The sequence below is a fragment of the Photobacterium lipolyticum genome (genome assembly GCF_003026475.1).
Lineage (GTDB): Bacteria > Pseudomonadota > Gammaproteobacteria > Enterobacterales > Vibrionaceae > Photobacterium > Photobacterium lipolyticum.
Genome location: NZ_PYMC01000005.1, coordinates 115,344 through 173,014, shown reverse-complemented (window position 1 = coordinate 173,014; position 57,671 = coordinate 115,344). Strand labels below are relative to the sequence as shown.

The window sequence follows — 57,671 nt, the reverse complement described above, 5'->3', positions numbered from 1 at the left end:
ATATCGCCTTCTGGTCGCGGATAGAAATAAACTCTACCACAATCATCAAAGTGAGCTTGGCTTGTTACCTTTGCTAAACGGCACTGAAAAGCAGTTAAAAACACTTCGTAAACGCCGGGATGCGATCTACCAAAACAGCACAACACCGGCAGAAAAAGATTTACGACTTAAGAGTGTGGAACGACAAATAAAGAAAGTGATCGATATGTTTAACCAGCGCTACGAGCAACAGGTAAATTAAATTGTACTGACTCACATTCGACCTGACGTTCGAGATACTAGATTCAACTTCATGTGACACACCTACGCTCTGAGACTCCTAATCGCGAGCGCAATCGTCAGTTTCTAGCAACATATCAACTCTGGATAGCAATGGGAATGTCGCTCACCATACAAACTGGCTTTTGCCCCAATGCTATTTAGAGCATTTGTTCATTCGTATTCTGTTAATAATGGTTTGCCATAGATTTATTCATGCTTATTTTATGAACAAATCTCACGATGTCGTTATCGGATGGGTAACGAGGATGTTGCTCACTTCCTCCCAATAGCAAGCGTGGCGCAATTTCTGATGTGATTTTTAAAGTTGACCTTTGACGCTTGTTTTCAGAAAAAACGCGCATACATGTCAGTTCGAAAGTACCCAAAGATTGTTAGGGCTGTCGCTCTACTTATCCAATACACACGAAACACGAAGTGTCAATTTTTATTACGCAATCGTCCCCAATATTTAGTAACCAATTTTACTGAATAATAGTATCTTGGCTTTTAACATGCATTTTCTCATACCAGAGTTTGGTATCTGTGAGCGGTATTTTGAAAAGTAGAGGGCTATTCTCACAACTCAGAGAAGAAAAGTATGATCAAATACTCCAATCTGTTCACCCACCTCTAAAGGCACAGTGATCTGTGTCAAACTCGCATCACATAATGTATGACTTTAATGGCATGTGCAGCTAGAATTCCATACAAAACACCATCTGAGGCTGGAAGATGCATTTTTATTTTTAATTCAGCCTCTTAACCTCGCAACCCTGATGCAAGTTTCAATTGGCAGCCTGAAGAAGAGGTTTATCCATAAAGGTGCATGATAGTAATTTTCATTTAGTCAATTTCTACGACATAGATCTGGACAACATCAACATGCAGATTTTTGGTTTGATATTTATGATCGGACAGCCGTTTATTAACGATTGTCTAATAAAGAAAGAAGTTGTTCTAAAAATATAAAAAAGGATATAACTAACAATGAAAAAGGTTGGCATTATTGCAGCTTCGGTTGCGCTCATTCTGGCAGGATGTAATGGTGATTCAAACTTAAATAAAACCTCACCTCTACCCTCATCTAAGTCAAATAATATTATCATTACAGCCATGGATGGTTATTTCAAAAATGCTGTCATTTTTAATGACAAAAACAATGATGGAAAGTGGCAATCCTCAGAGTTTCTTGGTCTTACTGATGAGTTTGGTAAAGTTGAAATTTCATCAGATTTTTCTGGCGTACTTGGGGTTCAAACTCTTACCCCAGATGGAGCAGCCTCCATACAGCTTGCTAAACTAGATCCGACAAAATATGCGGGTGTATACACTATTGATATGGATCGACCTTCTCAACCTGTAGCCCATGAAGTCATATTTTTCGCTCCTGCAAAATCCACAGTCATTTCACCCATCACTGATTTGATCATTATTAATGTTACTGATGTGAATGATGACGAAATGCTGCTTCTTGCAGAAAAAACGGTTAAAACTCAACTTGGCTTAACTTCTAAAGAGATGCTTTATAAAGACTTTGTTTCGGGTGGTGATGCCAATATAGAACTCCACAAGATCGCTCAAATTCTAGCTGAAACGAAAGTAGCAACACCAACATATAAAGATGATATTACAGAGATCATTGCTGAAGCGGTGAAGGTAGTTAAAAGTATTGCTGGTACAGACAAACTCACTGATCCAGATTACAGACCAGTGGTAGATGGCAATACCGACACGATACCAAAAGAAAACGTCCTAATAAAAGTAAATGAAGATGCGTATAGATTTCTACAAGATCAACTTGATAATGCCGGTCTAACAACAGATTCAACTGATATTAGCTTGACATATTCACTACAAAACATAGAGGTACGTGGTAAAGACGGTCAGGATATGTTTGTACCTCTGTTCCATGATGGCGACAGAACTGATCAATCTAGTGTCAAGCTATCCATTGTTGAAGGCAATCATGATGGCGACAATAAATCTCCACAAGTTCACCAGCTAGAAAATGGGTTACTTCTTAAATTGTATCCTGACACGAATACACTCTCGCTCACGGGTGATGTTATTAATAAACTTGGAGGAGAAGAATTTAAGATCTATGCAGAAGATGTTAGTTCTACAGGCGATAAAATGGGGCAGGCTATCGCATCATTCGAGCTGAAAGTAGCACGTAGTTCGGATGATATAGACAATAAACCACCAGTAGTTTCAGATACTGTAAGTAGAGCTTTGCAGGCAACAGTCGAGGCTCAGTGGCAGCTTGTAAAAGGTACTCATTTCGAACAGACTTTACCTCTTGACGGTCTATTTTCTGACCCTGAAAACGATACGCTTATACTTCGTGCTGATACTAGCATGAGCATTGATAATGGGATGACAGCTGAAATTGTTGATGATTATGTTGTAGTCAAAGGAACTCCGCTAAAAGCAGCCTCGGAAGATAGTATCACCAATAAACTATACCTTTTTGCTAAAGATATTGTAGGTCAAGAGCTTTTTGTGATAATCGATCTACCTGATGTACAAGAACCTCAAGGCGATACCCTTATTCCAACTGTAAGTATTTCCAGCACCAGTACATCTTTTGCCGCTTTAAAAAGTGATGGTTCTGTAGTTACTTGGGGTAGCTCCAACTATGGCGGTGACAGCTCATCCGTCCAAAATGAACTTGTGGACATAATAAAAATTCATAGTTCGCGTGAAGCATTTGCAGCTCTGAAGGAAGATGGCACTGTCATTACTTGGGGTAGCTCCATCTATGGCGGTGACAGCTCATCCGTCCAAAATGAACTTGTGGATGTAAAAGAAATCTATAGTTCAGAAAAGGCCTTTGCGGCGTTAAAATCTAATGGCTCAGTCATTACTTGGGGGGACTCTTCAAATGGAGGAGATAGCTCATCAGTAGAAAGTGAGCTTGCTGATGTCAAAAGTATCTTCAGTAATAATGCGGCCTTTGCAGCTCTGAGGGCTAATGGAACTGTCGTTACTTGGGGCTGGGAGTTCGGTGGTGGTGATAGCTCATCTGCAAAAGATGAACTGGTGAATGTAAAAAGAATAACTGGTTCAAATGAAGCTTTTGCTGCCTTGAAGAATGATGGCACAGTTGTTACGTGGGGATACCCGCTTTCTGGTAGTAATAGCTCATCGGTAAAGAATGAACTTATTGATGTGAGGGAAGTTTTTAGCACAGAAACTACTTTTGCCGCTTTGAGAAATGATGGTACCGTCGTAACTTGGGGAAATGGAGCCGGGGCTGATAGCTCATCCGTGAAAAGTTACTTGATTACTGTAAAAGACATCACTAGTAATTGGGCGGCTTATGCGGCTTTGAAGAACGATGGAACTGTCGTTACTTGGGGACAGGAAGATTTTGGTGGTGTTACTACACTCATTCAAGATGATCTCACTGACATAAAAGAAATATTTAGTACATCGGCTGCTTTCGCTGCCTTAAAAAACGATGGGACAGTCGTTAGCTGGGGTCATAACGGATATGGAGGTGACAGCTCACTTGTTCAGAGTGAGCTTGTTAATGTTAAAAAGATCGTTAGTAATGTGGGTTCTTTTGCAGCTTTAAAGACCGATGGGACAGTTGTTTCTTGGGGGAGTGATGGTGATGCCAAGTACGTGCAGGACAATCTAACTAATGTCAAAGAAATCTTTTGTACAGACAAGGCTTTTGCTGCACTTAAGAATGATGGTTCAGTTATTACTTGGGGTTGGCGTTACGATGGTGGTGACAGCTCATCCGTAGAGGATGAACTGAGACACTAAGAAAATAGTCGTAACCGTTATTGGTTGACACTTAGGGGCAAAAGTGTCTGGATAAAAGCCTCGTTCTAGTGCCAAATTAAGAGTTAGAACGAGTACCTATACCTAATGTCAACCTTGTGACTAATGCCGCTCGCACTAAAGCGAGCGGCTTTCTTTTGGTTTTGTTGAAAAATGAATTTTAGATTAGCTTATTTCAGTAAACAGTTGGCTATTTCACGTTACTCATCCCTCTAATGAGAACCTTGTCATATTTCTGCTTATCGGAAAGCTTCGAATTAAAGCAAAAGATCTAACTCGCTGTGTGCCCATTCTCATTTAGATCTTAAACTCATTCACAGGCTGTTAATGTTGGTTTGCTATACATTTCTAATCTCTTTTTCTGATCGTGATACAGCACAAGGTCTATCAGTGGCAAACATTTATTCATTTGCCAGCGCAAGTTTAAAATGTCACATAACTCCCCAGAATAGAAATGTCACTTGTCCCCTCAAAATGCGGTAGTCATTATGCCTGTCACGTTAAATCGGTACAGAACTAGCGTGATAGTGTAACGGTCAAAGCTCTGTCTCAGAAAAAATTTTCTGTGAATTCTGAGTCAACACGCTTTTGCCGGAAACTCAGGTCAAATCGTACCACACAAAAAAAGCGCCATGATCACGCCCCTCTGATGAAGTTCACTGTTCGTTGTTATTACGAACAACATGACTGAGAGCCTACAGATTCACAGGCTGAATCGTTTATATTCTACCCCCCCCACACTCGTGATAAACTTATTGCATACCAACAAGTTAACGAAAAAATTTAAGGATATGGATATGTCTAAAATCAAACTCATTCTGGCGATTGTCGGTGCGCTGTCCCTTACAGGTTGTGCGGCACCAAAAGGCACACCAATCCCTGAAAAACTCACTTCACAAAACAAATCCGCAGAGGACGTCATTTTGCTAGACAAGAGCAAGGCGATGAACCTGCTGTATCTCGCGACGAGGATCGAGCCAAAACGTGCGGATAATCTTGATCGACTATCTTTGCAATATGATGAAAACCTTGCAGCTAGTCAAAATACAGTTGTTGCTGGTAATGCGCTGCTAGGCTTGATGCAAGGCGGGTTGCTTAATGGCTTTCTAAATGGTTTTGCTATAGCCCCAGACAATAAATTAAGCATCTCAAATCGACAGGTGAATACTTTTCGTATTATTCCGCTAATGCCTGATGAATCAATTTCGCAAGCGGTAGATGCAACGAATGAAAAAATGACAAAAGCTATAAAAGCATCGATGACGAAATTGGGCATGAATCCAGTCTCATTTGAGGGGCCAGTTGATTACTTCCTATTTGGTTCTCCACAGGATAAATTAATCCATATTTACCGTACGGATACCCCTGAATGTAAAAGCCTTGCTGAAAAGCAGCCAACTCCAACTTCATTCCACGGTAAACCTAACTGTATCATTAGCAATTTAGGCAATTTTTCTTCTTATATTGAAGGTGAGTTGGATTTGTTGGGTATCCCAAAAGCCAAGGGGTATTTAGTTTGGAACTCGTCGCATTCATATAGTGAAGACAACTGGAGAACCAATGTTTTCAAAAACATGCAGTTAGACAATGCCTACCTCTATATGCCTTCCGTATTTTGGTCTAAAAACAAGAGCATATGGCTTGAGAACGAAGCGTTGTTTAAAAGTGCTATGGAAAACGGCGATATCACCATAAAGCCGTACTTATTAAAGCTTGACGGCTCTGACGAAAAGCTTTTATTTGGACAGTCGCAGACTCAATAAGTAAATCAAATTCGGATTTACAGAAGGGCTATGACCAAAAACTGGTCATAGCCCTTCTGTTTAAGCTTTCCGTCAAAAGCGTTCATCGTTCATGAGACCATTTGACTTACCAGAAAAGTCCCTACACGCTAGCTTCTTCCCGGAAGCGAGCATCTTAACGTGTATCAAACAGCCAGTGGTACAGGCAGAAATTTCGTGGTTTGAGATACTTTTCCTTATCCGAGACGTTCAAGTTAGATCATAAACTCTAACTAACTTATGTCCAAAACTGAGATAAACCCACAAAGAAAACGAATGGTGATAGTATATTAACTATCATCATTTTTGCATTTGTAGATGGTTAACTTGAGCGTAGTGGCTCTCGAAAATTCCCGTTAGCGAGCGTCTTTGTGCGTATCACACAGTCAGTTGCAAGTGGGGGTATTGAGCGATTAAGTGAATTAAAGACAACGGTAGAAGGGTAGTGAAGAGAATGAATTGAGTGATGATAATGCCTCCTTTAACGGGGGCAATATGGGGGCAATAGTGAGAGTGTCAAGGAGTGAATATCAATAACTTACGGGAAACTCACTTTTGTTAAGTGCATGATATTTAGTGGTTTTTCTTTGTTGGTATATTCCCTACGCCAGTGTTAACTGGATCAGGTTCAACGGGTCCCACCGAAGTGGTCTCAGCCTTATGGCCCCCCGACTAACTACTTGTTTAATAAACGTTCTAAATTACATTCAAAAGTAAGATATAAAACGTTTAGGCATATATCCTAACACCTCCGTTGACAATTATTTACCTCATGCCCACTCCTCAAATGGGCGGGAATAAATTCATATTATGTCTTCGTTGAGCTTCCTGTAATTACTGCTGCAGCAAGTGGGGCGGCGACGATTGTGGTTGCGATACCAGCCAGCAACAATGCTGCGACTAGCAACGCTGTAGCGCCCATATCATCTTGATTTTCCATAGGATCTTCCTCGCAGTTAATTGTCATGAAAAATACCAGCACTGAGACTGAAACCGCCAACACCAAGGACATATCCAAAGTCATACCAACCGCCATTGTTATAAATGGCATAGATGGCGATATCGTCACAAAACAGGGATCCAAGCCACGCGAAGATGATGATCAGCCCGTGCCATAAGCCGTAGAAAAAGCCAACGGGTTCCACTGACTCGGCTTGGCTGAAACTGATTGAATCAGCACATCCAACTAGCATCAGAGTAAATAACACAACTAGGAATAACTTCTTCATGCGCAGATTATTTCCTTTTTATACAGTGATTGGGAGATCACTGTATTTCTTATAAGAATAGCAGCGTGAAGCGCATAGTTGGGTAACCTCAAGATCCTTAAGTCAAGGCGCAGCGCAGGCTATGTCGTCAGCAATGATGAATTCCCGGTCTGTATAGGAAAGATATTTGATGCAATTAGTTGATAAAATTCGCAATTATTTATGCTAGTGGGTCTCAGTGATATTTTTTTCTGGCGAATTACGTCTCTTGTTTGAGCATGCCTGCAATGGTTATATCAGGAGCAATACGAATTTGTTCATTCATGAGGATCGAAAACCATACAAGCTGCTGAATTTGGCTACACTTTGAACATACTTGTCATAACAGTCAGCCACAGCTGTAAGGATACGTGCTATGCAGGTCGATTCTGAAAGTCCGCTAGGTCGAGAGCCGGAGCAAACAGCGCAATCAGTACTGAATGTCATTAAAGATTTAGTTAACGAACTGCGGCAAGGGCAGGAACTTTCTGAGCCGATTCAGCTCGATTGTGATTTTGATCGTGATCTGGGGTTTGACAGCCTTGCACGTGCCGAGTTGATCCAACGTATCGAGCTGCAGTTTAAGGTCAACCTGCCAGATGAAACGCTGGCCGTGATAGAAACACCACGGGATTTATTGCGGGAATTGCTGCAAGCTGAAAGTCAGGACACCGCTTTAGTCTCCGAACAAATAATTCGTCAGATTAAGCTTGGGGCCGTTGATTCTGCGCCTGAACAAATGGAAACACTCCAACAAGTTCTTGACTGGCATGTGAAGGCGCATCCGGACCGTCCGCATCTTTATGTTTATCAGAATGCCGATCAGCTCACCGAAATCAGTTATCGGGCATTGCGGGATGAAGCACTGCGGATTGCATCCGGGCTGGTGAAACTCGATGTTGAACCGGGTCAGTGTGTTGCCATTATGCTGCCAACCAGCAATGACTATTTTTACAGTTTCTTCGGGGGACTATTTGCCAGAGCCATTCCGGTTCCTATCTACCCCCCGGCACGGCCTTCACAGATTGAAGATCACTTAATGCGCCATGCCCGTATTCTGCAAAATTCTCAGGTGCGTATCTTGATCACTGTCCCGGAAGCCAAGCCGCTTTCGCAATTGCTCCGGCTACAGGTACCATCTATTCAAGCCGTGGTCACGGTTGACGAGTTAAGGCAACGGCCAGGACCGCTCTCGACGGGGGAGGCTCAGAGCACGGATATCGCTTTTTTACAGTATACTTCGGGCAGTACCGGAAACCCCAAAGGCGTAGCTCTGACGCATGCCAACCTGCTTGCTAATGTCCGGGCTATGGGCAAAGTGGTGCAGGCTGATTCGAGCGATGTTTTCGTCAGTTGGCTACCGGTATACCACGATATGGGGTTGATCGGTACCTGGTTCGGCAGCCTTTATCATGCCATGCCCTTGGTGATCATGTCGCCCTTGCTGTTTTTGTCAAAACCTCAGCGCTGGCTGTGGGCGATACATCACCATCGCGGCACCTTGTCACCGGCCCCCAATTTTGCCTATGAGTTATGCATCAACAAAATCAACGATGACGAGCTTGAGGGGTTAGATCTCAGCAGCTGGCGCTTGTCATGGAATGGCGCCGAACCAGTCAGTCCCAGTACGATACGTCGTTTTACTGAGCGATTTGAAAAGTATGGCTTTCGCCCTGAAACCATGTCACCGGTTTATGGATTGGCAGAATGCTCGGTTGGTTTGACTTTCCCGACTAGCGTGCGTCTTCCCCTGATTGATCGTATCAGACGTGAACCAATGGAGCGTTTTGGCCGGGCGATACCGGCAGCAGCCGATGAGGCTAATGTTATACAGGTCGTGGGCTTAGGTCAGCCGCTGCCGGGACACCAGATCCGTATTGTTGACGAATTTGGCCGAGAGCTACCGGAGCGGGAAGAAGGAGATCTGGAGTTTAAAGGGCCTTCTGCTACCCAGGGGTATTATCGGGATCCGGCGAAGACGCAACAGTTGTTTCATGGTGAATGGTTGGATACCGGTGACCGCGCCTACCTGGTCGGTGGCGAGCTGTTTATCACCGGACGGAGCAAAGATATTATTATCCGTGCGGGTCGAAACATTTATCCCCATGAGCTGGAAGAAGCCGTTTGTAATATTCCCGGGATCCGAAAAGGCTGCGTCGCGGTATTTGCCAGTCATGATAGTCTGTCTGGTACTGAACGGTTGATTGTATTGGCAGAAACACATGAAACCGACAAAGCGCAGCAGCAGCGGCTTCAGCAGGAAGTAAAAGATCTTTCTCTGGATCTGCTGGGCAGTCCTCCAGATGAAGTGGTGATCGCACCACCTCATACCGTCCCTAAAACATCCAGCGGGAAAATTCGCCGCGCAGCATGTAAAGATCTCTATGAGCAAGACAAACTGGATGTCCGCCAACGTACCGTATGGTGGCAGACGATCCGTTTGATTATGGCAGGAGTAACGCCCCAGCTGAGGCGTTATTGGCGAATAGTTTCAGATTTTAGCTATGCAGCTTACATGTGGCTGGTCATGGCCGTCCTTGCGCCATCTGTCTGGTGCCTCGTTGCGGCGGTCCCAAATAAACGCTGGTGCTGGTCGGTTACCCGACTTGGCGTTCGTTTACTGATTTGGTTTACGGGAACGAGGGTAACATTTAAGGGACAGGAAAACCTGCCGGCCGATACCAGCCCCTGCATCTTAGTTGCAAATCATTCCAGCTACCTTGATGGAATGATAATGGCGCTGGTAGCCCCGGCTAAATGTAGTTTTGTCGCCAAGGCTGAACTATTGAAAAATCCTTTCGCCCGTATTTTCCTGACCAGGCTGGATACCGAATTTGTAGAACGCTTTGACATGCAAAAAGGTGTGACCGATGCCCGGCGGATATCTTCCAATGCCAGGAATTGCCGGTCGCTGTTCTTTTTTCCCGAAGGAACTTTATACCGAATGCCCGGCCTGCACGAGTTTCATCTGGGGGCGTTTATTGCGGCGGTAGATGGTGGTCTGCCTGTCGTGCCAATCACCCTTTGTGGTACACGTTCAAAATTACGTGGTAAGTCTCTGTTTCCCAGACGGGGAGATATCAGCGTGACGATTGGAAAACCACTGACACCGCAAGGAACCGACTGGAATGCTGCCCTCGCTCTGAGGGATCAGGCCAGAGAGGAAATTCTGTGCCATTGTGGTGAACCTGATCTGGCACATTCAACAAAGTAAGAGCAATCACAGGTGGTCAGGTAGCTAACACTATGAGTTATTGTGAGAGGGAGATCATCAATTTTCTGCCTTTCTAATTCATTTGCTCGGTACCTTTGTTTTGTACGTTTATATTCATATTTACCCCAAAAAACCACCTCATGATGCGAAATTCAGGGGGTCGTCTGGAAACTCAATTCAAATTAAATGTGGAGAAATAGCGCTCCCTTTCAAACACTTTAGTGGTTTGGAGCTATATTTTTCGAAGATGAGATGTGTGTCTAATATTTGACCAAAAAAAGATTTTCATGGTGATTATTCAGCCTGTGTCATTAAAAATGACCAGAGACACAAATATATGAAAATATTCATGTTCTTAATCTTTATATTGTCAGCGCTACACTGAGAAGGACGGCTCAATCTCGGTCAGTATGAGCAATAAGTTTTAACATATAGATATGAAACTGGCGGGCGGTGCTTAACCTTTAGGTCTTATCTTTATTTTTTTACCAGAGTTTGATGGATTCCGAATTTTTAAAGACGCCAACGGTGATCGCGAATCGTCAATATCGGCAAAAGGAGTTGTACATGTCTGTTTTTCGTCAATTGTCTGAAAAACTGAAAGCTAAGCCATATTTAATTGCTATAACACTGACACTGCTGATTTCAGTTTGGATGGTATCCGGACAATTATCTCAGAGCGAAGATGTTCATACTGCTACTAGCAAAGAGTTAAATGAGGTACTTCCTCGCGTAAGAACGAAAGAGGTTAAGGCAGAATTGGTTACCCGCAGCGTAACCCTCTACGGCCGAACTGAGCCCGATCGTAAAACCACGGTGGCGGCTGAAGTGCTCGGACAGATCATTGAGGTGTTGGCACCGCGTGGTAGTGTTGTAAAAAAAGGCGACTTGATCGCTCGTATTGATAAAAACGATCTTCCTCAGCAACTTGATTATGCTCAAGCCCGGCTCAAACAGAGAGAAATAGAATTTGATGGTGCCAAAAAATTGAGCGCTAAGGGATTTCAAGGTAAAGCCCGGTTGGCAGAGACTGAAGCATCACTAACACAAGCGCGTGCCGATTTAGCTAAACTTAAACTCATGCTATATAAAACAGAGATTCGAGCACCGCAATCGGGAATACTCAACGAACGCTATATCGAAGAAGGTGATTTTGTTTCTGTAGGAACCGTGATTGCCCAAATTGCTGATATCGATCCTTTGATCGTACGGGCCGATGTTACCGAAAAAGATATCTACGCCATCAAGTTGGGTCAAAAGGCCGTAGTTCGCCTGCTGAACGGCCAGCAGGTTGAGGGCGAACTGCGCTATATCTCACGGGTCTCAAATGTAGAAACCAATACCTTCAAAATTGAAGTCAGCATTCCAAACCCAGATTTTGAACTCTGGGCAGGCGTCAGTGCCGAACTCAGTTTGCCATTAGAAAAAACTCGAGCTATTAAGGTTTCTCCCTCATTAATGGCATTGGATGAGGCTGGCAATATTGGTATTAAAACGGTGGAAAATGGCGTGGTCAGTTTTCACCCGGTTGACTTAGTGAAAACTGAGAAAGACGGGGCCTGGTTAGGTGGTTTTGATGAGAGCGTTGAGGTCATTATTCTCGGGCAAGGTTTTGTAAAGGCAGGCGATCATGTCGAAACCACTAAGGTGGAGAATTAAATCATGCTAAGTGCCATTGACGCCGCCCTAAGTCGGGGCCGTACGATTGTTGTATTATTGCTGCTTTTGCTAACTGCTGGTGCGGTTAGTTATAACGTGATCCCGAAAGAATCTGATCCCGATATCCCGATACCTTACGTGTATGTTTCTATCGAACATAGTGGTATTTCGCCTGAAGATGCGGAGAGGATGCTGCTGCGTCCTATGGAGCAAGAGCTGCAGGGGCTGGAGGGGCTAAAAGAGATGAAGGGCTCGGCCGTCGAGGGCCACGCGTCAGTTTTTCTAGAATTTCAGCTGGATATAGACCAGAAACAAGCATTAACCGATGTTCGTGAAAAGGTTGAATTAGCTAAGAGTCAGCTTCCAGATGGTACCGACGATCCCACAGTTCATGAGATAACCATGGCTGGCTGGGCGCCGGTCGTGACGGTGGTGTTGTCTGGATCTGCGCCTGAGCGGGCGCTGATCATGTTGGCTCGCGATTTACAAGATAAGCTGGAAACCTTAAAAGAGGTGCTGGAAGTTGAGATTGGCGGAGACCGCGATGAAATGGTAGAGATCTTGGTCGATCCCCTTTTGATGCAAAGCTACAGCCTCGATCAGGAACATATCTACAACTTATTGTCACGCAACAACCGCTTGGTTGCCGCCGGAACCATGGATAATGGTCGAGGACGTTTTCCAATCAAGGTGCCTTCTGTTTTCGAAAATATTGCCGATGTACTTTCACTGCCGATTAAGGTCGATGATGACCGAGTGATAACTTTTGGCGATATCGCTCAGATACGCCGTGTATTTACTGATCCCAATTCGTTTGCTCGGTTAAACGGTAATCCGGCTATCACCTTAGAGGTAAAAAAGCGTGCGGGACAAAATGCGATTGAAACGGTGAACAAAGTGCGCGAAATCGTCACGAAAGAGTCTGAACTTTGGCCTGAAAACGTGCAGGTGGACTTCACAGGAGATACTTCGGAATATGTTAAAGATATGCTGGCTGATCTACAGAACAATGTGGCTTCGGCGGTATTGCTGGTGGTGATCGTGATCATTGCTATTCTGGGGGTGCGCAGTGCAGCTTTGGTGGGTATTTCAATACCTGGCTCTTTTTTAACCGGTATTCTGGTGTTGTCAGCCTTTGGAATGACCATGAATATGATCGTGCTGTTTGGATTGATCATGGCCGTCGGTATGCTAGTTGATGGTGCTATTGTTGTGACTGAATTTGCCGATCGAGAGATGAGCGAGGGAATACACAGAAAAGTGGCTTATAAAAACGCCGCCAACCGCATGGCATGGCCTATCATGGCATCCACGGCAACCACATTAGCAGCGTTTGCTCCTTTGTTATTCTGGCCCGGTTTGATGGGCGAGTTTATGAAGTATTTACCGCTTACCCTAATCTTTACCCTCAGCGCCTCTTTGATCATGGCCTTGATTTTCGTTCCCACACTCGGCACGCTTTTTGGCAAGCCAAGATTGATTTCATCAGCCGGGAAGGCTCAGTTAATCGAGGCAGATCAAGGAGATATGGCAAAGCTAAAGGGGTTTACTGGCTTTTATGTGAGAACCCTTGAAGTGGCAGTGTACAGGCCTTGGCTGAGCCTGAGCGCAGCTTTGCTGTTTTCCGTCGTCGTCTTTATGGCTTATGGCATGTTTGGTAAAGGGGTAGAGTTTTTTCCGGAGACAGATACTGGTGCTTTCAATATAACGGTGAGATCGCAGGGTGATCTCTCTATTTTCGAAAAAGATGCCGTGATGAAGGAGGTCGAGAGCCAGTTGTTGGATATGGAAGAGATAGAAACCCTATACGGCAAGACCGGGGGGGAGGATGAAGTTGGTTATATCCGAGGTAATCTGACAGACTGGCAAGAGCGGCGCAATATCGACGAAATCACTGCGGAAGTGTTTGAGCGAACTGAGCATTTGGCCGGTATCGAGCTTGAGGTTCGTAAAGATGATAATGGCCCACCATCGGGAAAAGCGCTGCAGCTGGAGATCAGCTCACGCTTTCCAGAACTATTACAACCGACGTTGGAGAAGGTGAGAGCTGAACTAGAGCAGAACTCAGCCTTTACCAATATAACGGATAATGGAGATAAACCGGGTATTGAGTGGCAGATCAAGGTCGATAGGGAAAAAGCCGCGCGTTTTGGTGCCGATGCTACGCTGGTGGGGGCCAATGTACAGTTTGTGACCACTGGGTTAAGAATAGGCAGTTATCGTCCCGATGATATCGATGATGAGATTGATATTAAGGTTCGTTTTCCTGAGGAATACCGTCATGTAGATAGCTTGCATCAGCTTAGATTGAAAACGTCGACGGGGCAGGTACCTATCAGCAATTTTACCGAACTTAAGGCGGCTAACAAGCAGGGCGTTATCAATAAGGTGGATGGCCGACAAGTAATCACTTTAGAAGCGGATTTGATACCCGGTTATAATCTGAATGAGGTGTTGCCCGATCTGATGGCCAAAATGCCGACATTAGGACTAGATCTCAGGGTCAATTTGAAACTGAGAGGCGAAAACGAAGATCAAAAAGAATCTGAGGAATTCTTGATCAAGGCTTTTGCGGTGGCACTGGCTGTAATGGCACTGATTTTGATCACCCAGTTCAATTCATTTTATCAGGCATTCTTGATCCTCAGTGCGGTGATCTTTTCAACCGTCGGGGTTTTCCTGGGTTTACTGCTTACCCAACAAGCCTTTGGTGTCGTTATGGGGGGCCTGGGAGTAATATCTTTGGCTGGTATTGTGGTCAATAATAATATCGTTCTTATTGATACCTTTAATGTACTGTGCAAGGAAGGGGTTACGCCGATGGAAGCGATCCTAAGAACGGGAGCACAGCGCCTACGTCCGGTACTCATGACGACGGTGACTACGATTTTAGGTTTGATGCCGATGGTACTGGAGATGAACCTCGATCTCTTTAATCGAAATATCGAATTCGGTGCCCCCATCTCTAAATTCTGGGTTCAGTTGGCGTCGGCCGTGGCAGGGGGGCTCGCATTTGCAACGTTACTCACGCTGATCCTTACCCCCTGTATGTTAGCCCTGCGGATAAACCGTAAGGACAGGGAGTTTCAATCATCGATTGAACTCATTCCCGAGTCAAAGGATCCCAGGTTGAATAAGGTCAGCAACGGTTAACGAGCAATACATAATTGAAATACTAACGTCATGAAGATTAGGTTTTAAATGATTCACTGTCTTATACAGCGTTAGTTTTATTCCAAAGATGGCACTATTTGTTGATAGTGCCATCTTGTTTTAATTCACGAATTATCAAAAAGCATAATAACCAACTGAAATTAAAAGAATAAAAATGGTAATTATTTTTACAGCATAACCTGCTTATTTATGACTATTATTTAATATGCTGGTCGTTTGATTCTTATCATATAAACATCGACTTAGCGTACAGGTTACGGTGGCCCGGTCATAATGATAGAGCTTGTTCATTCGTTTTAATGTGTGATGCTAGTTGGAGATAACTTATGAAATACAAAATTGTCTGCGATAAACATGAGTTTGAATTTGAAAATAAAATAAACCTTCTTCTTGGGCAAGGGTGGAAACTCTATGGTGAAATTGTAGTTAGCCTGGTTGGTTCACCTGATAAATTAACCTGCTGGTATACCCAGTCGATGGTTAAAGATGATTAAAGCATGTGTCAGCAATTCCTGTAATGATACGGTTTTGCTGGCCATCATATTGAGATATTTCCAATGTCTGTCTATACCCTGATTTTGGAGTATGATGCTGCGACGTATATGTCACAAGTGGAAGCGAGTGACGAAAAGGCGGCCTTGATAGGATGGGCTGAAGAGTTAGATGTTTGTACTATGGACGGTTTTCCCTTAGATGGAGCCGATCAACTGTTAAAAAACCTGGAAGCTCAAGCACTGTCACCGGTAGCTAAGCTGGTAAATGTGTGGAATTTACCCTTTGTAGTAGGGCATGATCTTGCAATTTTGCATCTGATTAAAACTGAATTGCAGATCAATGGTTGAATGATAAATGAAGGTTTTTACTGATTAATAGCCACAAGGCTAGGTGTTGTTTAAAGTAGGGAAGTTGAAGAGGAGGGCAGTCCCCCCTCTTGCTTGGTCGGTGAATTAACGGATAGGCGGAGCGTACTGAATTCCGCCATCTTGCCATAGCGCATTTACTCCGCGTTTCATTTCAAATGGGGAGTTTGTTCCGACAGTACGCTCGAAACTCTCACTGTAGTTACCTACCTGTTTGATAATACGGTAACCCCAGTCGTCACTTAATCCCAATCCTTTGCCTTTCGGCCCGTCTAAACCAATGAGGTGACGAATATTCGGATCATTAGAGTTTTTCATATCATCAACACTGATTGATGATACACCTAGCTCTTCCGCCGCCAGCATGGTATAGAGCGTCCATCTGACAATGTTGAACCACTGATCATCGCCTTGGCGGACGACAGGGCCTAACGGCTCTTTAGAGATAATTTCAGGTAAGACAACGGCACCGGAAGGATCTTGCAAGCTCTGGCGAAACACATAGAGGGCTGACTGATCGGTTGTCAGCACATCACAACGGCCTGCATCGAAGCCTTCAATGGCTTGAGCCTCCGTATCATAGATGACTGGTGTATATTTCATTTCACGAAAACGGAAATAATCGGCGAGGTTAAGTTCTGTCGTGGTACCTGATTGGACGCAAATTGTTGCGCTATCAAGCTCTGTCGCACTGTATACACCCAGGTTTTTTTTAATCATGAAACCCTGGCCATCGTAGTAATTCACACCAGTAAAACGGACTCCTAAAGCGGTATCGCGATGCATTGTCCAAGTGGTATTACGAGCTAACACGTCAACTTCTCCTAATTGAAGAGCAGTAAAGCGTTCTTCTGTTGTTAGCGGGATATACTTTACTTTTGTTTTATCACCAATGGTTGCAGCTGCAACCGCCTGACAAAACTCTACATCCAATCCTTCCCATTCGCCTTTTGCGTTCGGGTTAGAGAATCCCGGTAGCCCATTGCTGACCCCGCATTGAACGTAGCCTAGTTTTTGGACTTTTTCTAACGTTTTTGGGTCATTAGTACCGGCATTTGTATCCGCCAGTTGCTTTTCGAGGCTGGCAATTTTGTCTTGTAATGGTTTGATCGTATCTGGATTAGAAGTCGTTGCAGCGGGCAGTTTTGATTCCTTCATTTGCAGTTCAAGCGTTTGGATTTTTGCTTCGAGTGATTTGATTAGTTCTTTGTCCTGAACGTTGCTCTTATCACAGCCGGAGAGAATTAATGCTAGGGTCGAAATTACGAAAGAAAATTTTATCGTTTGCTTCATCGTTATGTCCTGCCATTTTTATATGAATAAGAGATACCAAAATTATTTGATTTCTTATGAAGAGCATCGATGTAATAAATATATTATCCGTATCAACATTCATTATAGGAACAGATTGCAATTCTTCTAGTAATCGATGAGTAAGGGAACAATAGTCTGGAAAATGACTTTAATAGAACCAATCACTTAGAATCAAATACACAGAAGGCCGGTAAAAATTAAGAGCAATAAACCGGAATTTTAGATTTTCAACTAAAAGGTTATATAAAACAATAGATTATGGTGTTAAGGTGCAATGATTCCCGCTATTGAATTAACCATATATACCCAAGTTAACGCAGGATGCTCGTTTCAATGATAATTTTCAGGTGCTGATTTGCAGATATAGCGCTCTACATCAAAAATCAGCAACGCAACATTAGTTCCAGGAAAACTCGCCCTTCCGGAGTGATCCCGCCAGCCCACTTTTGTGTCAAATGCACTCGAAAGGATAAGTCATACCTCCGCACATTTTTCTTGAACGGACTGGCATTACTCTGAACTCTGCATCCAGAGGTAACCTGGGTATAGGTGTAATTTCTTAGCGGCGGAAACAAACCCAACCATTTCTTGCCAAGTCTAATGGGCGTGCTAGTTTTAATAGTAATAGTTTATCAACGACATGCCGGAGAAAAACAACATGAGTGAAACCAAACAGGCATTATGGGAGCTAGAATACAGACTTGAACATCATCCCGACATTTTTATGAAAATTAACTATGCTCAGTTAATTGAGCTAAGTAAGAAAATAAAGCTAGGCGCTAGCAAAAAAGAAGACGATTCTGATCTTACTCCATCTGACATAAAAACAACTCTCGATGCATTTAAAGGATGCCTAGAGTTGGCTGTCATTGTAAAGGAGTCAGAAATTGCCACAATTCTACTTGAGCAATCAAAAAATATTACGAAAGTTCTCGAAGGTTACTCCATTCCGGAAATTGATGCGCAAATTCTTACAAAAGATGAGATCAAAGAGCTTGTAGAATTTGCGGAATCAACAGATTTGATGGAAATGCTACTAGATATTAATAAAGATAGTCTTAATGAGAAGAAGTTAGAATCATATTTAAAAATTAGTATCGATGAACCGGGTACAACTCCGGATGAAAATAAGCTGACTCCTGACGAACGCAACCGGAGACAGACGGTACTTACAATAATGAATAAAGCTATATCAGGTGGCCTGCTGAGCTGTGGAAATATTGGCTTGGGGGCACTTTCTGGTATTCTTTCAACCATACCAACGCTAACAAATCCAACTTTCCCACTGATTCCAGGCTTAATCACTTCGACCTATACCGGTATAAATGGAATACTGTCAGCCCTTAAAGACCTGAATAATTTGCCATAAGAGAGAAAATCTCTCAACATCATGGTAGCGATAAAAAAGAGCACGTTCATCGTGCTCTTTAAAGGCCGTCCATACTCAGTAAATAAATTAATCTCGCCAGCCAGAACTCTGCATCTTGAGGTAACTAAGGTATATTTATCGATGGTTAATTCGATTTAGGCGTGATATTCGGATTCTCTTCCTGATTCAGAATACAGAACTTGTTGTCTTTAAGTGCGAATTCAAGAGCGGTTAGGGATGGGATGTCCATTTTTACCCAAGTAAAACTACTTCCAAAATCTATTATGGAATGAGCATCAGAACCACGAACTACCGCGATGTGAGAAGCCGCTTTTTTCAGTTCAGGATGGACGGTATCGAGATGAGTAGTATTAAGGAACTGCGCAGCATCAATTAGATTGAGTGATTTCTGTATATCTGGGTTAACGTTTCGAACATTTTCTAGCAGACCTTTTGATCCGTCGATATGAGCTGGGATTGCAAGTCCACCTGCCTGTTTGACTTTTGCGATAACGGTTTCAATTGACTCGGTAGTCGTTGTTCCCTCGGGATCGCCAAAATCATCGGAAATGCCGCACGCGCCAAGCAGGACTGTGATGTGATTAGAAGCTACGCTTGGATCAAAAAGTGCCAGTAAGTGGATACGACTGGCTCCGGTTGATACAGTGATTTCACATCCTGGAAAAATATGTAGCGGACGGTACCATTGTTCTGACTTATCCAGGTTGATATATGTATCTTTCAGTTTGTTAATCCAACAGCCTGAGTTGTGGTCAGTGACGGCCACACAGTCTATTTCGGCTTGCATTACAGCTTTTAGCCACTCCACTGCATTAGGAATTTCTTGATCACGGTAATCAATAGAGGCTGGGGTATGAGTATGGAAATCAAATTTGTACCACTGCTTTCCAATAGCCGATTGAGGCATTAATGCCATTCCTTATTAAGACCACCAAAATTGGCTGACTAATTTTAAAAGTATATTGGTATTCTTTTTATGATCGTTATCGCATATTCCCATTTAGTAGGAGTATATTTTGGCTCTGAGCACCGCAATGCCGATTAGATGTTATGGAACTTGAATTTTCAGTAAACCATTGTGAAATTCAGCTTGAATATTATTTTGCTTGGAATCCTCTCCCACATAAAAACTGCGCAGAAATTTACAGGTATGGCGCTCCTGACGAATTATTTTACCGCCTTTTTCCTTTTATTTTATGATGGTATGCATATTGTCGCCTCAGGAATAAAGTGCTGAGGCGATAAGCCGTCTATTCGGGAAGGTTTGATTTCAGAACCCTAAAAACGTTGCCACCCAACACTTTACTGACGTCCTCGCGTGATAGCCCTTGAGCAAGTAGCGCCTCGGTAAGCATGGGGACGCCGGTTGTATCAAATGGCGTTGTGACATTACCATCAAAATCGGAACCAAGCCCCACGTGATCAATCCCTGCTACCTTGATGGTATAGAAGATTGCCTTAACAACCCCTTTTACGCTGGGATCACAAACCGCGCTTTTCCAGTAACCTATACCAATAACGTCAGCGTTCTTGGCAACGGCACCAATTTGCTCATCGGTGAGATTACGGTTTCCCGGACAGGTACCCTGCACACCCCCGTGGGATACAACAATCGGCTTTGTTGCCAGTTCGAGTGTTTCTCTGAATGCGGCGGGGGATGCATGAGCCAGATCTATGGTAATACCAAGAGACTCCATCTGTGGTATCAGAGCACGGCCCAATTCTGTCAGGCCTCCTTTGTTCACACCATGGGCTGAGCCGGCAATTTGGTTATCGAAAAAATGAGTTAACCCCATCATTCTGTATCCGGCTAGATAAAACTCTTTCAGGGCATCGCTGCCGCCCTGCAGTGCGTGCATACCTTCCAGTGAAAGCAGACCTTTTACACCATCCGCAGTCAGATCTTGTTGCTTCAGCACCAGAGTCAGTTCCGATTGTTTTGCCAGCGCTTCAAGTTCAGCTGCCTGGGCTAAAGCTCGCTGCTTCGGGCTAAACCAGGTAACCGGTGAACGCCATGAGCTGATAAACAGAAGTGGCAATGTATCCGACTCATTGTTGGTAGAGTTGTAATTGCGAACCTTGGGAACCTGAGTAACAACCCCAAACACCTGAAGATCTAAACCGCCCTCAATCAAGCGGGGTATATCAATATGGCCAAATCTGTTTCTTATCCTAATGTCTCTTCCCCAGAGAAGCGAGTCTGCATGCAAGTCGGCAACGAAAACTTGTTGATGAAAGTTCCGGATCTCAGCAGACACAGAATAGGGTTCGACGTTTAGCACTGCGTTGTTTTTGCTGTCTACATCCTTTAAAACGATAAAGCGAAGCACAAAGAGTGTAATCACAACAAGTGTTATAAGACTGAGGAAGCCAATACGCAATAGAAGGCGGTTCATATGTATGTACTCTCGCTATTCATTCACGGAGTGGAAGGTTGAGTAGGTTATGCGCCACAATGAGGTGTCAATGCTGACCTGACTTTACGCTATCCACTGTTTCAAAATATCTTTTAGTTAAACATATTGCTACCAGTCGCATATCATCAGATAATAAGACTATAGCTGTTGCTGACTTGTTATGTGGCAGTTTTGCTCGGTATTGGGAGTTTACTAGTGTAGGTTCGTCAAATTATGTTGAGCCTGAAAGACTGAACTGTCAGATCCAGTGTGAGTTAGTACACATCACTGTGTGAGCACCAAGGAACTTTGTCGTACTTTATTTAACTACCAAGCGGAGTAAAAAAGTTGGGTTTTTCAGGAGGTTATGGTTAACAAAGTTCGCAGGCTGTTTGAAAACGACTAACCAGTTTAGTTTGCCTCAATCGGTTGGCTTTATAAAGCTGGAACTACCATACAGTCATAATTAAAAATACCGTTTTACGATATATTCAGCATATTCGCAAGTGAATCCCACGCAGCTAAAATTGAGTATCTCGCCAGCGTAGTATGTATGCTGTCTTCCTTGCATCTTATCGAGTTTGGCATAAAAACCGCCGTTCATCTCTTCTGATCCGACATGAGGAAAGTATTTCCAGTGAATGAATTGATGAACCGATTCAATCTTCCCTCCCATTTGCCGTACAAAATTTCTTAGATTATTTGTGACTTTTCTTTCGCTGAAGCTTTTATCTGTTAAAACATAAAAAGAATAGATCGGTTGTCCGACTTGTCGGTAATACCAGAACACGGGATGTCCCGCTCGCTCTTTAATAAAATTATCTGGTACGTAGCCGGTCGTTTCAACGAAATTTTTAACCGTACAAAGAATTGTTTGATAATCCAGATACATAATTTTTTTAAACAGCGCCTGCTCTTGATGACTCAAATTCATAAATAACGAAGTCTCGTCCAAAGGCGTCGTCACAATAAGCCTATCGAATTCTTCTGTCCCAGTCTCAGTGTCAATCGTTATGGTTTCTGTTCGGTTAATTCTAGTGATCACAGCCTTAAATCGAATATCATGCTCCCTCGCAACACGCGTCCACAGTCCCTGGATACCTTTAGGAAAGATATAAACTTGGTTTTTGAAGTAAGCAACAATAGTTTTCCAGTTGGCGTACTTCAAAACATAAGCCGTTGGCACATGATCAGAATAGCAATAGCCAAATCCTGTGAGAAATAAACTGAAGACATTGGCTAAATCGGTAATGTTATTTTTTTTGGCAAATTGACCAAATGGCAAGGTGACAGATGGGTCAAGATAGTGAAAGCCCGGTGATTCCAGCTCTTTGTATTTTTTGAGGATGCGCCTATAGCGGAAAACCAGCTGCCATAGAACTTTGAACTTTAGCACCAGTGGCTGTTTAGGGATTTGTATGCCATTTTTGTTAACGAAAATACTATGCCCAAAATCTGCCTGTTCTATTGGAACCTTATATTTTTTAGCCAACCGAAGAGGTACTGTATTATTTTTCGTCAAAATGCCCGCACCAAGTTCATAGGTTTTTGAGTCAATTTCGACACTCAGGCATTTTCCACCTGCATGATCAGTGCGTTCAAATATAGTTACGTGCTTATAGCCTTTTAGTTTCAGAGCTTCAGCGGCACTGAGCCCTGCTGCACCAGCGCCTAGAATGGCAATACGCTGATTTAGGTCTATTTTATTGTTTTGTTTACTGTCCATAGTAGATGCTTCTTTAAAATTGTCGACGCGCACAGCAGCCCTGCCATGGTGCCACCAGCGATACTCGCAGTCATGACATCTTGCCCAGAAAGAAATAGATTTGTTACCGGCGTATGAACGCGTAGAAATTTTTGCCGAAAGCGTTGGGGAGAATGTGCAATGCCATAAATCTCACCTTGTGCATGGAGGGAAAAATGACGAGTACTGAGTGGCGTAGATACTTCATAATAATCTATTTTCCCTTTCAGTTGCGGAGCAACACGATACAACTGCTCGAACATTTGCCGGGCTAATTCTTCTTTGAGCGCTTTATATTCTTCACCACGTTTCTGCCAATTTGTATTTTCCCACTTTTTAAACCAGTCATAGGGAACCAAAATCACAACTTCTGCGGTACTTCTGCCGGGATGTGTTTTTTCAGCTAAAGGGTCTTTTGCCCAAGGGAATGAGACAAAAGAAACCGGTATTGTGGAGTTAAAATCCTTGTACTCTGCTCGCCCTCTGTCATGATCATACTGCTGAGGAAAAATCCAGTAATTGCATTTTTGCAATTTTAGCTTTGTGGAAGACTCTTTAATGCCAACATATAGTCCGGCATGAGACGTTGCAGGTTCTAGCTCGCCAATTAGCTTATCTAGCTCATGGCGCTTACTCACTCCTTTTGCCAGTAAACGTGAATAGGTACTTACAATACCAGTGGCACTGACAATAGTCTTGGCGTAGAACGCTTCTCCATCTTTCATACTAACGCCAATGGCTCTATTGTTTTCAACTATAATTTCGCGCACTTCGGCCTGCGTTAAGGCCACACCTCCCGACTCTTCAATAATCGGAACGATACACTCGGCAAGTTTCGATGCCCCACCAACAGGATAAGCCGCCCCTTCCATATAGTGATTAACAAGCAGTGCATGCATGTAAAAACTACTCTTTGACGGTTCTAAACCGAAATCTCCATATCGAACAGTGAGAACGCCAATCAGTTTGGAATTGTCAGTAATCCCCCTTAATACTTCTAATGTGGTCTTGTCGGAGAATTTAAGTGTGCTGCGACGTAGGAAATTACCAAAGATGTTTGATAAAAATGGGGGCAAGATTTTTTCAATATAATAACCGCTACCAAGATTTTTGGTTTCATCGAGTAAAGAGAAGTATTTATCGATTGAGATCTTATCCTTTTCGTTTGGAAAATATTCCTTAAGCTTGGCCTTAAGATTTTCTCTTCCTCTTGGAAATTCGTATTCTTCGTTGCCAAAGACCGCTCTGTCATAAATGTCATCAAGGGGGGCCCATTTGAGTTTGTCTTTCGAAATATAGCGAAAGACCTTGTTTAAGACGGTTCCCTCAATGTGAACTTGACCTACGTAGTGCAAACCAACGTCCCATACATATCCAGTGCGCTCAAACGTATGAGTAAAGCCCCCGAGTACGTTATGTTGTTCAAGCAGAAGTACGCGTTTTCCGGCTTGAGCTAAAAAGGAGGCTGCACTCATGCCTCCGGTTCCTGAGCCAATGATAATGACATCAAAGGTCCGTGCGTCTCTTGTTTGAGCTGATTTAATGTAATACTTGTATGCTTTGCTAATCATATTGTGCACCTTCAGGTTAAGGCAGCATTACCATTAATGGTAAGTTATTATTTTTATTGTAAAAAACAACATCAATTAACTCTACTGGCTATTTTTTCAATCAATTGCCTAGCATCAAAGTAACAGAGAGTCAGCCAATTTCATCAATGTATATTAGTCATTAAACAACACTCCGCTTTAATATTAGCAGCTGAATTAGGACGTTAGCGCAAAAATTTGTGGGCGGTGAGATTGGAGCCTCAGTGTAAATTGGGGCCGGAGTTTTGGTGCAACGGTAATGATAATTATCGCGAGGAGAAAGGATCAAATAGGCACAGAGGTCAATTCCACCGGTGAACTCCCGTATAAAGCGTTCGCACCTCAGTGTCCGAAGTTGGCCGCTCGGTTAGAATTCTCCAGCACGCTATTGCCCCTTTATGTTTTAGAAAAAAGCTCATTCACAACCCTTAAAGACAAATTTGCCCAATTTTTCTAATACCTGAACACTAATCTTTTCCTTCATCACTAGCGCCAAAATTCACTAAGTTCACCAAAGAGATAGATTGCATTTTTAGTAGTCAGCTTGCCTGATCTATTGATGGTCAGTGATTAATTACCTGAAATCAATAAGCATTGTGTAATTAGTTAGCAGATTCAATGGGCGTACATTACTTTTTGATATTCACCCAAATACTATAATTACTCATTATGAGTAAGTTTCTGGTAGATACCTAAACTGATAATAACATAAACAGTTTGACCTGTTTTTTCTGATAAATGTTTCGTATTTTTCACAATCACTCCTGATTTAAAGTGCAATAAATATTTACATGTTTATAACAGTGTATTAGCTTGCGTGATTACTAATACACAAACACAATCTATCTAATAAATTTATTTTATAACAAAAAATGGAATAAAATGGTTAGTTAAATATTGTTTATTTCATAAAGCTGGCATTGATTATATGGGGGCGTGCATCTGTAATTATAGGGATATCTATAACCAAATCATACTTTTAAATAATCAAATAGTTTCCAATTGGTAAAAAAGACTGATTGTGAAAAGTGGCATGAGCAGTCCTATAAATATTTTTATAAAGGCTAAATTCCAGCATTATTATAACTGCATATTCGAACAAGCCCATAAGGAGAAAGGATACGAGAATAATTACTCGTTTTTAATGGAATATAATCTCAAATAGAACAGACAAATCTAAGGCACATTGTGATGTAATGGACGCCCCTACTCAATGGCGTTACGAGAGCCATAGTTAGATTAGCTCGTTTAATCAAAATGACATTGCTTTTTTGTCTTTACGGTGGCGCTCTACCGCTACTAGCGTTTTGACTAACGGCCATTTTTCCTTTAAGTCGTGGCTAAGCGCTGCTGGTGTTTGGAACGTAATATGGGCTCTGTTCGTCCATGTTCTTGATCTAACATTTCAAACTGAGTGAGGTTACTGTCATTTTTATATGCCTCATCGATCTGGGCTTTAACTGTTTTGTACAGCACGTTACCAAGTTGTGATGTTGGTTAATGTGCGAGCGCTTGTCTTGCCGCTGCTAATTAATTAAAGAGTTTATCACAAAATTGATAACTGAGGAAATCCCCCCTCATCAATCAATGACGGATTTGATTTTCGCCATAATCAGAGCCTGATGTACGCTATGGAGTGGGATGATTCATTACACTAAAACCCATTATGTAAGTGTACACCTTTTATACTAAGCTTTATTCAATCCACCGTTGGTTAAAATGTTGTTCTACGGTGATTAACGACAGACTCAAGGAGATTTCAAATGAGTGAACGTCAACGTTATGTGGATCAAATGAAACTAAAGCTTGATCAATGGAATAAGGACATCGATGAGCTGGAGGATAAAGTCAAAACCGCTGGTTCAGATATGAAGGACGAATACCAAAATAATCTTGCAACGCTTAAAAAGAAGCGGGACGAAGCAACACAGAAATTTGAGGAGTTGCAGAGTACAACTGATAGCGCATGGGGTGATGTGAAGGATGGTTTCGAACATGCGTGGATGTCCATTAGCAACGGAGTTACCTCAGCCAAAAACAAATTGTTCGATAAGGGAGATTCCTGATTCTCAACGGCTAGCATCAGCCATGCAGCGTCCATCTCATCAGTGTGGTTTGCTCCGTTTTGGTTGATAGCAGGGGTGCTGTAAGGATTGGGTCAGGTGTAAGTTAATAAAACAATGATAACCCCCCAGCTATGCCGGGGGTAAGTCGCATAGGTTGGTTGTGTCGCAAAGTCTAGTCTAACTACACGCGCACTGATTTTCAGATACAATTAGGCTGCAAGCGCGTAAAATTCATCCCAAACAGATAAGCCTTCAGGGTTGTCGAGCTGTCCGTATTTAATCATCGACCACAGCTCCGCGCCAGCGAGTGTGGCCTTTGCTCCGTCGTCTGATTTCCATCCTAAACATTGATTCATTTTACCTTTCACTCTGCGGTGGCTTTGCTCGACGATATTGTTCAGATACTTGATTGAAAGGACTTCAATAAGGCTCAGCATGTGCCCACTATGCTAAAGCTCAACGTTGATGTTGTGCAGTGCTAATGCGTTAGAATGGCTTCCATCAATTACCACATTTTCAGGAAATCCATGTTGGCTGATGGCCTTTTGGAAAAAGGCTCTCGCGGCTTTTTCATCCCGCTTATCACGCAGTAGAAATCAATGACATCACCATATTTATCAACGGCTCGGTAGTAATATTTCCACTGACCTTTGACGTTGATATAGGTCTCATCCATTCGCCACGAAGAAGCCACAGACTTCTTTCTTCTACGTGCTCGAAGCTCCAGCAATGGTGCATATTTGAGTACCCACCGGTTCAATGTTGAGTGGTCAACATTGATGCTACGCTCTGCCAATATCTCTTCAATTTCACGGTAGCTCAGTTTGTAGGAAAGATAGTAACGAACGGACTGCAGTATTATCTCGGAAGGAAAATGACCGCCTGTGAATTTGATGGTCATAAGGTTGGAAGTGATGAATGTTGATGACCGGCGATCATAACCCACCACTCCGGTTTGCGACAGAGCCCAAAAAAGGCTATTACGCGAACAATCCCATTCACCATCGATAGAAAACGCTGTACAATGACTTTTAATGCAATAAGTTGACATCAAGTTACACATAACCATATAAAAGAAGAGTATTAAATGAAACATTCCATTGCACTTGCAACAGCAGCTTTACTTATTTCACCCTTAGCTCAGGCCAACGGCAATTGGTATATAGGTTTAGATTTAATGAATACTGAAGCTGATACAAATGGCTGGGTTGAAGGAATTGAGGATATTGGAGGCATTCCTGTTGAAAATGAAGGGGGCGGTCTTAGCTTGCTAGCTGGTTACCAATATACCCCTTGGATTGCTCTTGAAGTCGGCTTAAGTCGCCAAGCTATTGAAGTCATCGATTATGAAAAAAGCTCCGGGTTATTTTATTATGAATATCTTATGGTTGATGCCTATGTAAATACCTTATCTGTTGGAACCAAAATGCGTTATCTGACTAACAGTGGTTTTGGTTTCTACGCTAAGCCAAGTATTGCATACACAATGACAGAAGTTGACATTAACGGAAATTCAACCTCTGGTGGAGACAAATTAGACGAGAATGAAAAAAATTCTACGGTACATTTTAATTTTGAAGTCGGTGCCGAATACTTTTTATCCGATTCATTTTCTCTTGGTCTTGCCTATGAACGTCAATTTGATGCTTTAGATTATTCCATAAAAGCCCTCGACAGTGACAAAATATCAACAAATAGCTATAAACTGGGTATTCGTTATTACTTCTAAAGGGCATCGTTAAATAACCTTTGGTAAAGCCAGGGCTTTGTTGCAGCACTAAAGGGGCTTGTTGCAAAAAATTCAGTCTTGGCTCAGAATTCCTTCTTTTCCCATCTAATCTAGCGACTCAATGACCAACCCCGAATTCAAATGGAAACACTTTGCCCCTGAAACCATTCTTTGGTGCCTTCGTTGGTATGGTTTGACACCAATGAGTTACGCAAAACTCAGCGACATGCTGGCAGAGCGAGGCATTTCGGTTAATCGTTCGACTATTTATCGTTGGTTCATTGAGTATGCCCCGGCTTTACGCAAGAAGTTACGTCGCCATCAATTCATCCGGACTGACTCATCGTGGCAGCTTGATGAAACCAACGTCAAAGTGAAGGGGAAGTGGCACTACCTTTACCGTGCCATCAAAAAGCAGGCCGAGACGCTGGATTTCTATTTTTCCCACAAACGTAATAAAGCAGCTGCTTATCAGTTCCTTAGGTGCTGCCTGAGACATTACGGCTTAGACAATCAGCCTAAGACCTTAAACACCGACAAGCATTCTTCGTATGCCAATGCGATTGCCCGCTTGAAGAAGGAGGGGCGACTGCGAGCTGATATCGAGCGGCGGCAAGTGAAGTACCTCAATAATGGTATTGAGTTCGATCACGCCCCCATCAAGAAGCTCGTTGTTGCCACTGGTGGTTTCAAAATACGAAAGCGAGCCTGGTCAACCATCCAGGGATTCGACTCATTACGGATGTTGAGCCAAGGCCAGTTTGATTTCTGGTTACGTTATGATGAACGGAAAACCCTTGTGCGGGAGAGATCCGCCTTTATGAATCGTCTGTTCAATATTGAGGTGATTTACCAGTAATTGTCAGTAAATCACTGGCTAGATTTGTCCTATCTAATTATTTGCAACAAGCCCCTTTGAAAGCTTAGATATAGAATATCTGGCTGATGAAGGTTCTAGTGGAGATATGGTTTATAGCTATTATTTTGAAGTTCCGCAGGATGTGACAGAAGAGTTACTCAATTCAATGAGTTGGTCTAAAGGGCAATTAATTAGTGATATACCAGTTCATGTTTTTGAAAATGAATGCCACGAAGAGACTGTTTTCCATCAGACGAGTAAAAAATGGGATCAGGTCTTGCGTTTTGTTTCTGGTATTTTGACTTGTTTTTTCTAATCATAGCTTGACGAGCTAGAGCATCGACTCTAGCTCATTGATGTCCCAAACCGAGATAGCCATGCCAGGCTAATAATGTTTTTACAATTTCTGCAGTGAAAGAGTTGCCAGTAACGAATGTTCTGGCTCTTGAGTGTTTTCTCCGGAAGTACCTTTCAGGTTACCAAGTAACTGTTGGTCAACCTCACATACTTGGAAAATTTTCCATACTCATTCTTTTAAGCCAAAAGTAAAAAGCTAATTTTCGCACTATGTAGATATTCTCAATTGTTACAAATATAAGGCATTGATTATTAATGCTAATAATCGTTGAGATATGGTTCGGATGTCTAGAGGTCCTTCCGGTTTTCTGCGTCGATTTCCGGTTCATTGCCTTCTTTCCCACCAGATTTTGTATTCGTTAATCATTTTCATTACCCGATATATACCTTACTATATATCGATATTTTGATGGTAAGGATAAAGTGATGGGATCGGGTAAAAAGTTTGTCTCGTGTGTCGTTTCAGCAGTCTGTCTGGTGATATCGGTAGCACCAACTTATGCTAGTGAAAAAGTGACTGTGTTTGCGGCGGCTTCGCTGACCAATGCAATCACTGAATTGGCTGGGTTGTATAAAGAAAAAGCAGGGATTGACGCGACGTTGTCTTTTGCTTCTTCTTCAACCCTGGCAAGACAAATTGCACAAGGTGCACCGGCCGATATCTATCTCTCTGCGAACAATAAATGGATGGATTATGTGTCCCAGCAGCAAATGATAGAACCTGAAACACGCCAATCACTGTTAACGAACTCACTGGTATTGGTTGCGCCGAAGTCTTATTCCGATGACAAGATTGAAGTGTCTGCCAGCTGGGATCTTAGTCAGGCACTTCAAGGTACACGTTTAGCAGTCGGTGATCCGGCGCATGTTCCTGCCGGACGTTATGCCAAAGAATCATTACAAACATTAGGGTTGTGGCAACAAGCTGAGCCGCTGTTAGCAAGGGCGAATAATGTTCGTTCAGCATTAGTTCTGGTGGAAAGAGGTGAAGCGATGCTTGGTATGGTCTATAAAACGGATGCTTTAATTTCTAAACAGGTGAAGCAGGTTGCAGAGATACCTGCTAGCAGTCATCAACCGATTGAATATCCTATTGCAATTGTCAATGCAATGTCACGCCCAGAGGTTAAGGACTTCTATCAGTTCTTACAATCAGAGCAAGCGCTAGCTGTCTTTACAAAATACGGTTTTGGGGTACACCAATAGTGTTAACCGATTATGAGTTACAGGCGCTGCTGCTTAGTCTGAAGATCGCGAGTGTGGCCGTGATTTTTAGCCTGCCAGTTGGCATTTTATGCGCTTGGTTGTTGGCTCGATGTCAGTTTGTTGGTAAGTCATTTCTTGATGGTTTAGTTCACCTTCCCCTAGTGTTGCCGCCGGTTGTTATTGGCTATTTGTTGCTGCTCGCAATGGGACGCCAGGGTTTTGTGGGGAAGTGGCTATATGAATGGTTTGGGCTGACGTTCAGCTTTAGCTGGCGTGGGGCTGCACTGGCGGTAGCTCTTGTTTCATTCCCGTTAATGGTGCGGTCGATTCGTTTGGCGCTGGAAGGTGTTGATCGTAAATTAGAGCAAGCGGCGCAGACACTGGGTGCAGGGCCATTGAAGGTATTTTTCACTATAACACTGCCATTAACACTTCCTGGTATCCTCACGGGTACGATTCTGGCCTTTGCCCGCGCACTGGGCGAGTTTGGCGCGACCATTACTTTTGTGTCGAATATCCCTGGAGAAACGCAAACAATACCCCTCGCGATGTTTTCTTTTATCGAAACGCCGGGAGCAGAGAATGAAGCTGCACGGCTTTGTGTGATAGCGATAGTGATAGCGTTGATGTCGCTGATGGTCTCTGAATGGCTAACGCGAATTGCCCGTAAGCGTTTGGAGGCATAATGTTAACAATAAACGGTATGTTAACAGTAGATAATATTCTGAAAATTAACATAAAGCAGCAGCTTGGTGATCTGTTGATGGATCTTGCTCTCGATTTGCCGATGAAGGGGATCACCTCGGTATTTGGTCGTTCCGGGGCAGGTAAAACATCTCTTATTAACGTATTGAGTGGTTTGAGTCAGCCTGACGAAGGATACATTGCACTTGGAGAGCGAGTATTATACGACAGCGAGAAAAGGATATATTTACCGCCCGAACAGCGCCGAATTGGCTATGTTTTTCAGGATGCTCGTTTATTTCCTCATTACACCGTGATTGGGAATCTTAACTATGGTTGCCGGCATAAAGACCAGCAGCATTTCGATGATGTTGTGGCGTTATTGGGAATTGAACATCTATTAAAGCGCTATCCTTCATCCTTGTCTGGTGGTGAAAGGCAACGTGTTGCGATTGGTCGGGCGCTACTGACAAAACCAGATATGCTGCTGATGGATGAGCCCTTAGCTTCGCTGGATCAGCCGCGCAAGCAGGAACTGATGCCTTATCTGGAAAAACTGGCGAAAGAAGTGAATATTCCGATCCTTTATGTCACCCATAGTTTGGATGAGATATTGCGTCTGGCCGATCATATGGTCATGATTAATCAAGGCAAAGTGGTGGTGTCTGGACACGTTAATAGTGTATGGGGTTCACCTGAAATGCGTCCCTGGCTGCCGTCGAAAGAACAAAGCTCACTAATTAGTGCCCGGGTTAACGTTAATCATCCGCAATATGCATTAACCCAAGTTATGCTTAGCCATAATGCTTATTTGTGGGTGAGCCGATTGCCACATCAAAGGGGTGAGTGGATAAGGGTGCGTATTCATTCCAATGACATATCGTTAACGAAATCCAAACCACAGCAAACCAGCATTCGTAATATCTTATCGGCACGAATCGATAAGATCCTACATGATCAGGAAGAGCAAAAGGTAGAAGTTAGGTTGCGAGTCGGTGAAATGCATTTATGGGCGAATATTACACTTTGGGCTGCTGATGAGTTGAACTTGAAGGTTGGTGATGAGGTCTACGCGCAAATCAAAGGCGTGAGTGTGACTAAAGACGATTTAGTCTAGCCCCTAAAAAGATAAACTCAAACGACTCAAGTTCGCATCTCAAATCGTTTGGGTATATATGAATATTATATACTTGCAAAATAACGAGAGGTTTACTTGTAAGTTGGTCCTAAATATAGACTAATAAATGTGCTTGTTATTGTTTGCATCTCGACTGCATTTGCTTTTTGTAAAAAAATCATGGTGTCTTAATACTGTATGTTGAATATGTCTTGTTGCTTAGATAAATATTTTTAATGATTTTCATTATTATTCATGGTTTTACAAAAGAATGTGATATTAATCTCTTAATGCATAAGGTCAATAAAATTATATTTATATGGATGTGCTAGTCTTAATTATTTAAGTCTGTGTCAGACTTTTGTCAATTTATCTGTTTTCTGACTGCTGGCGGTTGAAATATGAAATCAATTACGAGTATATTAACCGTGCTTTTATATCAGCGGTAAAAAACTCCATTAAGGGTTAATTTCAGATCATAAAAATATTTTTGAATGGTATTTTACTGTTCAAAATATTGATTGATATTAAATAGATAAGTACAATCATATTGGAAGTACCCATGCGTTTATTCTCATTAATATTTGTTTCTCTGTTCTTGATTTCAGGGTGTGGTTCAGGTGGTGGCTCAGACAGTGTACAGAACAGTGTCTCTAATTCAGGAAGCGGCATTTCAAATTCCGGTGATTTTAATGGAACCCCATCAACCCCAGATGAGGGTAGTGGCAGTATTCAAGACCCGGTCAATTCTGGTAATGGGGATTCATCACCAGCTCCAGCACCAATTACCGGTTTTGAGCAAGAAATGTTGACAGCGGTTAACGCAGCACGGGCTGCCGGTTATGACTGTGGCGGAACCTTTATGCCAGCAGTAGGACCGTTGACTTGGGATGCTGATCTTGAGCAAGCTGCGTTTGTGCACTCTAGCAACATGGCTAACTACAACTTCTTTAGTCATACCGGTCAAGATGGGCTGAGTGTAAGTGACCGTGTAACAAATCAAGGTTATAGCTGGCGTGCAGTTGGTGAAAATATTGCTGCAGGTCAGAAAGATGTTAACGCTGTAATGACGGGTTGGTTAAACAGCCCTGGCCACTGTAAAAATATCATGAGTGCTAACTTCACTCAGATGGGCGCATCATTTGTGACTAACTCAAGCACGCAATATGGCATTTACTGGACTCAGGTATTTGCCGCGCCAAGAAATTAATTTTATTGAGAACTGACTTTTCCCCGAGCACATCTGTAGTCTTACTATTTGATTGACCATTGCCAGTGCAGTACCAGAGTGTAACTGCACTGGCCTCTACTATAACCCACGTAATTTCAACATGCAGGATTCAGAGTTATCCAGGCACCAATGCTACGTTACTGTTTCTTGGCTGCTTGCAGATGATATTGTTCTGTTTCGCTAACCCAGGCTGGGCGGTTGATAACTTTGCCTAAAATGAACGAAGGGAATACACAGAGCAGTAGCGGAATTGATTCGTAAAGATAGGTTGTGGCTAAAGCACCTTCATGATTGATATTAGTAATTAGTGCCAGAAAATCAAAAATTACGCCTAGTATCGTTAACACAGAGAAGATGATAAGAGTTAGCCCTAGAAGGTCACGAAAATAAATCTTGGCAGCACTCAATTTATATTACTCCTTATATCATTGGCATGAGATAGCGCACTATTCCCATTAATGCGTCGTTACTTAAAATAGTTGAAATTGCTATGCGATTTCATGTCATGAGGTGATGAATTGTCAATTTGGTTTTTCTTTAAGATCAAATATACGCTTCATTCAGATGATTATTTTGACTTACATCATACAAATGAGGTTATGGTTGGTACTTAGGTGATAGGTAAGTTTGCAAGTGGTGTGCTGTATGGTGATGCTATTTCATGATATTGAGACTAAGGCGCGTTTATGTCACCTTGCAATGCCCAGTCAAAAGCGTTGTAGAATATTTCTTTTCCACCTTCAGGTATTACTCTGCCATGGGCCAGAATAATCCGGTCAAAAGGCCAGGTCAAAATTTCTTGCAGTGATTGACGAAGACGGGTTTTGTCAGTGAAAGACAGCCGCCAGTAATAAGGCATGGCAGGCTTTTGGTAGCAGCCGTTAAGCAATGCCAGGCCAATTGTGAGCATATTATGACTGTCAACCATCCACGCTAATGTATCACCGACGATCAGGGTGTTAGATTTAGGATCGCAAAAGACAACTTCTTCCATTTTGTCGCTGCCGCGTACCAATGTTTGTAATAACTGATGACGCCAAAGTTCAGGTGTATGTGCGCTGAGCGCATCATCAAATACCAGATCTGTTCGTTTGTTTTGTAATCCTGGAGGAGCAAAAAAATAGGCTTCAGGGTAGGCAAGCCACCACTCAGACAGAAATAAGTGGTGGCTCATATTTGGTGTCACAATGGCTTGTACCTGACCGAGCTTGGTTAACTCAAGCTGAAGCTGAGTCGTTAGCTCAATAGGCGAATGAATCAGTAATTGATTGTTATATAACCGAATAATAGTCATACGACCGCCAACAGGTATGCCACTCACCTTGAGCGGCATGTCCTGATACCAGATGCGACCTCGACTCCATTCGATCATAGGTTATCCTTAACCTGTTATCCTTGTGTAGTTATTCAATTAGTCATGCCATCAAAAGCCCATTAGTTTCAATAAGTTTTCTGCAGTTTCTATTGCTTGTTGCCGATTTGCAATATTCAGTTTCTGGTACAAATTACGGATATGAGTTTTGATCGTGGTGGAAGCCACATCTAACTCCGATGCAATTTGCTCGTTACTGTAACCGGCATAAATCAGCCCCAGTACCTGCCATTCTCGTTGTGTCAGCGGACTGGTTCTGATCAATTCCGGAATATTTGGCAAGTTCAGCAGTTTTTCAACAAAATTCTCATCGAAATGTACTGAGCGTGTACGTTCTTTACTGGTCATCTCGCGCAATAATTGTTGTGCACGATGTAGTTCCAGCTCACTCAGTTGTTTCGTATCAACCAGTTCCTGAAGCAAATCGCAGATTTCATTTGCATCACACAAGAAATTTCCGATCATGCCCGTACTGTTAGTCAGAATTAACGCTTCTTTCAAGTGGTTAAGGGCTTTTTCTCGCTGTCCCTGCATTTTACTGAGAACAGCTTCCAGTACAAGGTTTCGGTTCCTATCGGTGACGAGGTGATGCTCTTCACAACCTTCCTTAAGCATGGCTAACACTTCTTGTGCTTGCTCAAGATTATTTACTGTCAGGCTGGCACGGGCAATGTTACGCCATTGAAGTTGCTGGAAGTGGTTACAGGCTCCCTCTGGACGCTCGGCTTGTTTCAGCCAGTCAGCGATGTTGTCGGTTTCGCCCTTGGCCTGCCAGAAAAGCAAGTTAGCGAAATCGGCATTGGCTTTCCAGTCAATGTGATAAACGGAGCGCTTCATCAAACTGTTACAGAGATCTAAATAACGAGCCGCTTTGTCTAATTCGCCGCGGGTTACCGCAATTTTTGCCAGCATTGAGTAGGCATGTAATGATTTTGTTTCATCGAATGGCGCAAGTACTTCTAAGCTTTTATGTGCACATTCTTCAGCCTCATCCAACCGGTTCCAGCACCATAGAATTTGTGCACGCAAGCGGAGAAGAAACTCATGCAGAGGCACTTGTTGCAAGTGCTGCTCTTTTACCAGTTTATACGCCTGATCGAGTAATTCGAAGGCAGACTGTACATAACCTTGAGCAACCAGAATTTCGCTTTGCTGCAGCAGCGCCCACAGCGCCTGATGATAAACATGGTACTGACGTGCCATTTTCTCAGTTTGCTGCATCATAGGTAACGCACGGCTCAAATTGCCCAAACAGTGATGCACTTCTCCCACGACAGAGGTGGCAACAATACGGCTTCGGTAAGTCGTCGATGGTAATTGCCCCAAGGCTTGTTCTGATAAAACCAAGGCATCTTCGGGCTTACTTTGGTTGATCGCTACCTGAGCGCGAAGCGCATTGAACTCACCCTGAAGCGCATCATCTAATACCAGATCACGCTGGTGCATTTCGGCTTCAGATTCTGCAATTAGTTCGCCCACGTCGTTGTAACGATGCTGACTTTGTGCGAGCCACGCACGTAATAACGTCAGGCGAGGTGCGCTGAATAACTTGTCTTTACTTAAAGAAGCAATGGAATCTTCCAGTAGCTTTAATTCGCCATGGTGGAACATATCCCAGCCATGATTGGTGAGAATCTCTATGGTTAGATCTTCATTTTCACTTTTTAAGGCATGAACTAATGCTTGTTGTGGGCGGTTTTGCTTCAACCAGGCTTTGGCAGCACAAGTGTGCAATTCTGAACGCTGTTGAGGTATCTGCGAGTAACGCTGGTGACGCAAGAATTCGGCAAAAAGGTTATGGAAACGGTACCAGTTATCAGCACCTTCCAGGGTATTGAGGAACAGACCAAAACGGTTGAGTGATTCCAGCAAGGCTAAAGAATCACTACGGCCGGTTAGATCAGTCACGAGTTCTGCATTGAACATATCGAGTACAGAACACTGTAGTAAAAATTGTTGTATTTCATGATCTAGTTGATCGAATACTTCTTCTGCAAGGTAATCCCATAAATGGCCTCGGTTGAAATTGGCCATTGATAGAGCAGATTCTGCCAGGTTATTTGGCGTTTGCTGGGCGTGAAGTGCAATTAACTGTAATGCTGATGGCCAGCCTTCTACTTGCTCTCGCAACGAATTAAGAACGGTACTTTCGACATCTTCTGCAATGCGCTTATGGAAAAAACGTTCGGTCTCTTCCTGATCGAAAGCCAGTAACTGGTTATCAACCTCGATGAGAAGATCACGAACACGAAGATTCGCGGTGCCGAGAGGGGGCTGTGTTCGGCTGGTTACAACTAGGGTCAGGTTGTCGGGCATGTGCTTAAGGAAGAAGCGCATGCCTTCATGGATGTCGTCGTTGGTGATGACATGATAATCATCAAGAACTAAGTAGGTTTGCTCGTGATAATCTGTTAGTTCACCAAATAGTTCACTGAACAGGGTTGCCAGACAGGCAAATTGGCGACGTTCTGCCATTGCCTGGGTTTTTAAGCACGCGCTGTTCGTAGCCTTGTTGATGGATTGCAGGAAGTAATTTGCAAACCTGAAGGTATCGTTATCGCTCTCGTCGATATTGAACCAACCAGTATGAGGATGCTCGTTCAGCCACTGAGCAGCCATCGTGGTTTTTCCGTAACCGGCAGGAGAACGAAACAGTACAAGACGATAAAAAGGTGCTTGGTCGAGGCTTTCCAGCAAACGCGGGCGAAGAATCGCATTATGAAGGCGTGCTGGTTTAGTCAGTTTCGATGGTATCCACATAGTCTTGTTATCTTTTGTAAGGTTTCAAAATCCAATTTGATTTCTGGTAAATCTTGTACCAGGAATAGGTCACCTTCATGACGGGTATGCCGCGAAGAAATAAAATGATGGACGAAATTGGCTTCACATCATTTGACCTTGTCCCTAACTTTACCTTTCTATGTCGATGAAAAGGTATATCTATCGTATCTCACCCCCAAAATTATGAGCTGGCTCACATATACAGCTGCGGGAAATAAGAAATGAATCCGTAGTTGCACATAAGTTTTACATGTAAAAGTGTGAGGTATGTTGTACCTATGGCGGTCTGAACTTTTTTCTCCGCCCTGAAACTACGGGCAATGTCACAAAAAACGCGGAGTTTCATTACCTACGCCCCTCTGACTCATCCCTCATCCTCCAAGGGGCGGGAGGATGTTTTTAAAGGCAAATACAGGCAGCATAGACACCAGTTGGAATAATCCTAGAGAGAGAAAGAACCATGACTACACGTGGTCAGACACAACAATTTGATAAAGCGGCTTTTAAAGCGGCAGTACAAAAACACTTAGTTACTACTTACGCACAAACGGTTGAAACAGCAGACACACGTAGCTGGTATCTTGCCGTTGGCCGTGCATTGGCAGAAATCAGTACTGGCAGCTTGCTTGAGACAGAGAAGTTTGTAGCTGAAAGCAATGCACGTAGTGTTAACTACCTTTCACTTGAATTCTTAATCGGCCGCCTTACAGGTAACAACCTAATCAGCATGGGTCTCTATGAAGATGTGAGCGGTGCGGTAGAAGAACTTGGTCTGAACTTATCCGACCTGCTAGAAGAAGAGCGAGATCCTGCTTTAGGTAATGGCGGTTTAGGTCGTCTGGCTGCTTGTTTCATGGATTCATTAGCCGCTCAAGAATATCCAGCCGTAGGTTACGGCCTACACTATGAGTACGGTCTATTCCGTCAGTCTTTTGAAAATGGACGCCAGGTGGAAGCACCGGATGCATGGCGTGGCATTGAAGGTTACCCTTGGGAAGTTCTTCGTCCAGAATTGAATCAGACGGTTGGTCTATATGGTCGTGTTGAATCATATATCAATGAAGATGGTGAGAACTGCCGTCGTTGGGTACCTGCGTTGAACGTTGAAGGTGTTGCCTGGGACCTTCCTCTGATTGGTTATGATAATAAGAGCGTTTACCCACTACGTTTGTGGGAGTGTCGTTCACCTGCACCGTTCAACCTGGCTCGTTTTAACGATGGTGATTACGTAGGTGCCCAGTACGGTCAGTTAGAAGCGGGTAACGTGACGAAAGTTCTTTATCCGAATGATAATCATGATCAGGGTAAAGCACTACGCCTGATGCAACAGTACTTCCACTGTGCGTGTTCAGTAGCAGATATTCTACGTCGTCATTTCGCGGCAGGTCACAAGATTGAAGATTTTGCGAAGCTTGAAGCTATTCAGCTAAATGATACCCACCCAACTATCGCAATTCCCGAGCTAATGCGCATTCTTCTTGATGAGCAGAATCTTGATTGGGATGCGGCATGGGCAATTTGTTCTAAGACCTTTGCTTATACTAACCACACCTTGCTTCCAGAAGCACTTGAAACGTGGAGCGAAGCGCTTATTTCAGAGATGCTTCCACGCCACATGGAAATCATCTTCGAAATTAACCATCGCTTTATGAGCCTGGTTGAAAAGAAATGGCCTGGTAACAATGAAATCAAGCGCAAGCTTTCAATCATTGAAGAAGGCCCTCAACGCATGGTACGCATGGCTAACCTTTGCGTAGTGAGCACTTATGCCGTCAATGGTGTAGCAGCCCTTCACTCGGAGCTGGTTAAGCGTGATCTGTTCCCTGAATTTCATGAGTTATTCCCAGGGCGTCTCCATAATGTAACCAATGGTGTTACCCCGCGTCGCTGGGTGAAATACTGTAACCCTGGCCTGTCTGCGTTGATTAGCGAAAAAGTGGGTGATGACTGGCCGAAAAAGCTGGAAAAAATCGCCGGGCTGGAAAAATTCGCTGACGATAAAGCTTTCCAGAAGCGTTACATGGCAGTGAAGAAAGAAAACAAACAGCGCTTGGCTAACTGGGTTGAAGAGAATATGGGTATCGAGTTAGATACTGATGCCATCTTTGATATCCAAATCAAGCGTCTGCACGAATACAAGCGTCAGCACCTGAATCTGGTTCATATTCTGTCGCTGTATCACCGTCTGATCAATGAGCCGACATTTGATATGCACCCGCGCGTATTCTTCTTTGGCGCAAAAGCAGCACCTGGCTATGCACTTGCTAAAGATATCATCTTCGCAATTAATAAAGTTGCTGAGAAGGTGAATAATGATCCTCGTCTTGGTGGCAAGCTGAAGGTTGTATTTATCCCTGATTATCGCGTAAGTCTTGCAGAAATCCTGTTCCCGGCAGCTGATGTTTCTGAGCAGATTTCTACTGCAGGTAAAGAAGCATCAGGTACAGGTAACATGAAGTTTGCCCTAAATGGTGCCTTAACTATCGGTACGATGGATGGTGCAAACGTTGAGATGCGTGAAGAAGTGGGTGATGAGAATATCTTCATCTTCGGACTACTCGTTGATGAAGTACAAAAACTACTGGAAGAAGGGTACGACCCTTACCGTTACTATCATGCTGATAGTTTACTGCGTGCATCACTGGATCTGTTGGAAACTGATGAGTTCACCCCAGGTAAGCCTGGCCAGCTGGCGGCAATTCGTCATAACTTGCTGGAAGGTGGGGATCCGTACCTGGTATTAGCAGACTTTGCAGATTATGCGAAGACTCACGAGAAAATTGATGCTGAATACCGTGACCAGGAAAACTGGGCGCGTAAGGCAATTCTTAACACTGCTTTGATGAGCAAATTTAGTTCAGACCGCAGTATCCGTGATTATGCAAACAATATCTGGAACTTAAAACCAGTTTCAAAAAAGTGAGCGTAGCGCGTTAATACCACTTGTTTGTTAACTCTTTTTGCTAGTTAGCAATCTAATTGAGTTAACACATAGCTGGTTATTAATATTTTTTATAGATATCAGCAAAAACTAACATCGTAGCGGCCGCAAGGCCGCTATCGGAGAGAACGATGAAAGAAGACAATGTATTAAAACAAGTTGCTGAAATGGTTGGGATTGCAGACAGCTATGTCAGTGCTTGGGGCGATGAAGCTAAGGTTGAAGATGAGACGATTCTGCGTTTATTAGCAGCGCTTGGCTACGATACTAAAAATGATGATGCGCTGTTAGAATCTGCCCGTAAAAAGAACCGCCCTGACGTACTTGCACCTGTGCAGGTTATTCGTCGAGGTGAACAACCAATGCACATTACTTTACACCTTGGTGTCAGTGCCCGTATGAGTGACTTCAGCTGGCGTCTGCACACCGAACAAGGCGAAGTAATGGAAGGTTGGTTGCAATCGCAATTAATTTCAGATGATCGTGAAAGTGGCGGTCCGCTTGTTTTTGCTTTGCCTGATGATCTGGAAATGGGTTATCACAAGCTTGAAGTCTTCCGTAAACGTCGTAAATCTCCGTTTGAAATGACACTGATTGTGACACCTGAATCTTGTTATAAGCAACCCGCGTTGTTGGATGACAAGAAGCTTTGGGGCACCAGTGTTCAGCTGTACTCTGTTCGTACTAACCATAACTGGGGTATCGGCGATTTTGGTGATCTGAAACAACTGGTTGCCGACATTGCTGCACGTGGTGGTGATTTTGTGGGCCTTAACCCAATTCACTCACTATTCCCTGCAAACCCTGAGGGTGCAAGTCCATATAGCCCGTCTTCACGCCGTTGGCTAAACCTTATGTACATTGATGTCAGCTCGGTTCCTGAGTTTGCACAATGCGATCCTGCACAACAACTAGTTGGCAGTTCAGAATTCCAGCAGCGCCTGGTTGACGCTCGTAATACTAACTGGGTGAATTATAGTGAAGTGTCATGCCTGAAAATGGCCGTTCTGCCATTATTGTTTGAGACATTTACTGAACGTCATCTGGACAAAAAAACAGCTCGTGCTGAGAATTTCCTGCAATTTGTTGAAGAGGGTGGCGATAGCCTGCTTCATCAGGCCGCATTTGATGCCTTACATGCTAAATTGAAAAAAGGCGATGACAATATTTGGGGCTGGCCAGCATTCCCTGAAGAATACCGCCACTTTGATAACGCAGCCGTTAAAGCCTTTATAAAGAACAATTTCAAGCAAGTTCAACTGTATATGTACCTGCAGTGGTTAGCTGATACGCAGTTGGCAGAAGTGAATGATCTTGCTGAAGAAAAAGGCATGGTAATGGGTCTGTACCGTGACCTTGCTGTTGGTGTGTGTGATTCAGGCGCCGAAACGTGGGCTGATCACGGTGCACTATGCCAGGACGTAAGTGTTGGTGCTCCGCCAGATGTTCTTGGTCCATTAGGCCAAAACTGGGGTTTACCACCATTAAACCCACAGGTACTGAAAGAAACAGCGTACGAACCATACATTCAGTTATTGCGTGCAAACATGCGTAACTGTGGCGCACTGCGTATTGATCATGTATTAGGTCTTTTACGTCTTTGGTGGATTCCTAAAGGTGAATCTGCGAAGAGCGGCGCATACATGTACTACCCAGTTGAAGACCTGATGGCAATACTTGCGTTGGAAAGTCACCGTCATCATTGCACTGTGATCGGTGAAGATTTGGGTACTGTACCTGATGAGATTGTTGAAAAACTATCAACGGCAGGCGTTCATTCCTACAAGGTGTTCTTCTTTGAAACAGCGGAAGATGGTGGTTACCTATCTCCGGGCCATTATCCGGCTCAATCAATGGCGGCACTGTGTACACACGATATGCCAACCTTACGTGGTTTCTGGCACTGTGATGATCTGAAAATGGGCGAAGAATTAGGCCTTTACCCAGACAAAGAGCAATTGTCTGGATTATTTGACAGTCGTGCCGAAAGTAAGCAAAGAATCCTTGATAGTTTGAACTGGCATGGTTATCTTCCTGAAGGGGTAGGGCACGATGCGAGATATGTACCAATGGATCGCAACCTGAGTGAAGGCTTGCAGCTGCATTTGGCTGCAAGTTCAAGCGCATTGCTGAGTCTGCAATTGGAAGACTGGTTGGAAATGGATAAGCCGGTCAATATTCCCGGCACGGTTGATGAGTATCCGAACTGGCGCCGTAAGCTTTCTACCACCCTAGATGATTTATTTACACGGCAGGACATCATTGACTTAACTCGCCGTTTAACAGAAACACGAGCAAACGCCAGTCAGAAAAACTAATCAGGAGTAGTGCGTTGGACACCATGACAGTGACACGCAGTGATAAGGAATATATGCAGCTCGAAAGAGCTGCGTTTTCAGACCCATTTTCGTTCTTGGGCCCTCAGTATCAGTCAAACGGTATCGCACTTCGTGTGTGGATGCCGGGTGCTGTTTCTGTTAAGGCTGAAACCGAAAATGGTGAGTTGTTCTCTCTGTCAAGAGAGGCCGAAAGTGGCTTCGTTTTAGAGGGCGAGCAAGACTTTACCACGGCAGTTTATAAGCTACATATCGGTTGGCCTAGTGGCGAGCAAACCATTAACGATCCGTACCAATTCCACACGTTTTTACCTTCTGGTGATGCCTTAACGACCCCTTCGCAAATGCATAGCGAAATGGGTGCACAACTGATCACTTTAAATAAAGGTAATAAGCTGGTTTCTGGCGTTCGTTTTCTGACTTTCGCTCCGAATGCTTCAGCTGTGAGTGTGATCGGGCATTTTAATGCCTGGGATGGTCGCCGTCACCCGATGCAGCGTCTGGATGACGGTCTTTGGGGGCTGTTTATTCCAGGAATGGAAGAAGGTACCCAGTACAAATTTGAATTAAAAGATCGTGAAGGAAAAGGGTTGCCTCATAAAGCCGATCCATGGGGTTATTCTTCTGAACAGTACCCGTCTTTTACTTCTATCGTCTACGACCAGTCGCGTTACCAATGGCAAGATAATGCTTGGCAAACGCGTCCGGTCACTGCCAAACATCAAGAAGCATTGTCTTTTTACGAACTTCACGCTGGATCTTGGCGCAAGAAAGACAATGGCGACTTCTTAACATATCGTGAGCTTGCGGAAGAGCTGATTCCGTACCTGTCTGAGATGGGGTATACCCACCTTGAATTGATGCCCGTTTCTGAGCATCCGTTCTATGGGTCATGGGGCTATCAACCAATTGGTTTGTTCTCTCCAACGAGCCGATTCGGGACGCCTGATGATTTCAAATATTTCGTCGATCAATGCCACCAGGCTGGTATCGGTGTTGTACTTGATTGGGTTCCAGCTCACTTCCCTTCAGATGATCACGGCCTTGCAAATTTTGATGGCACGGCACTGTTTAACGACCCTGATCCGCGCCGTGGCTGGCATCAGGACTGGAAGAGCTACATCTATGACTATGGCCGTGAACATGTTCGTCGTTTCTTAGTATCGAATGCACTGTTCTGGTTTGAGCATTATCATATCGATGGTCTGCGTGTTGATGCTGTCGCATCTATGCTGTACCTCGACTATTCACGTGAGCACGATCAGTGGATCCCTAACCATGATGGAGGCAACGAGAACTACGATGCCATTAGCCTGTTGCGCTGGATGAACGAAGAAGTCTATTCTCATTATCCGAACGCGATGACGATTGCTGAAGAATCTACCGCTTTTTCTGGCGTATCGCGTCCGACTGATATGGGGGGGTTGGGCTTTGGGTTTAAATGGAATATGGGATGGATGCACGACAGCCTTTCTTATATTCAAGAAGAGCCCGTGCACCGTAAATACCACCACAACACGATTACCTTCCCATTGATTTATGCTTTCAGTGAGAATTACATACTGTCTTTGTCGCATGATGAAGTGGTTTACGGCAAAGGTTCATTACTGGACAAGATGCCGGGTGATGAGTGGCAGAAAACCGCTAACCTGCGTGCCTACATGGGCTATATGTATGGCCAACCAGGCAAGAAACTGAACTTCATGGGAGCCGAAATTGCGCAAAGCGCAGAGTGGGCACATGACGGTCAATTAGAGTGGCACTGGCTACAGTACCCTCGCCATAGCGGTATGAAGGCGTTAGTGAGCGATCTGAACAAGCTATACACTGCAACTCCAGCCCTCCACGAGCAAGATTGTTCGCCGGAAGGTTTCGAATGGCGCGTTCAAGATGATGCTGAAACAAGTGTATTAGCGCATGAACGTATGGCACTGAATGGCGACAAAGTATTAGTTATTTCTAACTTCACGCCAGTACCTCGCGAAGGTTACACATTAGGTGTGCCAACTGAGGGCGAGTACGAGCTCATGCTAAATACTGATGATGGTAAATACTGGGGTAGTAATGCGCCGGTTAAGCATGTTGTTGTAACAGAGGAAGTAGCAAGTCACGGATTAGATCATTCAATCCGTTTGAATTTACCTCCGCTATCAACAATGTTTATGGTATTTACCAAGAAATAAAGTGTTACCAGAATCATCACAAACTTAACGAAAAAGCCCGTAACGAATGTTACGGGCTTTTTTATAGAACTCAGCGTTTGGGAAAGTTGCTTTTGTTTTGAATAGAGGTAAGCCTTTCGCTTACTTAAAGTCAGCTTTACGCATTCGGCTCAGCACAGCCATGACTTCAATTGCACGAGGTTTCGCTAAGTCGCCGTAGTGTGGCATTGAACGGAACCAGTCATCATGCAGCATCTGTTCAAATGCTTTTGATGGGGTCTTTTCCCAACCTTTACCTTGAGCAAGCTGGAACCACAACCAACCAACAGCATATAGCTGGCTTGAATCAGCAATTTGTTCTAATGCCTGTAGGTCAATTAGCTCACGTCCAAAACGTAACGATGTCTTGTCTTTTACCTGAATACGGAATTTTCCGTCTTCCAGCATGGCCTTTAGCGTACTGCGGTTTACCTGGCGTGTACGAGGTAATGACAGTGTTTCAGTGCCTTCGTGAGTACGACGAGTCGGGTGTGTTGCAATCACTTCTTTTGCTTTTTCTGTAACATCAATGGCTTGATAGTTGTGCATTTGGATAACAGTATCTGCGACGTCCAGATAATCACCAGAACCACCCATCACCAGTAATACAGAAATATTCAGTTGATCTCGAAGAAGTGAAATGCGATCGACCAATGGCGTAATGGGCTCATCATTTTTCGCAATCAGCGCCTGCATGCGCTCGTCACGGATCATAAAGTTAGATGCTGATGTATCTTCATCAATAAGCAGAGCCTGAGCGCCGGCTTCCAGTGATTCCTGAAGCCATGAAGCCTGAGACGTAGAACCAGACGCATCTTGTGTGCTAAATGAGTTTGTATCTTTACCCATTGGCAGATTGCTGATGTACGGTGACAAGTCAACATTATGCACACAACGGCCATCTTCAGCACGGATTTTAGTTGCCGTATCATTGGTAACAATGTATTCACGACCATCGCCCGGTATATGGTCATATACCGAGTTTTCAATCGCATTCAACAGGGTTGATTTACCGTGGAAGCCGCCGCCAACAATCATGGTGATCCCTTCAGGGATACCCATTCCGCGTATTTTACCTTTATGTGGCGCTTCAAGCTCCAGAGCCAGAGCATCAGGGCTAACGAACGCAATAGCGTCAGCCATTGGTAAGTCAACATTACCGGCAAGGCGAGGTAATACGCTGCCATCGGCAACAAAGGCAAGTAAGTTGTTTTCTTTTAGCTGGCTGCGCAGGGCCACCTGATCTTCAACCGCTTCACAGTGACGCTTCATTTCTTCAATCGGTAGTTCACGTGCAATCGTAGAGCGACGAATGACTTTAGGCATAGTAAACGTCAGCAGGTTCATTGCCTTTTTAGCAATGATCTTACGATTGTCTGCAGGTAGGTTAACGCGAAAGCGTAGCTCGATACCTTCTTCATCAAAGACAACAGCAGTGCGATCAAGAATAACCTGACCAGGACGATCAATTTGAATTGCGTTTTCTTGCTGGGAAAGATCGGCAAATTGACGTGCAATGAAATCACGTGCGCCACGTTGGTAATCCTGAGATTGATCTTTCAACCAAGCTAAATCTGTTAGCGCCCATTTACGACGAGCACGAACACGAGAAGCAGGTGCGTATGGGTCTGCTTGAATAGTGTCGATATAAAAGTCGAAGTCAACGAAGTTGTATTCGCCACGCATACTAGAGTAGCTGCGGTAGTTGTGACGGTCGATTTTGTGTAATTTGGCTTCGAGTAATTGCATGTCGTCTCGATATCGTGCGTTATAATTCTGGGGGCTGGATTTTACACTAAAGTCTAACTGTTAGCATGTAAACTTTGGCTATAAAAAAGAATTCCTCTGTAAGTACGACGGCTGCAAGATTACACCAAGGTCTAATTGAGCCTATATCCTGATAATGTATCTTATTAATGTTTCATGATTTCAGATACGAAATGTGAGAAACAAGTCCCTTGTTCATTGCTTTTAACGCCTTGGTGCCGGCAGCACCTTTCCACGGCACCTATTAATTCCATACCTCGTAGTCTATCTGAACCAAGAATGAATTCGTGCTGATGTTTACGCTTGCTACTTTACGTGATTTATCGCACACTTTCTCGCTGAATTCGGATAAGTTACATTGGGTTGTAAATTATGGCTTCAACAGCAGCAGCGCTTCATATTTTAGTGAAGCATAAAGAACAAGCAGACGACATTCTTCAACAGTTGAAGAAAGGCGCTAAGTTTCAAACTCTTGCGAAAAAATACTCCACATGTCCATCTAAGAACCGTGGTGGTGATTTAGGTGAATTTCGTAAAGGGGCAATGGTTCCTGCTTTTGATAAAGCGGTGTTTTCCGGAAAAGTACTTGAACCAATCGGCCCGGTTAAAACTAAGTTTGGCTATCACATTATCAAGGTGTTATACCGGACATAAACTGTATCTAAAAATCAATTGCTTATTTATTTCTGATAATTTTATGGGGCAATCTGATTGTTACCGTGCCCCAGATTTACCATTGCAAATCATATTCTATTTGATCCAGGCTTCATCCATTCCCCTCGCTTCAGGCAATATCAGCAATCGTTTCATCACGGCTAAATACTCTATTTGCTAAACGATGTTGGCGTAGCCAACTCTATCCAGGGTAAAAGTGCTTTAACAATGCGTACTTAGAACTCGAAGTGAATATAAATGCGGTCGCTTCGCTTTGATGTCGGTGCTGGTCAGCTAAGAAATACGCCGAATGATTGCGTGTCAGGTGTTTGTTACAGCTTTTTCAAAGTGTGCTCGTGGCCTGATATGCTGGTACATGGTTGATGCGAATGATCTACATGTACGAGAATGTTGCATGTAGCTTATCCTAAGCCCCCCCGCGTTGTGTTTTTTTTGAGTACAATTAAAAAATAGAGTTAACACACTAAAAATGCAGGATAAAATAATCATATCAGGACTGGCTTGGTAGCTTTGACCACATTGAGAACAGGAAAATTCCTATCATTTGAGGTTTATCATTAGCTTATATGGTGCCACTTCGAGTATCACTTTCTTCCAGGTGACATTTCAAACCCAAATACCCAGATCTCGAAATTGGATACAACATCACAAATTTAAAGCTCCTTACAAATATACCTACCTCTCCCATTAGAGTTCGCATAATATCTGCGACTTTATTCACTGCCCCTTAAGGCTACAGGTCTGATAATACCTGTGGTTTTACCCTAATTCATCCTGATATAGGTCAAGTAAGAAATGAAATCTCTAGGATTCAAAAATACTATAATAACCTCGGTAATAGTGTTAGTTAGCGTGTGCTTGTTGGCAGCTAACTGGCTTTCTTATGCCGATCTAAGAGATCATACGATTCAGAACATAAATGCCCAATCAATATCCACAGTCAGGTATGAAGCTAATAAAATTGAAGCCTGGTTTAAGAGCAAAACTCGTGCAATCGACTCGCTGGTTGACCACTATAAAGCTGGTCAGCCGAGTGAACGCTATGTCGAAACAGCCAAATACGCTAAAGATGCCAGCGATCTAACGACGGTGCTGTACGGCTTTGATGATGGCCGTTCATACTCGAATGATGGCGTTGATGACCCTGATGAGTATGACCCCCGCACTCGTCCTTGGTATCAAAAAGGAAAGGCGGCAAACGGCTTAGATTTAACCGATGTCTATAATGATGCAACTACAGGTCTCCCTGTTGTTTCTATTGTTAAAAAATTTGGAAATGGTGTACTTTTGGGAGACATTGAACTGTCTATCCTTGCCGATACTGTTAAAGGCGTAGATTTCCCGGGTGCGGTTACAGCTATTGTAGATGAGACGGGAAAAACGTTAGCTTCAAGTTCATCTTCACTAGCGGTAGGGACTCGACTTGCCGATATTGGAATGGCAAAAGTGCAGAAAGCGATGTTATCTCAAGACGAGAGCTATTTAACTTATTCACTGAATGGAACAGATCAGTTATCGTTTACTAAATCCATAACATTAGTAAATGGAAAAAAATGGTACCTAGTTATTGGTGTTAATAAATCTATTGCTTATGCAGCCGTGGATGAGGCGCTGGCTGATGCGATTATATCTTCATTGGTAATGCTTTCCATTGCGATTATCCTTGTCGTAGCAATATTAAATGTTTTGTATCGTCCAATACTCACACTCAAAGAAGTCGTGCTCGATCTATCAAAAGGCAACGGCGATCTCACTCGACGGCTGCCGGTTACCAGCGATGATGACCTGGGGCAAATTTCAGGAGGGATTAATGCCTTTATTGCAAACTTGCAATCATTGATGCTGGAAGTCTCGCAGTCTTCTGAACATATCGCTAGCAGCGTCGACCAACTTAAAAACCAAACAGATGCGAACAACCAAGTGCTGACAGCACACACAACGGAAACTACACAGATTGTTGCCGCTATTGAGGAAATGAGTGCCACTGCAAATGATGTGGCAAGTAATGCATCTGAAGCGTCCCAGTTCACTCATAATACAAACGCGCAAGTTACTGACTCGAAGAATGCTGTAACCGGTGCTACCAATACGGTATCTCAACTCGTCGAAGAAGTTGAAAATACGTCTACCAGCATTGTAGAAATTGGAAAAGACACCTTAGATATCACCAACGTACTGCAAGTAATCGGTGAAATTGCAGACCAAACAAACTTGCTTGCGCTAAATGCTGCCATCGAAGCTGCCCGAGCCGGAGAACAAGGTCGCGGTTTTGCCGTTGTCGCCGATGAAGTCAGGGCGCTTGCTGCCAGGACGCAAACCAGCACAGCTGAGATTGAACAGACGCTAAATAAGTTACGCACTGGTTCAAATACAGCAATTTCTGCAATGGGTATCACTAAATCAACATGCGAGAGAACGGTGGAAAATACGTCTTTGGTGGCGAATGATCTCGATACGATTGCTCAATCTGTGACGCATATTAATGACTTAAATACGCAGATAGCTACCGCAGCCGAACAGCAGAGTACAGTTGCGGATGAAATTACCCGTAATATGGCTGCTATTCGTGAAATTGTGGGGGAGTTATCAGCAAATGGAGAAGCTACTGCAAATGAAACCATCAATCTTGCAGCTGCAAACAGTCAATTGAAATCTGTTGTTAGTAAATTCAGATTGCAGTAAGGCGGCTATTACAGGAAGAAATATGCCAACTGGTATAGGTCTTCACCAATCGAGCAGCAACATCTATAGTAAGGCCACTTTGTAGTGGCCTTTCGCATAATTACAAGAGAACTCACCAACTGGCAGCCCTACCGGATAGTGATCTTTCTCTTACATTTGATGGGGTAGAACTGAGAAGTAGGCCAATTCCGAGATTAATTATTTTCACAGTTAGGCTGTGGGTTTAATCCTATAATATCTTTACATTTTTCAAAATTACTCAGTTCAGAGAAGTTAGAGTTTTCGATTTTATCTTTGTTAAACCAATAGAAACCGAGATCTTTTGAAAACCATAAAATAAGTTCTTGTTGACGGAAAACAATGTAGCTTGTGTGTTTTTTTTGTTTTTCAAAAGTGGAATTAAAATTATTTTGTATTTTACCGGGTTTACTTATACCACTTCGTTCTAATTCGTTTTCTGATATAACCCAATTGAAATACTTCGGTTTTGTTGATATTTCGGCAATAAAAGGTGCTGTATCTGTTTTAAATAAAGTAAATTCTCCACCCTTAAAATAAACAGGAATGAATTCTGTTTTTTCGTTATTTACTTTGTAACTTACACTACTGAAAGACCACTTTAGATTACTGATTTTTTGCAAAGATGATTGTACGAGATTGGGAGAGAGCTTACCGCCTTCAATATATAGATTGTATGTTTTTGCCGTTGTGCTACTTATATTTTCATCATTGAATAATGAAATCGTCTGAATATAATTCGTATGCGAAGACAATATAGGCCAGAATAATTCCAGTTCAAATTGGTCAAAAGTAACTGCGCGTGAACTGGAAGGGATACAAGTACCTTGTTGATTTTTATCACAAAAGGCAACAGAGTAATATTTATCTATCTTAGCAATAAAAAATAACTTGTTATCCATTTCAGTTGGTGTGATATATGTTTTACTATATGATTGTAAAAAATCCAAGTCATCTTCGTTTTGTGTCAGATAAATAAAGGTGTTATTGTCATGATCATAGCTTATTTTATGATAGTATGATGTTTCTTTGTTGACGAAGGTGTATAGGAAGGCACTGATTATAAAAAATGTCAATATGACAACGGTCAGGTGTGTATAATTGAACTTGTTTTTAGATTTATTGGTTATAATGATGTTTTCATTATGTAGGTTAACTGGCTCTATAGCCGTCACCTTTATCATATAACCGAGACGAGGGACTGTTTCAATGACTTGCCCTTTTTCTTCTTCCTTAAGTTTTATTCGTAATGTGCGAATAGTCTGAAATAGAGATGTGCTTGAAATTTCCTTTTGGTTCCAACCAATATTTATAAGCTCTTTTTTAGATACAACCCGAGGTGAATGTTGAATTAAATAGCATAAGATTTCTCTCTCGGCATGGTTTAATTCTATACAATGCCGACCATTCAACAGCTGTTTTTTTGAACAGTAAAATATGAAACCCTTACCTAATTTTACTGTATTTGTTGTAACACTGTTATTCGGCATGTATCGATTGCTCAAAAATTGATTTTAGAGTGATTGAAATCTAGATTTTCCATTTCGTAAGTATAACATTATCAGGATGTTTGTGTCTTAGGGCAAAATGCCATATCTCCCACGTATACTCCCGACGACAATGACGGCTATTTGCAGAAAATGACTGTTTTATATCCCTGTAACCTCGATATTTTCGCCCTTTTGGAGTGAGTCTGCGTGCCTACTTCTGCGTCAAATTAGCTTGAAATAGACAACCGTTCCTGTGCTCTTTTTTCTTGAATTGAACTCGCCGAGCCCACTCTGAATCCTGCATCTTGAGAGCACTTGGGTATATTGATTCTCATGAAAACGAGAGTGCTAACTGGCCTGTTAATGTGCATGATTTTAACTAGCAATTATAGGCAAATTTGTCCAGTAGGAAAACGTTTTATTTTGAACAGGGGTGTCATCATAATCTATTGTTAATAATAGATTTATCTGTGCGTTTTAAAGTGATCTGATTTTTTTGTGGATATAATTACTTTTGCGACACCGGATAATTTTCTCCTTTTCTATGATTAAAAGCGATGAACACATGCTGTGCACTACATAAAAATATACAGCGTGAAAGTGTCACTGATTATTGGGGGGAATATGCATAAGAACATTTTTTTTATCTTTGGGTTAACGCCAACGATTGTGATAACGACTGCTTTTTTCCCTATGGCGGCGAGTTCTGCAGAGAGAGTTAGTAACGCTAATGGTATGGCCGAATTAACAAGCATGACGCAGGAAGTTTATGCTGTCGCAATCTCAAACTTGAAAGAATTAAGCTCTGATTTTCGAGGTGATAAATTTACTCAAAACAAACTTCAGAGACGCGCCTCGGGATTAAATAATAATTCGCTGCTACAGCAAAATAATCTAAATACTGCTGAGTTAACTGCACGTGCAAGTAGTCTCAGGCAGGCGGCAAAGAACAACGTACAACCGCAAGCATCTTTCCCTCAATCTTCAGAACTGACATTGTACCAAAATGGCTATTTAGCTGAAGAGAGCTACTCAAGGTTCGGTGCTTATGTTCGGGTTGAACAGGATACAACTACTTCTGGAAATAACGCATCCAGCGTTGAAAAAGATTATAAAAGCGAGGGTACATCGATTACGCTTGGAGGCGATTATCTTCTTTATGATCATTATCTCTTTGGTTTAGCGCTAGGTTTACCTTTGTTCGACTCCGGTGAAGAGAATGCAGAAAGTGAAATTGATGGCTTAGTTGCCTCCGGATATTTTAGTTATTTTCATGATAACTGGTATCTTGATTTTACGGCAAGCTACGCTTTAGTTGATACCGATATTGAACGTAAAATCAGTCTTTACAGTGATAGTGTTATCACTAATGTTGATGATGTTGATTCAGATATATGGGTTTTTTCTCTGGGCTCGGGTTATCTGATCCATGATAACAATTGGAATTTTGCGCTTGAAAGTTCGATTCAACATACTGTCTCTGATACTGACAGGTATGCTGAACGGCCTTCAAAAGGTAATTCTAATTACCTGATATCAAAAGTGGATGATATCAATGAATTGGAATCGACCGTGTTTATTGCGGGGGCAAGCTTCTTTTATCCATTTCGCACAAGTTTGGGGGTTTTTCAACCATACCTGAGAAGTTATGTACATTATGATTTTGATGCCAATTCAGAAAAAATCATCAGTCAGCTGCAAGCGGATAATTCTGGCACAATATTGCCAATAATAATAAAATCTGATGACCAACTATATGGTCGTATGCATCTTGGTATTTCGGGAGCATTTAATAATGACTGGCATGCCTACGCAGAAGCAAGTACTTTAATTGGTTTAGATGATCTATCAGCATATACATTTACGATTGGGGTGAGTATTGCGCTAGATTAATTTTTAATGATTGCTATGTGAAAATAGCTTATCTCAGTGTCTAATACTCTTACTCGATAGTTTCTGGTTTTGGGATGTATTTATGTAGTCGGTCTATATCGCCGTTAATGGAGAAGAAAAGCTCCAGCTCCATCATAATCCCAGGATTTGCTTTATAATCAAACTCACTTTGGAAGTTGATGTCAGGGCTTATTCTTAAATAAAGCCAGTCTTTATATAGACGCTGTTTCCATGCGGTGGATAACCAATAGTTTGTACTTTCTTCGTCATCTCCGGTATCAGTGCTGGCACCTGCCGAATATTCAATTGAATTATTTTCATTCACACGGTGATAATATTCAACTTGCTGAACTAACTCCCAATTGTTATCGGAATCAAGAAACTGCGCGCTGGTACTGGATGTGATTATTTTTGAGTGTTCTTTGTTGACAGCATAATAAAAGCCAAGAGAAGTTAGTAATCCTGGACCTTTCGAGTGATAATAGAATACTTCTTGGTTAATTCGGCTGGTCCAATTTTCGCTTAATGTATCTATACGCCGTAGATTAGCTTTAGCAAAGGGATCCAGTGGCAGTTTTATCTTTAAGCCGATACCGTAGTCGGCTTTCCATTGCCCCAGTTGTTTGTCTTGTAAACTAACACCACCGATAGCACCACTAATTCCACTATCGCTACTTTCCGATATGTCACGTTGCTTGTTTTCGAGACTGTCATAATCATCAGGATCAGTTTCAAGAATTAGTTTCCAGTTTTTTTTAGTGTGAGGTAGATCTAGTTTAAGGTAAACATTTGAATCAAAGTCAAAATACTCTCTGTGTGTGTATCTTGGTCTAAATCGAATCCGTAAGTAACTGCGGTTCATTAAAGGCTTTTCATCTTCTTTCTTTCCAATGAAATGGTCGACTGAAGTGCTATATTCATTGATCGTATCAGATACAGTGTATTGTGATTCATCTAGCCAGCTGAGTAAGATACTATCGCCTTGGTTTTCATTTTGTTCAATAGCAAGTGAACTAGACAAGAAAGTAATATTGGGCTCAAAAATGGTATTAGAATGAGCTAAGCCAGAATAGAAAAGACAAGCGGGGAATGTTAAAGACAAGAATGATACTCGTTTAAAACGATACCTTAAAGGAGCCTTTCTAATATACGAATGCAATTTAGTTCCCATCCAATAGTCTCAAGCAAAAGTCTATATATTTCATTATCATACTAGCTTAAGTATAGAAGCATATAGGCTGACGGTCTGAAAGGAAGGCAATTTATCGCCAAAAGGAGAGCGATATCAATCTTTTGAACTAAATATAATATATAAATTAGAGTTTTTTATGTTCATTTTTTCTCTAACTTGTAACGTGTATATTATTTCCCTTTGTTATATAGATGCTTATATGTTATTTGAATTAATGATAATCATAACATAAAAATTCAACTACAATTAGAATTAATATAAACCTGTACATCAATGCATAGCTTTTTGCGTTGTTAAATTATCAGTGAGGACAAGATGGTCAGTTCAGATCTTGATGGCATCAAAAGTGATATCTCATTGACTGTTAATGATATTTTTGAAAACTTGGAAGAAGATAATAATAGATTGCCCACAAAAGAAGAATTCAGGACGATATTCTCAAATCATACGGAGCAATATATAGGTCCGTTAGATGAACTCACGGTAGAGGGGATCAGGCATGGCTTGAATAAACAAAGAGTAAGAGAGCTGGATCTCTGGCGTGCGGTAAATGAACTAGAAGCAGATCAGCGTTTTCTACGATCTTCTTAATATGCAGATCATATCTTGGTAAAAAATTAGGTTACTCAGCTTTTTGGTGGTAGCGACTGATCGAGCGGGAAGTTATCGCCTTTTTTATTGGTGTTTTTTCTATATTGGTTTCGTGCAAGCAAAGCGAGTGATACTTTTGATGCGGGCAGCTTATTCAATTTGTTACAAATCTGCCATCCTGCTTGTGCAATTTTATTAAGAGCTACACCTGTTTTTATTCCTAAACCTTCACAAAGATATATCACGTCTTCTGTGGCGACATTTCCACTGGCTCCGCTGGCATAGGGACAGCCACCTATACCTGCAACACTGGTGTCGATAACATTTACCCCCATGCTTAATGCCTGATAAATATTGGCTAATGCCTGTCCCCAGGTATCATGAAAGTGTACCGCTAACTGATGTACGGGAATGTGGTGGTTTACTGCTTCCAACATTCTGGCGATACGAAGTGGGGTACCTGTACCGATGGTGTCACCGAGCGAGATTTCATAGCATCCCATTTCAATCAGTGCTTTTGCGACAGCAGCAACCTTTTCGGGGGGCGTTGGACCGTCATAAGGGCAATCGACAACACAAGATAAATAACCACGAACCGCGATCCCATTACCTCGGGCCAGCTCCATCAGCGGCGCAAATCGTTCCAGGCTTTCTGCTATTGAGCAATGGATGTTTTTATGGCAAAAGCCTTCAGAGGAAGAGGTAAATATAGCGACTTGATTGGCACCTGCTTCCAGCGCCTGCTCGAATCCTTGAATGTTTGGTGTCAGGGCAGAATATACAATATTTGGCTTTCTGGCGATTTGCTGTAAGACCTGATTAGAATCGGCCATCTGCGGTACCCATTTGGCAGAGACAAATGAACCAGTTTCGATATGGGTTAGCCCGGTTTCTGACAATTGATTAATAAGCATGACTTTATCGGCAGCGCTGACGCGGCGTTCATTCTGCAGGCCGTCTCTGGCGCCAACTTCCACTAGGGTGACATGTTCAGGTAATAAGCTCATTGTGTGTTTACCGTTCGCTCAATATTGAGCAGCTGCTGACCATGCTCGACTTGATCACCGGTGGTGAAGCGGACCGATTCAATAACGCCGTCGTACGGCGCTTTGACAGTATATTCCATCTTCATCGCTTCAATGATGAGAAGCGGCTGATCTTTATTAACTTTCTCTCCGGCCTTACAGTAGATGGCGGATATGACCCCATTCATTGGTGCTTGTGTGAGTGGCTCTTTTTTATCCTTATGTTCCTTTGCGATGTAACCGTTCACAACAGAGCAGTAAATGTCATGGCTTGCCTGATAGAAAATATCGATCTGGTTGTTAGTTTGGATTGCAGTGAATTTCTCTTGTTGTCGGATGGCATCAATGCGCTGGCAAAGCTCAACCACTATTTGATTCGGTGAATGTGTATTTCTTCGCGGAATGTGCGTAATGGTGAGCGGACTGACTCGGTGTTGCTGGTTGTTTGTCTTTATAGCGACTAATTTGAATTCTGAGCTTAGCTTTTTCGGTTGTTCGCTAAGCTCAAACGTCAGTTCAAAGAGATGCCCATCACGGTCTTGCAAGCAGACGGTTTGTGAGGCAGGTTGATTCATGCGCCATCCCGCTATTGCCCATGGTGATTGAACCTGACGATAGGTTTGAAGCGAGCAATGTTGAGGTGAACCGGGCGGAATTTTTTGTTGCGGGTGCAATAAGTAAACAGCAGAAAACAACAAAGATTTCGCTATCAAAACAGCGGGCGCAGTATCAGGTTGAATGGTTGTTAGTTCAATCATTGAAGGCTGTTGGGCGAGCAGAGCATTCTGATGTTGTTCAATAAAGGCTGTACTGATCTCTTCACGTGCAAAGGCGGGGTGGCTCACTAATTGGTGGAGATACTGGATATTGGATTTCAAGCCGATCAGCCGGTATTGTGCTAAGGCCTGCTTAAGGTGATAAATCGCAGCGGTTCGGTTTTCTCCCCAGGAGATAACTTTTGCAAGCATTGGGTCATAATAACTAGTGACAGTGTCACCATGCTGAATGCCAGAATCAATCCGAAGATGTCTATT

Annotated in this window: 40 protein-coding genes, 3 pseudogenes and 1 riboswitch (2 of these 44 cut by a window edge); of the genes and pseudogenes, 25 read left to right on the top strand and 18 right to left on the bottom strand. The window is 42.9% G+C overall.

Annotated features, from left to right (window positions below; translation table 11 throughout):
• From C9I89_RS09445 to C9I89_RS09430, 4 genes are all read left to right on the top strand, one after another.
• Positions 1–77: the end of an LPD38 domain-containing protein gene (locus C9I89_RS09445; RefSeq protein WP_107283102.1), read on the top strand. The gene continues 790 nt to the left of window position 1, outside the view; only the last 77 of its 867 coding nucleotides appear in the window; its start codon lies off the left edge, out of view; it ends in the stop codon at positions 75–77.
• Positions 62–241, top strand: a complete 180-nt coding sequence (locus tag C9I89_RS09440) for a hypothetical protein (RefSeq protein ID WP_107283101.1) — start codon at positions 62–64, stop codon at positions 239–241. Before C9I89_RS09445 ends, C9I89_RS09440 begins: the two co-directional genes overlap by 16 nt.
• 1,007 nt (positions 242–1,248) lie before the next feature.
• Positions 1,249–4,038: an RCC1 domain-containing protein gene (locus tag C9I89_RS09435; RefSeq protein WP_107283100.1), complete on the top strand. Its 2,790-nt coding sequence runs from the start codon at positions 1,249–1,251 to the stop codon at positions 4,036–4,038.
• Positions 4,039–4,853: 815 nt separating this feature from the next.
• Entirely contained in the window at positions 4,854–5,819 is a 966-nt protein-coding gene (locus C9I89_RS09430; RefSeq protein WP_107283099.1) for a hypothetical protein, read from the top strand.
• A 600-nt stretch (positions 5,820–6,419) separates the two neighbouring features.
• Positions 6,420–6,518: riboswitch (TPP riboswitch) on the bottom strand.
• A 127-nt stretch (positions 6,519–6,645) separates the two neighbouring features.
• On the opposite strand, the gene C9I89_RS22950 is transcribed toward C9I89_RS09430, so the two are convergent.
• Both C9I89_RS22950 and C9I89_RS09425 read right to left on the bottom strand, forming a co-directional pair.
• Positions 6,646–6,777 (bottom strand): hypothetical protein, encoded by a 132-nt coding sequence (locus C9I89_RS22950; RefSeq protein ID WP_281258256.1) that lies wholly within the window; start codon positions 6,775–6,777, stop codon positions 6,646–6,648.
• 16 nt (positions 6,778–6,793) lie between these two features.
• A complete protein-coding gene (locus C9I89_RS09425) occupies positions 6,794–7,066 on the bottom strand; it encodes a hypothetical protein (RefSeq protein ID WP_107283098.1) in 273 nt (90 codons plus the stop codon).
• Positions 7,067–7,460: 394 nt separating this feature from the next.
• On the opposite strand from C9I89_RS09425, the gene C9I89_RS09420 reads away from it, so the two are divergent.
• From C9I89_RS09420 to C9I89_RS09400, 5 genes are all read left to right on the top strand, one after another.
• Positions 7,461–10,298 carry an AMP-binding protein gene (locus tag C9I89_RS09420; RefSeq protein ID WP_107283097.1) on the top strand — a complete coding sequence of 946 codons (2,838 nt, stop codon included), beginning with the start codon at positions 7,461–7,463 and terminating at the stop codon, positions 10,296–10,298.
• A gap of 567 nt (positions 10,299–10,865) precedes the next feature.
• Complete coding sequence (locus C9I89_RS09415) at positions 10,866–11,957, top strand: efflux RND transporter periplasmic adaptor subunit (RefSeq protein WP_170107670.1); 1,092 nt, start codon at positions 10,866–10,868, stop codon at positions 11,955–11,957.
• A gap of 3 nt (positions 11,958–11,960) precedes the next feature.
• Entirely contained in the window at positions 11,961–15,110 is a 3,150-nt protein-coding gene (locus C9I89_RS09410; protein WP_107283095.1) for an efflux RND transporter permease subunit, read from the top strand.
• 347 nt (positions 15,111–15,457) lie between these two features.
• Positions 15,458–15,625 carry a DUF1737 domain-containing protein gene (locus C9I89_RS09405; protein WP_107283094.1) on the top strand — a complete coding sequence of 56 codons (168 nt, stop codon included), beginning with the start codon at positions 15,458–15,460 and terminating at the stop codon, positions 15,623–15,625.
• A gap of 63 nt (positions 15,626–15,688) precedes the next feature.
• Positions 15,689–15,973, top strand: coding sequence for a hypothetical protein (locus C9I89_RS09400; RefSeq protein WP_107283093.1), 285 nt, complete (start codon positions 15,689–15,691; stop codon positions 15,971–15,973).
• Positions 15,974–16,078: 105 nt separating this feature from the next.
• Here C9I89_RS09400 and C9I89_RS09395 read toward each other — a convergent pair whose 3' ends face one another.
• Positions 16,079–17,284: an amino acid ABC transporter substrate-binding protein gene (locus tag C9I89_RS09395; protein ID WP_107283092.1), complete on the bottom strand. Its 1,206-nt coding sequence runs from the start codon at positions 17,282–17,284 to the stop codon at positions 16,079–16,081.
• A gap of 679 nt (positions 17,285–17,963) precedes the next feature.
• Here C9I89_RS09395 and C9I89_RS09390 point away from each other — a divergent pair.
• On the top strand, positions 17,964–18,674 hold the full coding sequence (locus C9I89_RS09390; protein WP_107283091.1) for a hypothetical protein: 711 nt from the start codon (positions 17,964–17,966) through the stop codon (positions 18,672–18,674).
• A 145-nt stretch (positions 18,675–18,819) separates the two neighbouring features.
• Here the strand turns inward: C9I89_RS09390 and C9I89_RS09385 are convergent, their stop codons facing one another.
• The 6 genes and pseudogenes from C9I89_RS09385 to C9I89_RS22800 all read right to left on the bottom strand — a co-directional run.
• Positions 18,820–19,602: a PHP domain-containing protein gene (locus C9I89_RS09385; protein ID WP_107283090.1), complete on the bottom strand. Its 783-nt coding sequence runs from the start codon at positions 19,600–19,602 to the stop codon at positions 18,820–18,822.
• Positions 19,603–19,743: 141 nt separating this feature from the next.
• A pseudogene (locus C9I89_RS23055) lies at positions 19,744–19,869 on the bottom strand (Hsp20 family protein); the annotation flags it as partial.
• Positions 19,870–19,945: 76 nt separating this feature from the next.
• Complete coding sequence (locus C9I89_RS09375) at positions 19,946–21,091, bottom strand: dipeptidase (protein WP_107283089.1); 1,146 nt, start codon at positions 21,089–21,091, stop codon at positions 19,946–19,948.
• Positions 21,092–21,557: 466 nt separating this feature from the next.
• Positions 21,558–22,817, bottom strand: a complete 1,260-nt coding sequence (locus C9I89_RS09370) for an FAD-dependent oxidoreductase (RefSeq protein ID WP_107283088.1) — start codon at positions 22,815–22,817, stop codon at positions 21,558–21,560.
• On the bottom strand, positions 22,790–24,406 hold the full coding sequence (locus C9I89_RS09365) for a phytoene desaturase family protein (RefSeq protein WP_107283087.1): 1,617 nt from the start codon (positions 24,404–24,406) through the stop codon (positions 22,790–22,792). Before C9I89_RS09365 ends, C9I89_RS09370 begins: the two co-directional genes overlap by 28 nt.
• A gap of 1,294 nt (positions 24,407–25,700) precedes the next feature.
• Positions 25,701–25,897, bottom strand: a pseudogene (locus tag C9I89_RS22800) (ISAs1-like element ISSba2 family transposase); the annotation flags it as partial.
• Between the two features lie 290 nt (positions 25,898–26,187).
• Between C9I89_RS22800 and C9I89_RS09355 the strand changes: the two are divergent.
• The gene (locus C9I89_RS09355; protein WP_107283085.1) at positions 26,188–26,490 is read left to right on the top strand and encodes a sll1863 family stress response protein; all 303 of its coding nucleotides are present in this window, start codon (positions 26,188–26,190) and stop codon (positions 26,488–26,490) included.
• A gap of 209 nt (positions 26,491–26,699) precedes the next feature.
• On the opposite strand, the pseudogene C9I89_RS09350 reads toward C9I89_RS09355, so the two are convergent.
• Positions 26,700–27,391: pseudogene (locus C9I89_RS09350) on the bottom strand (IS6 family transposase).
• A gap of 186 nt (positions 27,392–27,577) precedes the next feature.
• Between C9I89_RS09350 and C9I89_RS09345 the strand changes: the two are divergent.
• The 7 genes from C9I89_RS09345 (at position 27,578) to C9I89_RS09315 (ending at position 33,652) form a co-directional block, all read left to right on the top strand.
• Complete coding sequence (locus C9I89_RS09345) at positions 27,578–28,219, top strand: porin family protein (RefSeq protein ID WP_107283084.1); 642 nt, start codon at positions 27,578–27,580, stop codon at positions 28,217–28,219.
• A gap of 121 nt (positions 28,220–28,340) precedes the next feature.
• Positions 28,341–29,078, top strand: coding sequence for an IS6 family transposase (locus tag C9I89_RS09340; RefSeq protein ID WP_107283083.1), 738 nt, complete (start codon positions 28,341–28,343; stop codon positions 29,076–29,078).
• Between the two features lie 106 nt (positions 29,079–29,184).
• Entirely contained in the window at positions 29,185–29,394 is a 210-nt protein-coding gene (locus tag C9I89_RS09335) for a hypothetical protein (RefSeq protein ID WP_107283082.1), read from the top strand.
• A gap of 467 nt (positions 29,395–29,861) precedes the next feature.
• A complete protein-coding gene (gene modA / locus C9I89_RS09330; RefSeq protein WP_107283081.1) occupies positions 29,862–30,641 on the top strand; it encodes a molybdate ABC transporter substrate-binding protein in 780 nt (259 codons plus the stop codon).
• Positions 30,641–31,327 (top strand): molybdate ABC transporter permease subunit, encoded by a 687-nt coding sequence (modB, locus tag C9I89_RS09325; RefSeq protein WP_170107669.1) that lies wholly within the window; start codon positions 30,641–30,643, stop codon positions 31,325–31,327. Before modA ends, modB begins: the two co-directional genes overlap by 1 nt.
• Entirely contained in the window at positions 31,327–32,442 is a 1,116-nt protein-coding gene (gene modC, locus C9I89_RS09320) for a molybdenum ABC transporter ATP-binding protein ModC (protein ID WP_245905455.1), read from the top strand. The genes modB and modC overlap by 1 nt, the downstream gene beginning before the upstream one ends.
• Positions 32,443–33,004: 562 nt before the next feature.
• Positions 33,005–33,652: a CAP domain-containing protein gene (locus C9I89_RS09315; protein ID WP_107283079.1), complete on the top strand. Its 648-nt coding sequence runs from the start codon at positions 33,005–33,007 to the stop codon at positions 33,650–33,652.
• Between the two features lie 158 nt (positions 33,653–33,810).
• Here the strand turns inward: C9I89_RS09315 and C9I89_RS09310 are convergent, their stop codons facing one another.
• From C9I89_RS09310 to malT, 3 genes are all read right to left on the bottom strand, one after another.
• The gene (locus C9I89_RS09310; RefSeq protein WP_107283078.1) at positions 33,811–34,080 is read right to left on the bottom strand and encodes a D-fructose-6-phosphate amidotransferase; all 270 of its coding nucleotides are present in this window, start codon (positions 34,078–34,080) and stop codon (positions 33,811–33,813) included.
• A 266-nt stretch (positions 34,081–34,346) separates the two neighbouring features.
• A complete protein-coding gene (locus tag C9I89_RS09305; protein ID WP_107283077.1) occupies positions 34,347–35,045 on the bottom strand; it encodes a DUF4336 domain-containing protein in 699 nt (232 codons plus the stop codon).
• Positions 35,046–35,096: 51 nt separating this feature from the next.
• Positions 35,097–37,805, bottom strand: coding sequence for an HTH-type transcriptional regulator MalT (malT, locus tag C9I89_RS09300; protein WP_107283076.1), 2,709 nt, complete (start codon positions 37,803–37,805; stop codon positions 35,097–35,099).
• A gap of 481 nt (positions 37,806–38,286) precedes the next feature.
• On the opposite strand from malT, the gene C9I89_RS09295 reads away from it, so the two are divergent.
• The 3 genes from C9I89_RS09295 to glgB all read left to right on the top strand — a co-directional run bounded on the left by C9I89_RS09295 (position 38,287) and on the right by glgB (position 45,286).
• Positions 38,287–40,749 (top strand): glycogen/starch/alpha-glucan phosphorylase, encoded by a 2,463-nt coding sequence (locus tag C9I89_RS09295; RefSeq protein ID WP_107283075.1) that lies wholly within the window; start codon positions 38,287–38,289, stop codon positions 40,747–40,749.
• 149 nt (positions 40,750–40,898) lie between these two features.
• A complete protein-coding gene (malQ, locus tag C9I89_RS09290) occupies positions 40,899–43,085 on the top strand; it encodes a 4-alpha-glucanotransferase (RefSeq protein WP_107283074.1) in 2,187 nt (728 codons plus the stop codon).
• A gap of 53 nt (positions 43,086–43,138) precedes the next feature.
• On the top strand, positions 43,139–45,286 hold the full coding sequence (gene glgB, locus C9I89_RS09285; RefSeq protein WP_211315237.1) for a 1,4-alpha-glucan branching protein GlgB: 2,148 nt from the start codon (positions 43,139–43,141) through the stop codon (positions 45,284–45,286).
• 120 nt (positions 45,287–45,406) lie between these two features.
• Here glgB and C9I89_RS09280 read toward each other — a convergent pair whose 3' ends face one another.
• Positions 45,407–47,053, bottom strand: a complete 1,647-nt coding sequence (locus C9I89_RS09280) for an ABC-ATPase domain-containing protein (protein WP_107283072.1) — start codon at positions 47,051–47,053, stop codon at positions 45,407–45,409.
• A 390-nt stretch (positions 47,054–47,443) separates the two neighbouring features.
• On the opposite strand from C9I89_RS09280, the gene ppiC reads away from it, so the two are divergent.
• Entirely contained in the window at positions 47,444–47,725 is a 282-nt protein-coding gene (ppiC, locus tag C9I89_RS09275) for a peptidylprolyl isomerase PpiC (RefSeq protein ID WP_107283071.1), read from the top strand.
• A gap of 816 nt (positions 47,726–48,541) precedes the next feature.
• Positions 48,542–50,428 (top strand): methyl-accepting chemotaxis protein, encoded by a 1,887-nt coding sequence (locus C9I89_RS09270; RefSeq protein ID WP_107283070.1) that lies wholly within the window; start codon positions 48,542–48,544, stop codon positions 50,426–50,428.
• A gap of 194 nt (positions 50,429–50,622) precedes the next feature.
• On the opposite strand, the gene C9I89_RS09265 is transcribed toward C9I89_RS09270, so the two are convergent.
• Positions 50,623–51,936 carry a winged helix-turn-helix domain-containing protein gene (locus C9I89_RS09265; RefSeq protein ID WP_107283069.1) on the bottom strand — a complete coding sequence of 438 codons (1,314 nt, stop codon included), beginning with the start codon at positions 51,934–51,936 and terminating at the stop codon, positions 50,623–50,625.
• 624 nt (positions 51,937–52,560) lie between these two features.
• Here C9I89_RS09265 and C9I89_RS09260 point away from each other — a divergent pair.
• A complete protein-coding gene (locus C9I89_RS09260) occupies positions 52,561–53,829 on the top strand; it encodes an autotransporter outer membrane beta-barrel domain-containing protein (RefSeq protein ID WP_245905454.1) in 1,269 nt (422 codons plus the stop codon).
• A 49-nt stretch (positions 53,830–53,878) separates the two neighbouring features.
• Here the strand turns inward: C9I89_RS09260 and C9I89_RS09255 are convergent, their stop codons facing one another.
• Entirely contained in the window at positions 53,879–54,931 is a 1,053-nt protein-coding gene (locus C9I89_RS09255; protein ID WP_107283068.1) for a hypothetical protein, read from the bottom strand.
• A 405-nt stretch (positions 54,932–55,336) separates the two neighbouring features.
• Between C9I89_RS09255 and C9I89_RS09250 the strand changes: the two genes are divergently transcribed.
• Entirely contained in the window at positions 55,337–55,612 is a 276-nt protein-coding gene (locus tag C9I89_RS09250; protein WP_107283067.1) for a hypothetical protein, read from the top strand.
• A gap of 35 nt (positions 55,613–55,647) precedes the next feature.
• On the opposite strand, the gene C9I89_RS09245 is transcribed toward C9I89_RS09250, so the two are convergent.
• Together C9I89_RS09245 and C9I89_RS09240 are read right to left on the bottom strand one after the other, a co-directional pair.
• Positions 55,648–56,619 (bottom strand): hydroxymethylglutaryl-CoA lyase, encoded by a 972-nt coding sequence (locus C9I89_RS09245; RefSeq protein ID WP_107283066.1) that lies wholly within the window; start codon positions 56,617–56,619, stop codon positions 55,648–55,650.
• On the bottom strand, positions 56,616–57,671 hold the 3' portion of the coding sequence (locus C9I89_RS09240) for an acetyl/propionyl/methylcrotonyl-CoA carboxylase subunit alpha (RefSeq protein WP_107283065.1). The gene runs 1,212 nt beyond the window's last position; only the last 1,056 of its 2,268 coding nucleotides appear in the window; its start codon lies off the right edge, out of view — the gene reads right to left on this strand; the stop codon is at positions 56,616–56,618. The genes C9I89_RS09245 and C9I89_RS09240 overlap by 4 nt, the downstream gene beginning before the upstream one ends.

Coding starts and splice junctions, on each gene's coding strand:
- C9I89_RS09435 (WP_107283100.1), top strand. CDS start 1,249: ATGAAAAAGGTTGGCATTATTGCAGCTTCGGTTGCGCTCATTCTGGCA.
- C9I89_RS09430 (WP_107283099.1), top strand. CDS start 4,854: ATGTCTAAAATCAAACTCATTCTGGCGATTGTCGGTGCGCTGTCCCTT.
- C9I89_RS22950 (WP_281258256.1), bottom strand. CDS start 6,777: ATGGAAAATCAAGATGATATGGGCGCTACAGCGTTGCTAGTCGCAGCA.
- C9I89_RS09425 (WP_107283098.1), bottom strand. CDS start 7,066: ATGAAGAAGTTATTCCTAGTTGTGTTATTTACTCTGATGCTAGTTGGA.
- C9I89_RS09420 (WP_107283097.1), top strand. CDS start 7,461: ATGCAGGTCGATTCTGAAAGTCCGCTAGGTCGAGAGCCGGAGCAAACA.
- C9I89_RS09415 (WP_170107670.1), top strand. CDS start 10,866: ATGTCTGTTTTTCGTCAATTGTCTGAAAAACTGAAAGCTAAGCCATAT.
- C9I89_RS09410 (WP_107283095.1), top strand. CDS start 11,961: ATGCTAAGTGCCATTGACGCCGCCCTAAGTCGGGGCCGTACGATTGTT.
- C9I89_RS09405 (WP_107283094.1), top strand. CDS start 15,458: ATGAAATACAAAATTGTCTGCGATAAACATGAGTTTGAATTTGAAAAT.
- C9I89_RS09400 (WP_107283093.1), top strand. CDS start 15,689: ATGTCTGTCTATACCCTGATTTTGGAGTATGATGCTGCGACGTATATG.
- C9I89_RS09395 (WP_107283092.1), bottom strand. CDS start 17,284: ATGAAGCAAACGATAAAATTTTCTTTCGTAATTTCGACCCTAGCATTA.
- C9I89_RS09390 (WP_107283091.1), top strand. CDS start 17,964: ATGAGTGAAACCAAACAGGCATTATGGGAGCTAGAATACAGACTTGAA.
- C9I89_RS09385 (WP_107283090.1), bottom strand. CDS start 19,602: ATGCCTCAATCGGCTATTGGAAAGCAGTGGTACAAATTTGATTTCCAT.
- C9I89_RS09375 (WP_107283089.1), bottom strand. CDS start 21,091: ATGAACCGCCTTCTATTGCGTATTGGCTTCCTCAGTCTTATAACACTT.
- C9I89_RS09370 (WP_107283088.1), bottom strand. CDS start 22,817: ATGGACAGTAAACAAAACAATAAAATAGACCTAAATCAGCGTATTGCC.
- C9I89_RS09365 (WP_107283087.1), bottom strand. CDS start 24,406: ATGATTAGCAAAGCATACAAGTATTACATTAAATCAGCTCAAACAAGA.
- C9I89_RS09355 (WP_107283085.1), top strand. CDS start 26,188: ATGAGTGAACGTCAACGTTATGTGGATCAAATGAAACTAAAGCTTGAT.
- C9I89_RS09345 (WP_107283084.1), top strand. CDS start 27,578: ATGAAACATTCCATTGCACTTGCAACAGCAGCTTTACTTATTTCACCC.
- C9I89_RS09340 (WP_107283083.1), top strand. CDS start 28,341: ATGACCAACCCCGAATTCAAATGGAAACACTTTGCCCCTGAAACCATT.
- C9I89_RS09335 (WP_107283082.1), top strand. CDS start 29,185: ATGGTTTATAGCTATTATTTTGAAGTTCCGCAGGATGTGACAGAAGAG.
- modA (WP_107283081.1), top strand. CDS start 29,862: ATGGGATCGGGTAAAAAGTTTGTCTCGTGTGTCGTTTCAGCAGTCTGT.
- modC (WP_245905455.1), top strand. CDS start 31,327: ATGTTAACAATAAACGGTATGTTAACAGTAGATAATATTCTGAAAATT.
- C9I89_RS09315 (WP_107283079.1), top strand. CDS start 33,005: ATGCGTTTATTCTCATTAATATTTGTTTCTCTGTTCTTGATTTCAGGG.
- C9I89_RS09305 (WP_107283077.1), bottom strand. CDS start 35,045: ATGATCGAATGGAGTCGAGGTCGCATCTGGTATCAGGACATGCCGCTC.
- malT (WP_107283076.1), bottom strand. CDS start 37,805: ATGTGGATACCATCGAAACTGACTAAACCAGCACGCCTTCATAATGCG.
- C9I89_RS09295 (WP_107283075.1), top strand. CDS start 38,287: ATGACTACACGTGGTCAGACACAACAATTTGATAAAGCGGCTTTTAAA.
- malQ (WP_107283074.1), top strand. CDS start 40,899: ATGAAAGAAGACAATGTATTAAAACAAGTTGCTGAAATGGTTGGGATT.
- glgB (WP_211315237.1), top strand. CDS start 43,139: ATGCAGCTCGAAAGAGCTGCGTTTTCAGACCCATTTTCGTTCTTGGGC.
- C9I89_RS09280 (WP_107283072.1), bottom strand. CDS start 47,053: ATGCAATTACTCGAAGCCAAATTACACAAAATCGACCGTCACAACTAC.
- ppiC (WP_107283071.1), top strand. CDS start 47,444: ATGGCTTCAACAGCAGCAGCGCTTCATATTTTAGTGAAGCATAAAGAA.
- C9I89_RS09270 (WP_107283070.1), top strand. CDS start 48,542: ATGAAATCTCTAGGATTCAAAAATACTATAATAACCTCGGTAATAGTG.
- C9I89_RS09265 (WP_107283069.1), bottom strand. CDS start 51,936: ATGCCGAATAACAGTGTTACAACAAATACAGTAAAATTAGGTAAGGGT.
- C9I89_RS09260 (WP_245905454.1), top strand. CDS start 52,561: ATGCATAAGAACATTTTTTTTATCTTTGGGTTAACGCCAACGATTGTG.
- C9I89_RS09250 (WP_107283067.1), top strand. CDS start 55,337: ATGGTCAGTTCAGATCTTGATGGCATCAAAAGTGATATCTCATTGACT.
- C9I89_RS09245 (WP_107283066.1), bottom strand. CDS start 56,619: ATGAGCTTATTACCTGAACATGTCACCCTAGTGGAAGTTGGCGCCAGA.